Source organism: Novosphingobium sp. (assembly GCF_965228995.1).
Taxonomy (GTDB): domain Bacteria; phylum Pseudomonadota; class Alphaproteobacteria; order Sphingomonadales; family Sphingomonadaceae; genus Novosphingobium.
In genome coordinates this window covers 1,657,501-1,715,171 of record NZ_OZ245852.1, presented here as the reverse complement: position 1 = coordinate 1,715,171, position 57,671 = coordinate 1,657,501, and the positions used below count along the sequence as shown (strand labels likewise).

The window sequence follows — 57,671 nt, the reverse complement described above, 5'->3', positions numbered from 1 at the left end:
GGGAACGCCGCAATCGCATCGATCGCGCGCTGGACATAATGGCGCGCGCGTTCGCGCGTCGCGTTCACCGCCTCGTGCTTGCGGATCAGCGCAACCGCGTGGGCGAGATCGGCATCGCTGTTGCGATCCCCGGCAATCGCTTCCTGCCAGAACGTGCGCTCTTCGGCCGAACCGCGCGCGTAGGCGAGGATCACCGGCAAGGTCATCTTGCCTTCGCGAAAGTCGTCGCCCTGGTCCTTGCCCATTTCGGATGCGTCCGAATCGTAGTCGATCGCATCGTCCGCCAGCTGGAACGCGATGCCGAGGTTGCGGCCATAGCTGTCGAGCGCAAGCTCATCGGCCTCGCTGCGCTCTGCCACCACGGCGGCAATGCGGCAGGCGGCGGCGAACAGCGCCGCAGTCTTGGCATTGATGATCGCGAGGTACCGTTCCTCGCTCGTTTCCACCTGCCGCTGCGCGACAAGCTGGTCGACTTCGCCCTCCGCGATCACTGCGGACGCATTCGAGAGGATCTTGAGCACCTTGAGGCTGCCATCCTCGACCATCAGTTCGAAGCTGCGGCTGAACAGGAAATCGCCCACCAGCACGGTTGCCGGGTTGCCGTAGATGATATTGGCGGCCTGCTTGCCGCGCCGCATGCCAGAGCCATCGACCACATCGTCATGCAGCAGGGTGGCGGTGTGGATGAACTCCACCGTCGCGGCCAGCTTGTAGTGGCGGCTGCCGCCGTATCCCAGCAGCGAGGCGCTCGCGAGGGTGAGCATCGGGCGCATGCGCTTGCCGCCGCCAGCGATGAGATGCCCAGCGAGCGCCGGGATCAGCGGGATGCGCGATTGCATCCGGCTGAGGATCACTTCGTTGACACTGTTCATGCCATCGGCCACGAGCGCCATGAGCGGCTGCAACGAAGGCTCGGCGCGGCGGGGTAGAGGGTGGATGGTAGCGGTCATCGCTCGCCCGCTTGGCCTGCCCACCGGCGCTTGGCAAGATGCAAGTTGTGCCACAGCGGGCCGCATCCCCCTGCGGCGGGGCGAATGAACGGAGATTTGGGATGAGCGAAGACCCGGTTCTGGCCGGTTACCGCCAGAGCATCGACAATATCGACGCGGCGATGATCCACATTCTGGCCGAACGTTTCCGCATCACCCAGGCGGTCGGTGCCTACAAGGCGGCGCACCAGCTTCCCGCCAGCGACCCTTCGCGCGAGGACCGCCAGATCGCCCGCCTGCGCGCACTGGCGGTCGATGCCAAGCTGGATCCCGAGTTCAGCGAGAAGTTCCTCCGCTTCATCATCGAAGAAGTCATCCGCCACCACGAACAGGCGGCAGAAGGCAAAGTCTGAGCATGGGCTCTGGCGGGCAAGGATTGCTTCGCCACGCGCGCGGGTGACGTAGGTGGGCTGGCTGGGGCAGGCGATCCCCACTCCCGGTTGCAGAGGGTCGGGAGTGAGCAGCCGCTCCTAAGCGGCGATCAGGAAATCGGTATAGGCCAGCGCCGGGGCGCCCGTCAGCAGCGCAACCTGCACCGCAGCGGTCGATCCCGTGCCATCCGCGTCATACCACAGCACCCCGGTCGTCGTGTTGTAGATGAACCGATCGGTCGCATCGTGCGCCGCATTCACCCCCGCACCCGACCAGAACGCATCGACGCCCATCGCGCCCGTTGCGGCAAAGCCGGTATAGACCGCGCGGCTGAACGAGAGCTTGTCGGTGCCGGAGGTGAAATCCTGCAGCGTATCGAAATTGGTCGCCGCGTTGGGCGCGCTGTCGAACACGAACGTGTCCGTCCCCGCCCCGCCGTTCAGCGCGTCGTTCCCGGCGCCGCCTGCCAGCCGGTCATTGCCGATCCCGCCCAGCAGCGTGTCATTGCCCAGACCGCCGGTCAGCGTATCGTTGCCGTCGAGCCCCGAAAGCACGTTGTTCGCGCTATTGCCGATCATCACGTTGTCGAGCGTGTTGCCAGTGCCGTCTATGCCCGTGCTGCCCGAAAGCGTCAGGTTCTCGATATTCAGCCCCAGCGTCCAGTTGAGCGATGCCGTCACGAGGTCGGTCCCGCCGCCGGCCGCCTCGGTCGTCACGTCGCCGATATTGTCCACGACATAGCTGTCGTTGCCCGCGCCGCCGATCAGCGTATCCGCGCCTGCGCCGCCATCGAGCACATCATTGCCGCTGTTGCCGGTAATTACGTTGGCCAGCGCATTGCCGATGCCGGTGTGCGTCGAGGAATTGGTGAACGTCAGATTCTCGACATTGGCGCCCAGCGTATAGCTCGCGAGCACGGTCTGCACCGTATCGGTGCCCTCGCCAGAGAGCTCGGTCACCACATCACCCGCTGCATCGACAACGTAGATGTCGTCGCCCAGCCCGCCGATCATGGTGTCGTTACCGGCCCCGCCGTTCAACGTATCGTTGCCGCCAAGCCCGGTGAGGATGTTGTTGCCGCTGTTGCCGGTCAGCACGTTGGCATCGCCATTGCCGGTGCCATTGATCGCGGCCGTGCCTGACAGTGTCAGGTTCTCGACATTGGCGGAAAGGGCATAGCTGACCGAAGCGGTCACGAGGTCGGTGCCCTGCCCGGCGAATTCGGTCACCACATCGCCGGCATCGTCCACCACATAGCTGTCGTTGCCGAAGCCGCCGATCAGCCTATCCGCCCCGGCGCCACCGCTCAGCGTATCGTTGCCCGCATTGCCAGTGATCACGTTGGCCAGCGCATTTCCGGTGCCGGTATGCGCTGAGGAGTTCGTGAAAGTGAGGTTTTCGACGTTGGCACCAAGCGTGTAGCTCGATAGCGTGGTCTGCACGAGATCGGTGCCCTCGCCTGCAAGTTCAGTCACCACGTCGCCGGTCGAATCGACGACATAGGTATCGTCTCCAAGCCCGCCAATCATCGTATCGCTGCCCGCGCCGCCGTTCAGCGTGTCATTGCCGCCAAGGCCGGTCAGCACGTTCGCGCCCGAATTGCCGATGAGCACGTTGGCATCGCCGTTGCCGGTACCATTGATCGCGGCCGAGCCCGAAAGCGTCAGGTTTTCGACATTGGCGCCGAGGGTCCAGGCGATCGAGGACGTGACGAGGTCTGTGCCCTGCCCGGCAAGTTCGGTCACCACATCGCCCACGTTTTCGACAACGTAGATGTCATCGCCGAGCCCGCCGATCATGGTATCGGCGCCCGCACCGCCGTTCAGCGTATCGTTGCCGCCAAGGCCCGTGAGCACGTTGTTCGCGGCGTTGCCGGTCAGCACGTTGGCATCGCCATTGCCGGTGCCGTTGATCGCCGCCGTGCCTGAAAGCGTGAGGTTCTCGACATTGGCCGCCAGCGTCCACGTGATCGAGGCGGAGACGCTGTCGGTCCCCTCGCCCACTGCCTCGGTGGTCACGTCGCCAGCGTTGTCCACGATGTAGCTGTCGTTGCCCTGGCCGCCGATCATCGTATCGGCACCGGCCCCGCCGTTCAGCGTGTCGTTGCCGCCGAGGCCCGTAAGCACGTTGTTCGCGCTGTTGCCCGTCAACACATTGGCATCGCCATTGCCCGTGCCGTTGATCGCGGCCGTGCCCGAAAGCGTCAGGTTCTCGACATTGGCGGCCAGCGTCCAGCTGATCGACGCATTGACGGTATCGGTCCCCTCGCCCACGCCCTCGATCGTCGTGTCACCCAGGTTGTCGACGGTATAGATGTCGTTCCCCAGCCCGCCGACCATGCGGTCCACCCCGGCGCCGCCATTGAGATTATCCGCGCCGCCGCCGCCCGTGAGCACGTTGTTCAGCACATTGCCGGTGCCGGTGTGCGCGGAATTGTTCGTGAAGGTCAGGTTCTCGACATTGTTGCCCAGCGTATAGCTCGCGAGCGTCGTCTGCACCGTATCGGTGCCCTGCCCGGCCACTTCGGTCACCACGTCGCCGGCCACATCGACGACATAGGTATCATCGCCGATCCCGCCGATCATGGTATCGCTGCCGGCGCCCCCATCGAGCAGGTCGTTGCCGCCGAGGCCGGTCAGGGTGTCATTCCCGGCAAGGCCGATGATGTGGTCGTCGCGGCTCGTGCCGGTGAGCGCATCGATCCCGTCGGTACCGGTGATCACATTGTAGGCGCCGTAGCTGAACATCTGCGCCTTGATGCTGGTGCCATCGGCATCGCCGCCGAGGCCGCTGCTATCGCCCCACGCGATGACGAAGCCGTCCCCGGTCACGCTGGTGATGACCGGGCGCTCCTGATAGCCCGAGGTCACCGTGTTGATCAGCATTTCGCTGCCGAGCCTGGTCCCGTCGCCATCGAAGACCTGCGCCTTGATGTCGCTGTTCGTGGGGGTGAGGAAATGCTGCCAGGTCACCACGAAGCCGCCGTTCGGCAGCCCGGCAATCGCGGGGAAATCCCGCTCGCCGGGGCCCGCATCGCTCACCACCAGCGAGGCGCCCACCTTGGCGCCGGCTGCGCTGAATACTTGCGCGCGGATGAGGGTATCGGGCTCGCCCGTTGCCGGGTGCGAATCCTGCCACGCCACCACGAAACCGCCCGTGGCGAGCCCCGTAACCACAGGCAGCGCCTGATCGCTCTGCACTTCTGCGTCGACTGCGATCTCGCCGCCGATCTTGGCACCGGCTGCGCTGAAGAGCTGTGCCTTCATGGCCGCCCCCGGCAGGCCTGTCAGCGGATCGACCACATTGCCGTCCATCCACGTCACGAGATAGCCGCCGCTGGAAAGGCTGGTGACCATCGGCTGGGTCTGATCGCCGGTGGTCTGCGTGTTCACCCGTGCCGCGCTTCCCACCGGCATGCCCGCCGCGCTGTAGAGCTGCGAAAGGATTCCTGCGCCGCTCGCATCGCCTGCGGTTCCGGCATAGTCCTGCCAGGTAACCACGAAACCGCCGCCGGAAAGGCCGGTGATCGTGGGATTATGATTGCCGGGCAGGTTGTCGCCGCCCTGCTGCGTCCAGGTCGTGCTGTTGACCAGAAACGCCGGTGTCACCACTGCGCCGCCCGCGCTGTAGACCTGCGCCTTGATCTTGTAGTCCGACTGGATGCCCGCCTCGGTCCAGGTCACCACGAACCCGCCGCCCGCAAGGCTGGATATGGTGGGGAACGACTGGTCGGTGGCCGCGCCGCCTGCCACTGCAAATTCGCCGCCCACCTTGGTGCCAGCCGCGCTGTAGAGCTGCGCCTTGGCCACGCCGAGGCCGCTTGCGGCGGAATAGTCGGTCCAGGTCGCCACGAAGCCCCCGCCGGAGAGCCCGATGATCGATGGCAGTTCCTGAAAGCCCGTGGTCTGGGTGTTGACGAGGAATTCGCCGCCAACCTTGACGATTTCTACCATTCTGGGTCCCCGCGCGCACCGCGTTGCACCATCCGGCAGCCGTTCGGCGCGCGGGAGCACAAAGGGTACGTTCCAATCTGTTATGCGGTGGACTAACCGATGATCGTTAAGATTCCTTGCTTCGGCCTCCCGCGCGGGCAAGCGGACGGAGGACGCCAAAAGACGGAGAAATGCGCGGTTACAGGCCTAACGGAGAGGGCACTAAATCGGCGAAAGGTAATGAACTGCGCGCTCCGGATAACTACGTATCCGGTCTCAATCGACCAGCGGCACGCCCGGCAGCTGCTTGGCCGTGCGGATCGTCAGCGAAGTCTTGACGCTTGCCACATTGGGCGCGGGCGTCAGCTTGCTGGTCAGGAATTCCTGGAAGCTTTGCAGATCGCGGCTGACGATCTTGAGGATGAAATCGATCTCGCCGTTGAGCATATGGCACTCGCGCACTTCGGGAAGAGTGCGCATGTGCTCCTCGAACTGGCGCAGCGATTCCTCGGCCTGGCTTTTCAGGCTGACCAGCGCGAAAACGGTGATGGCGAAGCCCAGCTTCGAGGGATCAAGCTCGGCATGATAGCCCCGGATCACGCCTGCTTCCTCAAGCGCGCGCACCCGCCGCAGGCAGGGCGGCGCCGTCAGGCCGACGCGCTGCGCCAGCTCGACATTGGTTACACGCCCTTCATCCTGCAATTCGGCGAGCAGACGCCGATCAATCCCGTCAAGAGTTGCCATGGTTCTCTTTATGCCTTGCGTACGCTCGGATGCTCGGTTTCGGATCGATTGGTTAACGCCTCCTCTTGCCATGCCAGCCAATCACGCGGCATGCAGGAGGCTGACTGACCAATCTTGGTAACTTTCCACACCTTGTGCGGCTTCCACTGATAATTTTGTTGTTTAATATCGCAATCGTCCCACAATGCAACGCAATCAACAGACCCCTTCCAGCCCACCCGCATTTTGTTAGGGTCCCGGTAACCACACGGGCGCGCTGTACATTGCCTTGCCCTCGCTCGGAGAACGCATGATTGTCGACGATCGCCTCGAAACCGTGCTGCGCACCGCCGCGGCCGGACCGGGCGCGGTCGCCACACAGATGCGCCAATTGCTCGATCTGCTTGGCCGCACCCCGGCTGCGTGCTGGACCGAGCAGCATGTCGGAGCACTGACCAGGCTTGATGCGCTGAGCGCCATGCTGGGTGAGAGCGCGAGTGCTGCCCTGATCGCCTCGGCAACCCTGCGTTCACCAATCCTTGTCGAACACTTTGCCGAAGCCGGTCCCAAAGTGGCACTTGCCGCGATCACTTCGGCACGCTTGCAGGAGCGCGAATGGCTCCAGCTCATCCCCGATCTTCCTGTCCAGGCGCGCGGTTTTCTGCGCCACCGCCGCGATCTGGGGCCGGACGTCGAAGCTTTGCTGGCACGGTTCGGCATCACCGATTTCGCCCTCCCGCTGCCGCCGGGCTTTGCGCAGGAAGGCCAGCCCGAAGCGCAGGTCGTGCCTCTCCCGCAAGCCATTGCGCAAATCGGCACGCCGCCGCAGCCCCCCGAAGCAGCCGCCAGCCCGGCTGGTGAGGGTATCGGCGCGATCATCGCCCGCATCGAGGCGTTCCGCCGCGCGCGTGACATGCCGCAGGGCGCGCGGTTTCTCGGCGCTGATCAGCCGGCCAGTGTCCAGAGCCATCTGCCCTTTGCCGACGAAGTGCATCCCGCGCCGCCTGCGGTCACGATGGCGGATCTCACACTCGATGCCGATGGCACGGTGATCGCCGCCAATGCCGCACTGGCCGGTGCGCTTGTCGGGCTGCGGCCCTTCGCAGCGGATCCGGATGCCCCGGTCGCCTGCGATCCCGCCACGCTCGCCGCGGCCCGTGCGCGCCTGCCGGTGACTGGCGGCCGACTGGAATTCGAAGGTCCCGGGATGATCGAAGGGGCTTGGCAGATCGATGCCGTACCCGCTTTCGCCCCCGATACCGGGCATTTCCTGGGCTGGCACGCTCGCCTGCGCCGCCCGCCGATACTGTCCGTTGCCGGGATGCCCGCGGCCAACGACGACGAGGCCTCCCGCAGCGCGGACCGGCTACGCCAGATGCTGCACGAGCTGCGCACCCCGATCAACGCGATCCAGGGCTTCGCCGAACTGATCCAGCAGCAGATGCTGGGCCCCACGCCCCACCAATATCGCAGCCTCGCCGCAGGGATTGCCTCCGACGCCGCACGCATGCTCGCGGGGTTCGAGGATGTGGAGCGGCTCGCGCTGCTTGAAACCGCAGCAGCAACGCATCCCGGCCCGGCAGACGGAGAAACCGATCTCACCGCGCTGCTCCTCCGGCTGATTGCGCAGCTTGATCCGCTGCTAGCCCCGCGTGAGGCAGCGCTGTCTCACGATCTCCCAGAAGGCCCGCTGCCTGTCGCGGTGCACTATGATGATCTCGAGCGCACGTTGTGGCGGCTGCTCTCGCTGATCGCCAGCGCCGCCACGCCGGGCGAACGCATGGCGCTCTCCTTGCGCGTCGGCGCGGGGCCGCGCGGCTATGCGGCCCGTCTGACCATGCCGCTGCCCGCCTCGCTCGCTTCACCGGCCCAGACTGCCCCGCTTCTGGTTGCCGACAGTCTCGCCAGCCCCGGCGGAATGCTGGGCAGTGGCTTCGCGCTGCGCCTGTGCGCAGCAGAGCTTCGCGCCGCTGGCGGGCTCATGGTGCGGGAGCCGGGAAGGCTTGACGTCACCTTGCCGCTCTTGACCGCCGCGCGCCATGCACCTAGCCAAAGCGGTAAAGCAGGCGGACAGGCCGGCTAAGGGGATCTTCTGAGGCGTGGCGCAGCCGAACATTCTTGATGTACCGCATGCGAAGCAGCACGTGCGCTTCGCGCCAGCTTTCGGTCAGCGCTTCATTGTCACGGTCGATACCGAGGAAGAATTTGACTGGACGCAGCCGCTCGGCCGCACCGGCCATGGCCTAAGCCACGTACCTCGGCTCGCCCGCTTCCAGCAATTCTGCGAAGGCATGGGCGTCGCCCCGGTCTATCTGATCGACTATCCGATCGCGACCGATCCCGCCGCGGTTGAAGCGCTGGGAGACGCCGTCGCCAACGGCCGCGCTGAAATCGGCGTTCAGCTCCATCCCTGGGTGTCTCCCCCGCACGACGAAGAAGTCACCATCTTCAACAGCTACGCGGGCAATCTTCCGCCCGCGCTGGAAGCGGCAAAGTTCAACACCCTGCACGATGCGATCGAGCGCGCGTTTGGCAAGGCACCACTGATCTACCGTGCCGGGCGGTATGGCGTCGGGCCGGCAAGCGCGGAGATCCTTTCCAGCGCAGGGCTCGCGATCGATACCTCTGTGCGCTCCCGCTTCGACTACAGCTCAACCGGCGGCCCCAATTTCCACGAACACCCGGTGGTGCCCTGGTGGGTTGATCGGCCCGGCGGACTTATGGAACTGCCGCTCACCACCGTGTTCTGGGGCATGCTGCGCCAGCAGGGCCCGCTGCTTTATCCGGCGATGTGGCGTATGCCCAAGCTGCGCGGCCTCCTTGCGCGGATGGCGCTGCTCGAGCGTATTCCCCTGACTCCTGAAGGCGTCAGCATCGACGAGGCGATCAAGGGCATCGACATCGCACTCGATGATGGCCTGCCGATCCTTGTGTTCTCGTTCCACAGCCCTTCGCTGCGCCCCGGGCTCACCCCCTACGTGCGCGATGCGGACGGCCTCGACCAGCTCTACGACTGGTGGCGCGCGGTCTTCTCCTATCTCAAGCAGCGCGATATCCGCCCTGCCACGGTGGCTGACATCATGGGCGCCGTGCGCTTCTGAGCCACGCTTGCCAATCGGCGAGCGCCGCATTAACCGGACGATCAAGGTGGGCCTGTAGCTCAGCGGTTAGAGCTGGCCGCTCATAACGGCTAGGTCGCGGGTTCGAATCCTGCCGGGCCCACCAGCCCATCCCAAACCCCAGCACTTTCCGGAAAGTCCCGGAAGTGTTGGGGTTTCGTCAACTACTTGGTCCTAGGATTGGTCCTAAATAGGGGCCAAACATGAGTGCATCCAAGCGGCGGGTCGAAGGCTACGATTACCTCTATCAGCGGGGGCACAGCTATGAGGTGCGCCTGCAGGTGCCGCGCCCGTTGCGGCCTACGGTCGGAAAAGGTGAGCTAAAGAAGTCACTTGGCGGCGATTTCGCCAAAGTGAGACGAGTATACCATCGCACCGTTGCCGACTTAGCCGCCCTAATCGACCAAGCCCGGACAGCGGCGGCTCCTTCAACGCAAGCTGTTGGTCGTGCGCGTGTAGCGCCTGATCGGAACGACATCGACGCGGCCTGCTATGCGCATTTCCGGCGCATGGGGGTCAACATGCGTGGCAAGGTTTCCATGCCCATCGGGGATGATCCAGCCACCCGGAGAAACCGCATCGAGGGCCATCGTGCTATGATAGAACACCATCTGGACATGGTGGACCACGGCCACTGGAACATCATGAGCCTTGATGCACGTTGGCTGTGCGAAGAACGGGGTTGGGTTTTCGCCGAGGAAAGCGAGACGTTTCGGTATATCTGCGAAATGCTACTTAGGGCGCGATTGCAGAGCTACCGTGACGAACTTCGTCTCCTCGAAGGAAGAATGACACGTGATCCCGATGGTGACGAAGCGTTTGGGCGTAGCCCGCCAAAGCCCAGTAAGCAGCCGCTGACCTTGGGCGATCTGGTCACAAAATTCCGTGCCGCACGAGACGTTAACTGGTCAACCTCCACCGAGAAGAACTACGTCATTATCTTCAGGGTGATCGAGGAGATTTGCGGCAGGGACACACCACTCGCCGAGATCGACAATGATTTTTGTGTCGGTGTTCGCAAACGCTTGCTGGAGGTGCCTTCAAACTACCAAAAGCGCCCGGCAACACGCGGCAAATCGCTAGTCGAAGCGATCAGCATCGCTGATCGCGAAGGGCTGCCGAAGATCAGCCCGGCGACCGTCAACAGCCACCTGAACAAGCTCGGGGCGATCATCCGATACGGGTGCAACCAGGGCTGGATCGTCGGAAACCCGATGGCCAAGATCGAGGTCAAAGACCCTGTCTCCGACGAGGACAAGCGCGACCCTTTTAAGGTTCATCAACTCAACGCCATCTTTGCGTGTGAACCATGGGCCAGCGGTCCCGGTGGGACCGCCACGATGGAAAGGCCCTCTCGGTATTGGGCACCGCTGATCTCGCTTTACTCCGGCGCGCGCCTCTCTGAAATTTGTGGGCAGTTGGTCAGTGAGATGGTCGAGGAAGGCGGTGTCCGCCTGTTTGACTTCCGCCACCGCCCCGGCGTCCGCCATATGAAAAAGAAGAAGAGCCGCACGGTTCCCGTCCACGCCCAACTGATCCAACTCGGCTTTTGGGACTTTGTGGAAGCAGCTCGCGCCTCAAAGCGGGAGTTGTTATTCTCTGACACGTCCCAGAACCTGCACGGGAGTTGGGGCGATCCAACGTCAAAGTGGTTCGCCCGCCTCGTTAAGCGGCTCGAACTATCTGGCACAGCATTGTGCTTCCACAGCTTCCGCCACACGTTCGAGGATGCGTTGAAAGAGGTGGATTTGCACAACACGCCAATCGGCAACGCCATCACAGGCCGGGTAACGCCGGGCGTATCAGCGGCCTATGGGTCGAGCTTCACCGTCACGAAGCTGGCCGATGTGATGGCCAAGGTTGACTATCCGGGGCTGGAGTTGCCATCGGCCATGTTCGCAACGATGGACGCCCTTGAACCATCCGGCTGACATTCAACATGTTGTTGGCCGAGGCTGACTTTTCGCCGGACAAGGTGCGCTTGATGCGTCACCAGTATGTTGCCAGCGATGGCCTGCCCCCATATGCAATGGGGCGCGATGCCGTGCTTGTGTTTGAACGCTATCAAAGCGCACAGAACGGCGAGCCTAGTTCGCCAGCCGCTATTGGGCCAGATTTTTCGTGCTACCCGATGGCAGCACACTTTTTGTCGGCCTGAATAAGATCGAAGGGCACGCTCCCCTGTCATGCGCGTGAGGACGGCGCAGATGGGCCGAGAACTGGACATCTATCACTATCGGCGCGTTTCGGCGTTCGATTATCTGATAGGCTGTTTGCGGCTCGAATAGGGACCTGGTGCGCGCTCGTGGGCGCAACGGGCTGATCGGCTTACGGTGCAGGCGGGCTTTGGGGGCACAGGCAAGCGTGCTTGAGGTCGCCGTGTCAGCGGCCACAATGGATGAGATCATCGCCATGGAGCAGCTGCGGAAGGTAAAACTCCAGAGCCGCGATTTTGGCTTGAACCGGAACTGACCTTAGGCCCCGCGCGTTTGGGCCTTGTGCAAGTGAGGTGATACTTATCCAAGATTGCTTTGGCATCGGCACTGCGAAACGGAGCGCAAGCTGGCGCGCCTGCCAAATTCGAAGCATAATTTGGATGCCCGATGTTGAAAGGCAATCGGGGCGAGGGACGGGCACATGATCGCAGCGCAGACCAAGCGAAACTCGCAGAGCTTGATTATCAGCGAACAGCAGTGCAATGATGGCGAACAATTAGAGAACAAGGTCCGGGACTTCCTCTATGCGGTCGATTGAACTGTTTGTTGGCGCGGGCGGCCTCGGCATCGGCGCGAGCCAAGCTGGCTTCCACCCAGCAGCCGTAATTGATTGGGACAAATGGGCCTGCGACACCATCCGTCGCAACCGCGATCTTAATTTGGCGCCTATGAACCAATGGCCGCTGTTCGAGGCTGACGTATCCAAGTTCGACTTCCGCTCTGTCGCTGACACTGTTGATCTGGTCACTGGTGGCCCGCCCTGTCAGCCGTTCTCTCTCGGGGGCCAGCACCGTGCTTTCCTAGACAAGCGCGACATGTTTCCGCAGGCTATCCGAGCCGTGCGCGAACTCCGCCCGCGTGCGTTCGTGTTCGAAAATGTGAAGGGGCTGACCCGCGCCACCTTCGCCAATTATCTTGAGTACATCCGTCTTCAGCTCCGCCATCCCGATCTGATTGAACACGAGAGTGAGCCCTGGATGGACCATCTTGCCCGGCTCGAAGATTACGAGACGCGAGGGCGTCACGAAGGCCTGCACTACCATGTCGTCATGCGCGTACTGAACGCAGCAGATTATGGCGTGCCCCAAAGACGTGAGCGGGTGTTCATCGTCGGCTTTCGCGCAGACTTGGGCGCGGAGTGGCACTTTCCAGAGCCGACGCATACGCAGGAGGCCCTGCTATGGTCGCAGTGGCGGACGAACCTCTATTGGGACTTGCATCGAGTAGCCAAAAGGCACCGGCCGCTGGTAAGCGATGCCACGTTGCGCGCCGCCGAGAAACTTCGCATCATGCCGCAAGCGAAGCCATGGCGCACGGTGCGGGACGCAATCTCGGACCTTCCCGACCCCGAACTACATCCCGGTGTCGCGAGTGGCTATGACGACCACAGGCTGCAACCGGGCGCAAGGTCCTACCCCGGCCACACTGGTAGTCCGCTCGATGAACCAGCCAAGACGCTCAAGGCAGGCGTGCACGGCGTGCCGGGCGGTGAGAACATGCTGCGACGTCCCGATGGATCGGTGCGTTATTTCACTATCCGCGAGAGTGCACGGCTTCAAACCTTTCCAGACAAGATGGTGTTTCATGGTTCCTGGACTGAAACCATGCGTCAACTCGGCAATGCGGTGCCGTGCAAACTTGCCGCCGCCGTAGTGACGGAAGTTCGGGACTGCCTCACACGAACTTCATCACCCGCTGATACATGCGGCGAAGGGTCGGATCAGCAAGGTCTTGGCTTAATTCAGCGGAGCGCCTTCCTATAAGCTCTGCGGCTTGATCGGCGCGGTCAACGCCCGCTGGGCGGCCACCCCGACCCGGGTGAAGCGCGTCCCACAACCCCGGCTTGCCAGTCATGCGGTTCTTGCCAACCACTTTGCTGCCGAAGCTCATTCCGTTCCACGGCGGGCGGAACAGCCGGATCATCACCGCTTCGGCCAATGTGATATATGCGTCATTCAGCACCAGATAGCGGCAGCGAAAGTCAGCGAGCGCCAAATTCTCGACTGCCTCAATTGAACGCGAATGTTCCACGATGCGGCCATGCAGCTTGCGCTCACTGCTTCCGTGCGGGCTGAACCCTTGCTTGGCGCTCTCCCCCGCCGCTTTGCCTATATAAACCGGGTATTTGAACCGGCCTCCGTCAAGCTTGCAAAGCGTTGAATAGGCAGTGTGTGAGCCGCAGTAATATAGGGCATAGATGCCCGCGCCGCTGAACGGCTTCTCCGGTGGCATATTGCTTAACGGCTGCTCCAGCAGCTCCACGGCCAAGGTGACGCCCACATTCTCGACGGCCAATGGATCAAATTCATTCGGAACAGGCATCGGGCAGATATGCCATATCGACGACGTAACGTCATTACCCGTCTATGCAGTCCGCGAGATAGCTTTTGCCGCTGCACTTCCATCAACTTCCTGCCAAAGATCCATACTGGAACAAGCAATGGGCTGATTTGGGTCGGCAAGATCTTTCGGCGTTGCACATATGCGCTTGGTTCTGGCATTTATCGTTTTTTGGGGGGACTGCATTGGCGGACGAATCGCGCGAGGAGGCCATTAGGCTCTTTCTACGAACTTCAAGTATTAACGGGATGGATCGAGTATTCGCCATCGGTCCGTTCGGGGGGCGTGTTAGCTTCGCTTCGCAGCAACGCCGTGCTCTGAACACGGTTTGGGCGCTGGAGCAGGATGGCTGCATCGCGGCCGGCAGCAAGGTAGCAGTACTAGGGGGCGGGCTGGCAGGCGTCACGGCGGCGACCGCACTGGCCGCGCGAAAGTGCATCGTTCATCTTTTCGAGAGTGAGCAGCGCATATTGTCTGTCCAGCAGGACACGAATCACCGATTTGTCCACCCGACAATCAACTTCTGGCCCGAGATGGACCTAAGCCCCACAACCAAGTTCCCCTTCTTGGATTGGCACGCGGACAAATGTTCGCGGATCATCGACGTGCTGCACGACGAGTGGCGACTACACTTTAAAAAGTACATCACCAAGACCTACCTCAAGTCCGAGGTGAAAAAGATCGAGACCGAAGATGGACTTCCGTTCGTCGTTTGCGCTCCCGGAGGCGATGCCCCCGAACGCAGCGGTCCCTACAAAGCCGTGATCATGGCGATGGGGTTCGGGCGCGAGCGGAGTGTGAAGGGGCTTCCCTTCGTCAGCTATTGGGACAGGGACGAACTCGTCGACGCCGAGGGATCGGCACCGACGAAGACAGTTAGCGGTGTAGGTGACGGCGGCCTCATCGACGCCCTCCGGGTCGTGCATAGAGAATTCCGAGGTGGTCGTTTAAGTCTTGATCTCATCGAGGCACTGATGCAGACGGGCATCCCAAATTTGCTCAAGTCGGCGGAAAAAGCAGTTCGTAATAAGGCCGGAACAGATCGTGAGATCGCGGCGGTCGAATATCAGAAATGCTACCAGCAAATTCTAGAGGACATGCCGCCGGTAGCCCTCGAGCCTCTCAATCGCTCCTTGCGGGACGATCTAAACGAACCGGTGATGATGCTCGGCGGAACGAGCACGCCTTACTCATTGACGGCGGCCCCTATTCACAAATTGATGTTGGCACACGCGATATCGCGGGAGGTCATCGAATACAAGCAGGCTAATCTCGCCGACGGTCCTGTGTTGATGGTTGGAGGGGTGAAGGCCAGTTTGGCTAAACCCTGCATCGTCCGACATGGGCCCGATCCCGATCTGGGCGGACTGCTTGATAAGGCTCAAATCGGTGCGCTAAGGGACCGACAGATGGTTTTGGACGACGTGCTCTCGGATGCGCACTATGACGGCTCCTACTGGGCCGCTTGGTCCGAATATCCTCAGCAGAACTTCACTGATCCTGGCTTCGTCGCATTACGATACCGATCGGCGGCCGACTATGTATTGCACGAATTCAACCTTCCGCTGACACAGGCGGACGACGACGGAAAGGCGAGCTACTACGTGAGCCAAGATCCAAAGAGACCCGATCTCGTTCGGCGGGTGCCGCCCGAACTATACGGGATTCGGACTGAGGTGCGTCCCCCAAGGGTGTTTCATGCTTAAGGCGGCTTCCACGTTGGAGCGTCCGCGCCTCGCAGTAGCCGCCCGGAATGAGTCCGTTGGTGTGACATACCAGGCACTCGTGTATGATCGGGCGAATCAGCGCTTGAGCTTCGTCACAACTTTATCCGCATTGCGCCGGTGTGGCGACGAACGTCGACCTCGGGCCCGCGACGGTACAACATTCAAGCAGGTAGTGGAGCCACAGGTGGTGAGCGAAATCGACGGATATAGCAATGCCGTGAGCGCGCTGCGGCTTCTCGCCGTTCCCAAGGACCGGGAGGTTCAGGAGCAGTTTAGCCATTGGGCCGTTTCGGCACATGTGGCGTCCTCGCGCGACTCCCTAGGTGCCACGGTCAACATCCTCAGCGGCGAAACTCGTGTTTCTGGCCGGGTGCGGGCAATCGAAGCAGCGTTCTGGCTCGCCCTTGGAGACGACCCACCGATCGCTTTCAGCGGTGGGATCGAGGTTGGGCTCGGCGATGAGTGCGATTGCGAACGGCTCGAATTGGGCGCCCCCGCATTCGCCGCCGACGGGGATTTGCTCGGCTTCGTCGTAGCCACTGACAACGAGATCGCGATGCTCGCGCCCGCAGCACCGTTGTTTGAAAATAACGGACTCGAGATCGCCACGCTCGCCCAAATCCGTGAGCATAACGAACGTGTCGGTGCTGATCGCTTTCAGGTGGTCGAAGCTTCGCACTTCGGTGATCGAATTCGCGAGTTTGGGATGAGAGTTGCGGCCAGTTCGGCGTTTTACTCGAGAACAGTCGGTGCCTGAGACGATCGGTCGAAGAAAAGTAACCCCCTATGACGATGCCTTCGAGGACCTCGTGGCCTCGATTATGCGGGCGCAAGGCGATCTCGCCGTCGCTTTACGAAGCACGTCGATCGATCTCGTTCCCGACGGTTTGGTCAACCGCCATTTCGCCTGGCTCACCCAGACGTACGACGAAGGGAAAAACAGGCACCTCTTCGAAGCCGATGGCGGTGCAAGTCCGCTACGCGTTCGGCCACTTCGAAACCGCAAGGCTCTCGACAAAGTTGCGCGCGACTTGCTCGACGACCGCAAATCGCTGCCTTTCGAACCCGGGGCCGAGCGCGGGCAGGATGAGTTGGTGCAAGCGAGTGCGACGCGTATTTCGCGCCTCGTCAAATCGTCTTTCGTTTTCGCCAACCCACAGGATCTGGATGTCAATGAAAGCTGGGAGGACAATCCCTCTCGAGCACATGAAGGCTTCGCGAACGTAGAGGATATCGCGATACGATCACCGCTGAGTGTCGCGTTAGAATACCTTACAGCGCCGAGTATGCCAGCTTCACGAGCTTACGCGCTCTTGCCAGTGCGTAACTTCATCTTTGAGACATTCGGGATTTTTCCTTCCGACCTCGGGATCGAGGACCCGGATCAGACTTTCTCTCCAATAGAGTTGGAGGAGGCGCTATCCCATATTTGGACATCCTTCCGCCCACGCTATTGGTCACGTGGCCGCGATCCCATCCCAGCAGAAGGCCGGTCCAAATCCGGCAGCGTCTTACGTCAGTTTCTGGCGGCGCGCGGGGTGCTTTGGCTCCGGTTCCAGTCGCTCGACGACGCTGCGGCCTACTTCAGCGAGGGGCGCTTCAGGGTCGCTCCAGCGCCGTATGAGTTTGTGCGCTCTAGCCACCTCGAGCGGCTCCCTGACTTCGGAGAGCTGGTCAACGAGATATGGGGCATCCCCATCCCGATCCGGGGCGCCGAGACGTTGCTGCGTGGCGGCCTGAAATTCTCGAGCCGACGCGGTCTAGTGATTGGAATGCACGGCGGGCCCGGGACGGGGAAGACCAGCATCGCGCTCGCTCTCGGCGCTGTATTGGCGCCGATGGGGATCGACACCCTCTTCATCACGGCGGAGGAGACGCGCGAGGATCTGGAGGCGAAGGCGAACGGCTTGGTGCCCGACGAGCTTCGCCGATTGTCTTTCTTCCCCGACCGCGACGACCGTTGGCTTGAGATCGAGCATTTCCAGATCGAGGTCGATGGACCACCGGGAGCGAAATCTGCGCTTAGCCGGATGGAAAGCGCGCTCTCGGAGCTAGCAGATGCGCTAGCAGCAATACCGGAGCACGAGGAGAGGGGCCGCTTGGCGCCGAAACCGTGCCGTGCGCTTATTGTATTGGATGGCGTCCATGATCTCATCATGGCCGCGCAAGGGCCGGAGCAGTCAAATTATTTCGTGAAACACCTGCGTGAATTCATTGTGCGATGCAGAGAATTGAGAGCGCTTGTCATCTTGACGGCGGGCGAGGACTGGGCTGGAGAACGCGCTTTCGACTATCTCGTGGACGTGGCTTTTCGGCTCACGCACGATCACATATCGGACAACGGGCGCAAGCCCGATCGACGAATCAGCTTGGCAAAGGCGCGCCACCAGCTTTGCTCAGTCGGAACGCACGGTCTGCAGATTGGCGGCACCAAAGGGGTGCGGTTTTCGCCCCAAATCAACTATCAGATCGATCGCAAGGCGATTTGGAAGACCCGACTGCCAGAAATGCACGTCGACAAAAAGGTGATGAGGCGCGTGCTCTCGCAAGATTCGTTCGAGCGATTCAACCTCTCTCGTGCGCGCCGTCGGTTGGTTGGGGACGCGGGGTTTCATGATCTTGGGATGGGGGTCCGTCTTTTCAGAGGGTCGAATATATTTCTAAACGGGGAAGGCTCAGGTGGGAAGGCCGCCTTAGCGCTGAAAATTGCGATCTCCCCGACTTTTGAGACGAATGGCGATCGGACCGATCGACCGGAACGAATACTAATCGTGTCATTCTTGTATCCAAGCCAATATTACGACAACATCCTACGCGCGCTCTTAACGCTTCGAAGGATTGAGTACGGGATATCGGTCAATGATTTACGACCAGCATACGAAGTAATTCACCTATATCCGGGCAATTACCGAGCGGATCAACTCTTTAATCGTATCGAATGGATGCTGGATTCTGCTGAACTTCAAGGCGAACCTTACACGACCGTCATGATTGACGGACTGCACAACGTTTTTCTGCAATTTCCGGAGATCGAGCATTACTCGCTGTTCTGGCCGCAACTTTATGCTTCATTGCGCCTCAGGCCCCTAACGATCATCAGCACGCATACTACCTTCGTACTGCAAGGAGCGTTGGCTGGAGCGGAATACCGACTAGATGATCGCCGATCCGAACCACTACGACACGCCCTGGTGCAAAAGACCGATTTCCGTTTCGAGATCGATCCGTATCAGCGCACGACGGACGGCTATTATGAGCGCACCACGTCATCGAGCACGTCGAACATCTTCTGCATCCGCACGATTTCGGCGATCAACCAACCCATACCGCAGTTCGAGCTCATGTGGAGCCGCGACCGCTTAGTGCTCTTTGAGCCGAACCAAAGGCCACGGCCCGGCGCTGGCGATCCAGCGCAACGAAGACTCGATTTCTAGAGGTCGCACACTGCGAAGGGGAGCATCGAGCCAGACTGAAATCTTTCGAATTGACCAAAGAATCTGCGATCAGCTCGATCAGGTTGAAGAGTGATCTGCCCCTCTCCCACGCTGGGATTTATAAACGGGAGCGAGAACGCCTTCCATCATGGCCCTGCCCATGCGCGACAATCTCGAACCCGCCCCGCAGGCGTCCGCCGTGTCTCAGTTAAGTCGGGTAAATCCATGTGAGCCAGTGGCTCGCAACATCTTAGGCTCATGTGCAACAATGAGACCGGACAGCCGGTAACGCGGTGGCGATATGATGCGTCTGGACCAGCCCGCCGCGCGCCGCCGCTTGACAAAAAATCTCATTATTTCCGTGACTTACAGGCCCTCTGATGGCAATGTTTCCTTGGAAAAACCGAGGAGGATCAGATGCTTATCGGCTACCGGCGTAGCTCCACCAGCGAACAGGTCGCGGGGTATGAAGCCCAAGGGGCGGCGCTGCGGGCAACGGGGTGCACCAAGATATTCGGGGAGATGGTTTCGTCGGTCGCGCAGCGCGATCAGCTTGCCGCTGCGCTGGAATGGTGCCGGGAGGGTGACACGCTCGTTGTCACCCGCCTTGACCGTCTCGCGCGCAGCACCGCCCACCTGCTGGCCATCGTGGCTGATCTGGAGGGCAAGAAGGTTGCCCTGCGCATCCTGGACTTCGGCGGCACCGAGGTGGACACGAAATCGCCGTCAGGGCGGATGCTGCTGACGATGTTTGCGGCTGTTGCGGAGTTTGAGCGCGCCGTGATGCTGGAGCGGCAGCGTGCCGGGATCGCCCGCGCCAAGAGCGAAGGCCGATATCGGGGCCGTGCGCCGACAGCCCGCCGCCTAGCGCCGCAGGTCTGCGAGTTGCGCGCCTCCGGCTTGGGCGCGAGCGCCATTGCCGAACGCCTTGGGATCAGCCGGGCATCCGTGCACAGGATCATGTCGGAGGCCGCAGCATGAGCAAGGCAATCCCGCGCCGGTTCGCCGACATCACCGCCAAGCTGGAGGACCTCCATGCGGTCGCGGTCGAAGGGCAGCGCGCCGACAACGCAGCCGACATGCAGGAAGTCCTACTCATCCAGTTGCGATCTGGCATCGCCGCGCTCGATGCAACCATGCGCACCATGGCAAAGTCGCTGAAGGGGGCAAGGCCATGAGCGATGACGGCTGGCTGATCGGCTACAACGGATTTCGCTACAAGCAGGGCTACTCGGTCATCCCGATCCAGAATGATGCACTGCGCCGGGGCCTCATCACCCGGCCCACCATGTGCAGCATCTGCCGCGATGGCCGCACCGAGCGACCGAAGGGGCGCGACTACCGCTTCCTGCACCTTGAGGACTACTCGCAGCCGCTGGCGATCTACCCGTGCTGTAAGCGTTGCCACGCGGCATTGCATGCCCGGTTCCACGATCCGGAACGCTGGCAGCGCCTTCTCGCCCGGTATGGCAGGCCCGGCGATTGGGCCTCGCTACTCTCACTCGATCCGGCGTCGCAGCTTCGGCCCTTCGCCGAGACCTATCCGTACGGCCTGCCTCCCCCGCCGCCAGAGAGCGAAGCCGTGCAACCCAGCCTGTTCGATTTTTCTAGGTAGAGACACCACATCCGGGATTGCTCGCCTGCCACACGTCCCAATGCATGCAGCTTCTGCGCCCGCTTCGTGGACATGCGGCGCAGACAGAGCGGTAGAGCGCGTCATTGTCGCAGCGTGCTCCGAGTTGCCCGCCACCTGCGTTTCGCGTGCATCAGCGACCGTTTGCGGCATCCGTGGGACAAGCTGACGTTTAAGCCGCCTCGCTCTCGGCTCCCGCAGCAGTAGCAAGCAATTGCCAACACCGACCTATTTCATCCAAAAGGCGCTTGCGACGCTGCTCATGGGCAGCCCCGTATTCGGGAACTATTTCTAAGACCTCATACCGCCGCCCGTGTAAGAGCATCGCGAATATGACGTCGCGCGACGCCTCGCTTAAATAGTCTGGCGTCGCATGAAGTAGATAGCGGGCGCTGGACAGCTTGGCCCGTTGCAATGCCTCTGCCATCTCGCGTCCCTGCCATCGGGGATAGGCGCGATGGTAAGACGCAACCTTGCGGTGCGCTTTGACAATTTGGTCAAGGCTGGGACATTCATCAACGTCCAGCAGCATTTCATGGTAAAGCCGGTCCGGTGACGGCTGCCATGAGAAATCGCCGTGCTGATCGACTGTTCCGAACTGACCGATGAACGAAACACCTGCTGCGAAGCCGCCGCCTTCGGAGGTCCCGACCGTCAAAAGATGTCCGCGCTCCTTGACCCTCAACCTCAATGACCCACAGGCTGGCGTCGCTGCCACGTCCCGTAGCTGATCCGCTCTCGCATCGGCTTCCTGCTCTGAACGTCCGAGGACGAGCAGATTGTCAGCGTAGGTAATGACGTCGAGATCAAAGTCGATCTCGTGGGCGGCCAGCAGTCGGCCTATCATTACCTCGCCCACAATGGGGGACGACGCGGCACCTAGCGGGATGCCTTGTGTGTCATTGAGGGGAGGAGGCACCATCCCAAGCGGTATGGTAGTGTCGGACAATGTGCCGATAGCATCGGACGAAGTTCGGGCACCAGTCCGTATGCTCTCATCGAAGATCACATGACGGACAACCGCTTCCGGCAATGGCCGCAGCGCATCGACCAAGGACGTGAGTGTGATGTTGCCGTAGAACCCGGTTGCGTCGAGTTCCACAGCGTGTGTCATTCCACGTCTGTAGGCCGCTTCGACAGCCGAGAGGGCCGCCGGTATCCCGCCGCGAAGCAGAAACTGATTTTCGCGGGGAGGATGGAGAGCGCGGACTACATCCGCGACTAAAATCTGGTGCGCACGCTTGACGGGACCAAACGACTGCACGGCTCGCATCTGTCTGCCTGCCGGTATCCAGTGCCGCCTTACATGCTCGCTACAAGGCGAGAACGGGTCTAGCGCGTCCGCGATGGTGGCAATCGTGTCGGCGGTAGCCTCGCCGATGCGCTTGGCCTTGAGTAGGCCCATGTACGCATAAAGTTGCCGGAACCGGCTGCCGTGCAACACTTGCCGAACTAAAGCGCGCTGCTTTCGCCGTTCGGTTCCGCCAATCCGCGCCATGGCCTGATCACGCCACGCCCGAAGTTGTGGCAACCGGGCGACAAACTCGGGATTGCGTATCTGGAAGCGTTGATACGGCCCGGCGTTCGCAGGGATGATCGACGCCAACGGCGTAGGTCTGATCTCTGCGCGCGGTGCTGATCCCATCCGAACGGATTGTCAGAACATCCTTACGATCCAATAAACAGGCTAGCAGAGGTGTTAGTCGAGCAGACTACCCGGCGTCACGCCGAGCACCATGGCCAGCTTCTCGACCACAGTGATCGATGGGTTCCGCGTCCCTCTTTCGATGTCGCTCGCGTACGTGCGATGCAAACCCGCGCGCCCGGCAAGCTCCTCCTGCGACAGACCCAAGGCTGTGCGAAGGGTCCGCACATTGCGGCCAAGGCGATGGCGTATGTCCACGCCGCCAATCCGCCTCGATGTAGACTATCCGTCTACAGACTATCGTCTACACATCCTTTACTCACGTGGGTTATTCTCGCTCCAAGATACGATAGCCAAGGAGCGACAGGGTGAGTGAGCAGCAGAACGCCGAGGTTGTTTCCGGCACCAGTGCAAGGATTAGGTGGGGCGAGATACTCATCGCTGTTGCGGTGCTTGGTGGCGTTGTGAAGGCAGTCTCGCAGCAAACCGGCAATCCATCTGGTCCTGTCGCAGCGCAGAAAGCCTCGCCACCAGAGGACAAACTGACGGCGATGAACTCGAAGCTCGCCCCGGACGTCGCGGCCCCTCTAGACGGGTCATACGATCCCGAGGGGCAGGCCAAGCTCGGCAAGCGGGTTTGGGCCGTTTCAAACGATCTGCGGCGCTGGGCGGCTCTCGCTGCGGCTGAAAGCGATAGCTGTGATCGGGTCGTGGCTGTTACCAACTGGAAGAATGCCACCCGGACAAACCTGCTCTGGCGGGTGGGTTGCGCGAACGGCGAGGTGTTTATCATCCCCGAGCAGCAAGCGCGCAGCGTGAAGGCGCAGTACGATCCGAAAGCCACCACGGAGGACCGGAAGAAATACGCCAGCCTTGTCATGGTGGCCCGTCCCGTCAGTGCAGAATGGGCGGCTTTCAGCGAACCCTCGGCTGCGGCGACCTGTGACGAAATGATGAAGCAGGCCGCTGTGGACCGGACCTCCTATGATAGCGATTGGGGTAAGTCCGTCACGAGGGACGAAGAAAGCGGCACTGCAACGATAGTGCGCGACTACAGCGCGGGTAACGCCCTCGGTGGCAAACTCTCCGGCACATACCGGTGCGTCGTAAGGGTGGATGGCTCCATCATCAGCCTAAAGGCTCGCGATGCGATGGGGCTGCACGTGGTTCTCTAGGTGGCGTGGACAAATTATACGGCTTGCGAAGTGACCGAGTTCGGGTGGGAAGCGGACGTTATGCATCTGTCAAACGGGGTGTTTCCGCCCTACTCTGCAAGACTTCAATCGTCTCCGACGATGTCGAAGGTCGTTTCCGACCCAAATATTTGCTTAATGTAATCGTCCAAATCGGCGTCACCATTGAAGTGCACCCCTACGTCGACCCGATTCGTCAGATCGTCACCGGTTTCACTGTCGATCACTGACTCGATTTGAAACATGCCGCCCGCTCCCGCTCGTTCGGATGTCTCGTGGTCAAGCGCTACTTCTAAGTGCATCCGTCTATCCTCTTATGTTGCTCACAGGCTGGTGAGCCTGCTGACATTGTGCGGGCAAACCACCCATATAGGGCGGAGAAGCGCGTCTGCAAATGGGCGCAAACGGTCGTTCAAGTTTGTCCGCGCGGCCTAGGTTCCTGACGAACAGACTGCCCGGCTTGCAACCCAGCACTAAAGCTCGACGCTTAGCGGTAGCCATCCGGTGACCGGCGGGCATGGCTTGTGGTGGCAAATACGCACCATCATTGCGGACAGCAACGGCGGAATTGCGTCAGTCTCTTAGCTAGCTTGCGATGGCACAATTGACATCAAATTAGCTGTTTGACGTGGTCCTAAATGTGGTCCTATCTTGCAACCCGTTGCATCAATAACTGCCTGAAAAATATGCCGCTTAGACTTGTAGTGGGCCTTCCTGCCGGGCCCACCAACCTCAAGTGCACTTCAGGTGTACCGGCAAAGCCCCAGAAAGGCAGGGCAGACGGAAAGTCTCAGCCCCGCAGCCCCGTCAGCGCCGCCGGAGCAATCGCCGGGCTTTCCAGGCTCGCCACCGGCCAGGCGCAATAATCTGCGGCGTAATAGGCGCTCGGGCGGTGGTTGCCAGAAATCCCCACACCGCCAAACGGCGCCGAAGAGGCCGCGCCGTTGGTCGGGCGGTTCCAGTTGACCACGCCTGCGCGGCTGGCCGCCCAGAAGCGGCGATAGAGCGCCTCGTCGCCGCCGATCAGGCTTGCGGCAAGGCCGAAGCGCGTGGCGTTGGCGGCAGCCATGGCCGCGTCGAAATCGGCCACGCGGATCACTTGCAGCACCGGGCCGAAGATCTCTTCGTCGGGCACCGCGAGCCCCGTCACGTCGATCATCGCGGGCGATAGCAGCGGCGTGCCCTCACGCACGCGCTGCAGCGGGCGGATCACCGTACCGCCCATCGCCACGAGCGCGTCCCACGCCTTCTCGACGCGCGCCGCCGCGTTCATGTCGACCACCGGGCCCATGAACGGCGCTGGCTCGTCGAACGGTCCGCCCACAATGATCCGGTCCGCCATGGCCCCGATCGCAGCGATCAGCGCATCGCCGTCCGGCCCCACGATCAGCCGCCGCGCGCACGTGCAGCGCTGGCCGGCCGAGAGGAACGCCGATTGCACGACGAGTGATGCGGCGGCTTCCACATCCGCTGCAGCAATATCCCAGGCGATCAGCGGGTTGTTACCGCCCGTTTCTATGGCAAGGATCCGGTCGGGCCGCGCTGCAAACGCCTGATGCAGGGCGAGGCCAGTGGTAGAGGAGCCGGTGAACAGCAGCCCGTCGAGTTCTGGATGGGCCGCCAGAGCGCGCCCGGTATCGGCACGCCCCTGCGTCACCACCAGCACGCCCTCGGGCAGCCCTGCCTTCGCCCACAGGTCCGCCATGAAGGCACCCGAAGCGGGCGTCAGTTCCGATGGCTTGAACACCACCGCGTTGCCCGCCAGCAGCGCCGGCACGATATGACCGTTGGGCAGGTGCGCGGGGAAATTATAGGGCCCCAGCACCGCAAGCACGCCGTGCGGCTTGTGGCGCAAGGCTTGCGGCACGCCCGCCGCCTCGCCATGGCGCTCGCCCGCGCGCTCGGCCTGCGCGGTGATCGAGATGGCGACTTTGGCTGCCACGGTGCCGACTTCGGTGCGGGCTTCCCACAGCGGCTTGCCCGTCTCGCGCGCGATCACGGCCGCAAAGTCCTCGGCGTTAGCCTTGACCATTTCGGCATAGCGTTCTGCCACTGCGATACGCTCGGCCAGCGGGCGCAGCGCCCAGGCCCCTTGCGCGGCGCGTGCCGACTTGACCGCCGCATCGACATCCGCGTCCTCCCCCTGCCACAGCACTTCGCCGGTCATGGGGTTGGTGGAAGTCCAGCTTGTCATCGTCGCTCCTCGCCCGCGCGGGCATGGCAGTATTACCCGACGCCCAGTTGGGGTCAGGCCGCGCGAAGGTCAACCGCTCCGTTTCAATCCTTGTGCTTGGTCGTCTCATCCCGCGGCGCGCGCTTGCTGCCCTTGCGGCTCACCCAGCGGCCATCGCCGCCCTTTTCAAGGGCTTGCCCGCAAAAGCGGCAAGGCCCGATCTTGAGATGCCCCTCGTATTCCACCGCACGGCGAGAGGGCGCATGCCGCCCGATCGCACACCCGATCCGCTTCAGCAGCGCCACCATGTTCAGGGAAACTCCGTTACTGCCGATCCCACCATACCGATCGGTAGAAAACTATGCTTGGCATAGATATGTGAAACCAACAATAATCGTCTTACCAACATGGGGCGCCCAGCCCACGATTGCGCCTTGCCGCACTCGCCGCGCTTGCTTAAGGGCAAAGCCAGTCGGGGAGTAGCGCAGCCTGGTAGCGCATCTGCTTTGGGAGCAGAGGGTCGCAAGTTCGAATCTTGTCTCCCCGACCAATCTGTCCTCGGCTGTCGGACCCGCACGAGTGCGTCCGCCGCACTTCGTTACCTGCGCTTGACTGCCATTATGATCACGTGCCGTTCGCTTTGCCCGGTCGGGGACGACTCCGGGCCTCGATCGGTTTCGATCGCCGTGACGGCGAAGCCGCTGCGGGCGAGTGTTCCGGCAAATCTGTCGTCGTGAGACGCAGACCAGACGCCGAGTATTCCGCCCTCCTTCAACGCAGACCGCGCGGCCGCTAACCCTTCCGGGGAATAGAGCCAATCATTCGCCCCGCGCGTGAGGCCTTCTGGTCCGTTGTCGACGTCGAGCAGGATGCAATCGTAACCTTGCGCCGCGGATTCAATCAAGAATGCAACGTCGTGCTGCACCAGTTGGACGCGCGGATCATCGAGACACCCATCGGTGATGCGCGCCATGGGCCCTTTCGCCCACTCGACGATCTTCGGCACGATTTCCGCAACTGTCACTTCAGCATCGCCGCCGAGCGCCCGGAGAGCGGATCTCAGCGTGTAACCCATGCCGTAGCCGCCGATGAGCATGTGAACCGGGTAGCGACTGCCGAGTTCTGCGCACACCGCGCTGGCGAGAACACCTTCCGAGGCCGAAAGGTCTGTGCTCATCAACTCATTGTCATCGAGCAGGATCGCGAAATCAGTTCCACTCCGGATGAGGCGGAGCCTGCTCCCGTCCGGAACGAATGCGGTGTCGACGAGGTGCTCGCCGACATTCAAGGCGGACATGCCGCTGGCGTTGGCAGGATGCTTCAAGCGCTACTTCTTGCGTGCCTTGCGGGCCGCATACTTTGCGTCCCGCGCCGCCTTGCGCTCGGCATCGGTAAGAGCAGGCGTGACCTTGGCAGCGCGATCGGCCTTCTCGGCAAGTTCCTGCGCCTTTTTCGCGGCCAGCAATGCGCGCTTTTCGGCCTGCATTTGCTCACGCGCCTCGGCCGCGGCAATGCGTTCGGCCTGTGCTGCGGGATCGAGCGGGGTTCGTGCCTTTAGCTTTGCGAGTGCCTGTTCTCGCGCCGACGCTGCCGCCGCGCGCCGGGCTTCCAGCCCGGGTTCCTTGTAACCTGCCATAAACGGGATCGTCTCCGAATGGGGGCGCTTGCTTTTCCGTGCGATGGGATCGCAATCCGCCAGGATGCATGTGGTGGCGAGCGACGCCTACGCCTGAGAGGTTATCCGGCGTGGCGGCGTGGCTGCACCGACATCGCGGCCCCCTACGCCGTGTCGCGGCTTATGTCACGAATTGTTGTTCAACAGGATCGAAACGATGTGCGCGCAGCGCGAAAGCCGGGCGCGCCAGGGCGTCGCTTGACTTACCCTGCCCCGCATCCAATAAACCGGATAATTATCGGATCATCGGGGAATGGCATGGCGGCGCAGCAGGAACCAACCGGCCCCGCGCCCTCTCGCCTCGGGCTTGGCGCGTCCCTTCTGATCGGCGCTGCAGGGCTTCTCGTTCTTGGTGTCCAGCCGCTGCTTTATGGCGGCTATGTGCATGAAGGGCGGATCGGGGAAGCCAGCCTCGGCCTGCTTGCGGCTATCGAAATCGCGGCAATTGCGCTCGGCAGTGCCGGGGGAATTGCGCTGCTGGCGCGGGTGCCCGCGCGGATGGTGGCGCTGATCGGCATCGCCGTCACGATTGCGGCGAACCTGCTCCCCGTGATGGTGCCGCTGCTCCTCTCCCGCGCGATCTCTGGCGCAGGTGGCGGATTGCTCGTCGGTGTGGCGGCTGGCGCCATCGCCAGGGCCAAGGGCCTCAACGCCGCGGCCGCCGCGTTCCTGTTCCTTCAGGCAGCGAGCCAATATGCCATCCTGCAATGGTTCGCGAGCGCCGCCGCGCCCGGTTCGGCGGCCGATGTGCAGCACGCGCTGGCCCTGATCGCCGCGCTCGTTGCACTGGCTCTGCCGCTGGTCCCGACGAAGCTGGCCCCCGCAGCCCATGCCGAAGGCACCGCAAGCAAGGGCGCCATCCCGCTTTCCGGCTGGATTGGCCTCACCGCCTCGGCGCTGCTGGTCGGCGCGGTTGTCGGCATCTGGGCCTACATGGGGCTCTGGCTGGAATCGCGCGGCATCGCGCCCGAACGCATCGCGCCCATGCTCACAGCCTCGATGGTCGGGCAGATGGCGGGCGCAGGGGTCGCCATTGCGGTGGGCGAGCGCGGCCATGCCGGCCTGAAAGCGGTGGTCACCGGCCTTGCCCTCATCCTCATCGTCGCGCTGCTGTTCCTGCGCGGCGCAGACGGGACAGTCGGCTGGAGCCTCGTCGTCGGCTATGGCTTCGTGTGGATGGTCCTGACGCCTGCGTTGACCGGCTTCCTGCTCGAAGCCGATCCCACGCGCCGCAGCCTGCCATTTGCTGCCACGGCGCAACTTATGGGTGCGGCGATCCTGCCTACGGCGGCGGGCATGCTGATCGAAGCGGGCGGCCTCGATACCGTGCTGTTTGCCTGCTCGGCCGCCGTCATTCTCGGCCTCGTGCTGATCGGTGCGGCGCTCGGCCTCAGGCCCCGGCTTCAGGCGGCGACGTAAGGTTCGACTGGCAGGCCCTCGTACCGCGCCTTGAGCTGCAGACCGAGATACTGCGAATAGCTGCGCGCCATCGCGAGGTTCCCCGCCATGAACCACAGCCCCGGCTCCGGTGTCGGTTTCCACAGGTTCTTCATCTCGCCTTCCCATGGGCCGGGATCGCCGGGGAATCCGGAGCCATAGCCCCAGGTCTTGCCGATGCGCTCCGCCACTTCCGGATTGATCAGCCGCGAGACCCACTGCTTCATGTCGCCAAATCCGGTCGCGTAGATGATGCGGTCGGCCCGCTCATGGCTCCCGTCAGACAGCACCAGGCCGTCCTGGACGATCCGCTCGATGCTGACGCCCGAACGCACCTTGATGCGCCCGTCCGCGACCATGTCGGAAGCGCCGACATCGACGTAGTAGCCCGAGGACGTGCGCTGGAACTTCATTGCGATGCCGGTGCCGTCCGGCCCGAAATCGATCTGGAAACCCGCATCGGTCAGCCGCTTGTAGAACGGCGCCTCATCGATCTGGATCTGGTCCCACGCCGCCTTGTTGACCTTCTCCGACAGGCGGAACGGCACCGATGCGCCGAGCAGATCGGCCTTGTCGGTCGTCAGCCCGGCTTCGAAGACTTCCTGCGAATAGGCCCCGCCGAGCATCTTTTCCATGTTGCTCTGGCGCACGATCAGCGTGGAGGAGCGCTGGATCATCACCGGTTCGGCGCCGTGGCTGACGAGATCGGCGCAGATATCGTGCGCGGAGTTGTTCGCGCCGACCACGATCACGCGCTGGCCGGCCAGCCCCTCGCCGCCCGCATGCGCGCTCGAATGGCACTGGTGGCCCTTGAAGCTCTCCTGCCCCGGAAACTCGGGCGTGATCGCAAAGCCCGCATTGCCCACCGCCATCACCACATGCTCTGGCGACAGCGTCACCGGCTTGCCATCGCGCTCCAGCGCAACCTGCCACTTGCCCGTCACGGGATCGCGCGAGATGCCCTTGCATTCCGTGCTGGTCCATACGCCCAGCTCCATGATCCCGGCATAGTATTCCAGCCAGTCGCCCATTTTCTGCTTGGGCGTGTAGACCGGCCAGTGATCGGGGAACGGCACGTAGGGCATGTGATCGTACCACACCGGATCGTGCAGCAGCAGCGACTTGTAGCGCGAACGCCACTGGTCCCCCACGCGCGGGTACTTGTCGACGAGCAGACACGGCACGCCCAGCATCTTGAGCCGCGCGCCGAGCGCGAGGCCGCCCTGCCCCGCGCCGATCACCAGCACATAAGGCGGATTGGTCTCGCTCCACTGCTCGACATCGTCGTGGCGCACGTCTTCCCAGGTGCGCTGGCCGGTCTCGTCCACCACGCCCGAATGGCGGCGGCCGCGCAGCGGTTCCTCGAAGCCCTTGAGTTCCTTGAGCGCGGTCAGCAGCGTGAAGCACTGCTCACCCATCAGCCGAACATAGCCTTCGCCGCGCCCCAGCGCCGTCTCGAAGGTGATGAAGCCTTCGCTCGCACCGGCGGGCGCATCGCTGGCAAAGCCGCCAATACCGGAGCCAGCGGCACGTGCATTGGCGAACGTGGTGATCGCCTCGGTCCCCTCATGCGTCGCCAGTGTCCAGCCGAGCGCCAGATAATCGCGCCACAGGCCTTCGGGCAGGAACAGGCCCGCCACCGCAGCGCCATCACCGCTGTCCAGCGCCGCGCCAAACTTCTCAAGCCAGCCATGTACGTCAAGCATCAGGAAACGCTGCCTTTTCTTGTTCTACCCTGCCGCTCAGAAATGCGCGACAAGCTGCACCCCGAAGGTCCGCGGATCGTTGTAGTTGATCTGGTCCTGCGTGATGACTGGCGCAATTGAGGAGATGTAGCGCGCAGAATTGAGGTTCTTCACCCATAGCGCAACCTCATAGGCCTTCGTGGGCGATTGCCAGCCCAGCCGGGCATTGATCTGCCCATGCGCGCGCACCTCGGTATTGGCGGCATTGTCCGGAAACAGTGCGATCGAGGAGACATACGTGCCGTCCACCCGAGCGCGGAGGGAACCGGAACTGCCCAGCGGCACCGTCCAGTTCACCCCGCCCGAGAACGCGAACCTGGGCGCGTTGACCAGCCGGTTGCCCGAATAGCTCACCCCGCCGAGCGCCGCGAACTTCTTGTATTCGCTGTGCATGAACGTCGCCGCAGCAAAGAGATCGAGATTGCGGGTCGGCCGCAAGGTCAGTTCAGCCTCGAGCCCGTAGATCTCGGCATTGCCCGCGTTGAGCTTGCGCTGCACCGGGATCGGCCCGGTTAGGTCAAACACGAAGACCTGCAGATCGCGGTAATCGTAGTAGAAGGCCGAGGTATTGAAGCGCACTTTCCGGTCGAGGAATTCGGTCTTCAGGCCCACTTCGTAGGCGTAGAGCTTCTCCGAATTGAACGGCGCCAGCTGCAGCGGATCGGTCGAGGCGCCGCCCGCAAACCCGCCGCTGTTGTAGCCCTTGGAAAATGAGGCATAGACCAGTGTATCGCCCGTCTTGTAGTTTAGCGCGCCGCGCCACGAGAGGTCGCGGAAGGTCTTGGCACCGTTGAAATCAAGCAGCGGCAGCGTGACGTCCGAGTAGGCCTTCACTGGCACCACGCCCCCGATCGCATCGAACAGGCTGTGGTAGTCCATGCTGATCCGGTCGCTCGACCAGCGCAGGCCGACCGTCGCGGTGAGCTTGTCGGTCAGCTTGTAGTCCGCCTGCCCGAACAGCGCGAAGCTGCGCGTCCGCTGGGTATAGGGATAGCGCAGCAGCCCCAGCGAATTGACCGGATCGAACGTGCCGAGAAGATTATTGGGATCGCGCAGGGACCGCAGCAAATCGAAGCTGCTGTCTGTCGCGAGCCGGTCATGGAAATAGTAGGCACCCACGATCCAGTTGAGCTTCTTGTCGCCCGTCGATTGCAGGCGCAGTTCCTCGCTCCACTGGCGCGGGCGGTCCTCGTAATAAGCCACCACGAAGTCGTTGGGGCTGGCGTCGGTATCCTCCAGCGTCGCGCGGTTGACTTGCTCATAAGCGGTGATCGAGGTCAGCTGCACCCCGCCGAAATCGACCTGACCCAGAAGCGAGGCGCCGAACACGCCAATCCGCTCCTTGCCCTCGACATTGTAGTCGCCAGCATAGACGTTGTTGTCCGTATCCGCGTAGCCGAAGGCATCGGTGGGCGTGCCATCGGGTAGCTGGGCCGGGTTCCCGAAGAAATCGACCCCTTGCCCGCGGTGCTGGAACTGGCGCGCGCCGCCGGTGTTGTTGCCGCCGTGGACCGAAAGCCGCAGCAGTACGTTCGGCGCTGGGGTGAAGTCGGCAATTCCGCGCAGCGCCCAGAGGTTGATGTTGTTGACGTAGTGGCCTGTCACGCGGTTCAGGGTCGTCCCGTCCCGCCGGTTGTAGAAGCCCGCCACGCGCACTTTCAGGAGGTCTTTGACGATGGGCCCGCCGATCCCGCCTTCGAGCTGCACCTCATTGAACCGGCCATAGAGCGCGGAGAAATCGCCGCTTAATTCATCAGTCGGCTTGCGACTTGAAAAGCGGATCGCGCCCGCCGTGGTGTTGCGGCCATAGAGCGTGCCCTGCGGCCCCTTGAGCACTTCGATCCCTTCGGAATCGAACACATTGAACAGCTTGCCCGCGTTCGCGCCGAGAAACACGTCGTCGACATAGACGCCCACCGCGCCCGTGGTGTTCGAGTTGAAATCGCCGATGCCGACGCCGCGGATGAACAGCGATGTGGTCGAAGCCGCAGTGCCCGCCTGCATCGAAAGGCTGGGTACCAGCAAGGTCAGGTCACGCGGATCGCGGATGCCGGTATCGGTGAGCGCATCACCGCTGATCGCCGCAATCGCGATCGGCACGTCCTGCACGTTCTGCGCGCGGCGCTGCGCGGTGACGACGATTTCAGCGATGCCATCGCCCTTGGCTGGCGGCGCGGCTTCTTCCGCAAGGGCGGGCGCGGCGATGATCAGCGCGCTCCCCGCAAGCAGTATCCCGAGGCACCGGTTCCGAATGGCCTGCCGCATCGTTATCTCCCCGCATCGGCTTTGCGGTGCGTCCCGCAAGCCCTGATCCCCATGGCGAGCGAAGCTGCCGCGCAAGGGCCGGGGGCGTCAAGTTGAATCTGATATAAGTTCGGATTTTTATCTGAAAATGGTTGAACCGCGCAAAATCGGCGCTAGGCTTGGCGGCATGGTTACGATCATTCCCCGGCCCGCGGCAGGCGGCTCTGCCGAAAGGGTTCGTCTTCCGCGCCAGAAGCGCAGCCAGCAGCGGTTCGAGGCCATCCTCGATTCCGCCGATCGCCTGCTCGAAACGCTCGAGCCTGCGCAGATCAGCATCTACACGCTGGCCGAAGAGGCGGGCCTTTCCGCCCCTTCCATCTACCATTTCTTTCCCGATGCAGGGCAAATCTTCGTCGCGCTTGCCGAACGCTACACCCGCGAATTTGTCGCCCTGCTCGACAAGCCCCTGCCCCCCGGCATCCAGTCCTGGCAGGACTACATGTCGGCGCGCTACGCCCACGGCCGTGATCACTACAACGCCCACGCTGCCGCGCGTCGGCTGCTGCTCGGCTCCGGCCTTTCCGCCACGATCCGCGCGCGTGATCTGGAAAACGACCGCGTGCTGGCCGAACGCTCGATGGCCGAACTCAGCCAATTGTTCGAGATCGCCCCCAGCGCCGAACTGATCGAGCGCTTCACCGAACTGCTCGTGATCAACGATGCGATCTGGACGCTGTCGGTCCACCGCCACGGCACGATCACCGACGCCTACGAGGAGCAGGCCCGCCGCGCGCGCGAGGCTTATGCCCGTACTTTCCTGCCCGAATGCCTGCCGCTGCGCATCAGCGCAGAACAAGCCGCCTGAACCATAAGAGGGAGAGCCCGATGACCAGCCCGCACCTTGGCAACGCCGCCGACCAGTCCCTCCGCGAGCGCGCGATGAAAGTCGTGCCGGGCGGCATGTACGGCCACGAGGCGACGACGCTGCTCCCCGCGTCCTACCCGCAATTTTTCAGCCGCGGCGAAGGCGCCTATATCTGGGATGTCGATGGCAATCGCTACCTCGATTTCATGTGCGCCTATGGCCCTAACCTCCTCGGCTACAACGACCGGCGCGTGAACGATGTCGCTGTCGCGCAGCTTGCCTTGGGCGATACGATGACCGGCCCCAGCGCCCATTTCGTCGATCTCGCCGAAGCCCTTGTCGGCATGGTCAACCACGCCGATTGGGCGATGTTCTGCAAGAACGGCACCGACGCCACGACCATGGCGATGACCACTGCCCGCGCGCAGACCGGCAAGCGCCGCGTGCTCGTGGCGGAAGGCGCCTATCACGGTGCCGCGCCGTGGTGCACGCCGATGCCCGCCGGTATCGTCCCCGAAGAGCGCGCGTTCATTTCCAAATACCAGTTCAACGATATCGCCAGCCTCGAAGCCGCCGTCGCCGCAGCGGGCGATGATCTCGCCGCCATCTTCGCCTCGCCCTTCAAGCACGATGCCTTCATCGATCAGGCGCTGCCCGATCCGGCCTATGCGCGGCGCGCCCGCGAACTCTGCGACGAGTGCGGCGCCATGCTGATCGTCGACGATGTCCGCGCGGGCTTCCGCCTGATCCGCGATTGCAGCTGGGAACTCGTCGGCGTGCGCCCGGACATGAGCTGCTGGGGCAAGTCGTTCGCCAACGGCCACCCGATCTCCGCCCTCCTCGGCAACGACCGCTGCCGCGAGGGTGCGAGCCAGATCTACGTCACCGGCTCGTTCTGGTTTGCCGCCGTGCCGATGGCGGCCGGGGTCGAAACGCTGAAGATCCTGCGCGAGACCGACTACCTCGAAAACTCCGTCCGCCTCGGCACGCTATGGCGCGAAGGCCTCGATGCGCTGGCCGCCAAGCACGGCTTCGCCTTGCGCCAGACCGGCCCGGTGCAGATGCCGCAGATCCTGTTCGACAATGACCCCGACTACCGTGTTGGCTTTGCCTGGGGCGAGGCGATGCTGAAGCGCGGGGTCTACGTCCACCCCTGGCACAACATGTTCTTCTGCGCGGCCATGACTGAGGCGGACATCCAGTTCGCCCTCACCGCTGCCGATGAAGCCTTCGCCGCGGTCAAGGCGCAGCTGGCGACGATCGAACCGCATCCCGTCGTGCTGATGTTCCTCACCGCCATGGCCGGAGCGCACTGACGGTCCGGCCCACCGCAGGCGGGGCGGAGGGGTAAATTCAAGGCTTGGCAAACCCGGCCCATTGCGTCTTATAGCGGCGAAAAACCAACACGCTGCGAGAGGACGCCCCGATGAGCCAGACCATCTACCCGGTCCCCGAGAACTGGGCCAAGGGCGCCCTGATCGACGAGACTCGCTATCAGGCGATGTACGCCCGGTCGCTGGCCGAACCCGATGCGTTCTGGCGCGAGGAAGCAAAGCGCCTTGACTGGATCAAGCCCTTCACCACGGTCAGCACCACCAGCTTCCATGAGGCCGATTTCGGCATCCGCTGGTTCGAGGACGGCACGCTCAACCTCGCCGCCAATTGCCTCGACCGCCACCTCGCGGAACGCGGTGACCAGATCGCCATCCTGTGGGAGCCAGACAGCCCGGACACGCCCGACCGCCGCATCACCTACCGCGAACTCCACGAAAGCGTCTGCCGCTTCGCCAACCTCCTGAAGTTGCGCGGCGTCGTGCGCGGCTCGCGCGTTACGATCTACCTGCCGATGGTCCCCGAGGCCGCCGTCGCCATGCTCGCCTGCGCACGGATCGGCGCGATCCACTCGATCGTGTTTGCCGGCTTCTCGCCCGATGCACTGGCCGGGCGCGTGTCCGATTGCGACAGCCGCCTCATCATCACCGCCAACGAAGGCCTGCGCGGCGGCAAGCACGTGCCGCTGAAAGCCAACGTCGATGAGGCGCTCCGGCACTGCCCGGGCGTCGATACCGTCATCGTCCTGAGGCACACCGGCGCGGCTGTGCCGCATGTCGAAGGCCGCGATCTCGACTGGGCCAGCGCGGTCGCCGCCCAGAGCGCGGACTGCCCGCCCGAGGAAATGAGCGCCGAGGACCCGCTGTTCATCCTCTATACCTCCGGCTCCACCGGCAAGCCCAAGGGCGTGCTCCACACCACCGGCGGGTACAGCGTCTGGGCCTCGATGACGCACGAGTACGTGTTCGATTACCGTCCCGGCCAGATCTACTGGTGCGCGGCGGACGTGGGCTGGGTCACGGGCCACAGCTATGTCGTTTACGGCCCGCTCCTCAATGGCGCGACGACGGTGATGTTCGAAGGCGTGCCGAACTTCCCCGATCCTTCGCGCTTCTGGCAGGTCGTCGACAAGTTCGGCGTCGAGATTTTCTACGGCGCCCCCACAGCCCTGCGCGCGCTGATGCGTGAGGGCGACGAGTGGGTGAAGAAGACCAGCCGCCAGTCCTTGCGTCTGCTCGGCTCGGTGGGCGAGCCGATCAACCCCGAGGCCTGGGAATGGTACCACAAGGTCGTCGGCGAAGGCCGCTGCCCGATTGTCGACACCTGGTGGCAGACCGAAACCGGCGGCGCGATGATCACCCCGCTGCCCGGCGCCACCGCGCTGAAGCCCGGCTCGGCCACGCGGCCGATGTTCGGCGTGAAGCCTGCGCTCCTCACCGGTGAGGGCCAACTCCTCGAAGGTGCAGCGGATGGCTGCCTGGTCATCGAGCAGAGCTGGCCCGGCCAGATGCGCACCGTCTGGGGCGATCACGAGCGCTTTTTCCAGACTTACTTCACCACCTTCCCCGGCCATTACTTCACCGGCGACGGCTGCCGCCGCGATGAGGACGGCTATTACTGGATCACCGGGCGGATCGACGACGTGATCAACGTCTCCGGCCACCGCATGGGCACCGCCGAGATCGAGAGCGCGCTCGTTGCCCATCCCAAGGTCGCCGAAGCCGCCGTGGTTGGCATGCCGCACGAGATCAAGGGCCAGGGCATTTACGCCTTCGTGACAACCAACGCCGACGTCGAGCCCGATGAAGCCTTGCGCAAGGAGCTCGTCCAGTGGGTCCGCCACGAGATTGGCCCCATCGCAACACCGGACGTTATCCAGTTCGCTCCCGGCCTGCCCAAGACCCGCTCCGGCAAGATCATGCGCCGCATCTTGCGCAAGATCGGCGAAAACGACACCGGCAATCTCGGCGATACCTCAACGCTGGCGGACCCTTCGGTGGTCGACAACCTCCTCGCCAATCGCCCCAACGCCTGACGCGCAATAAATCCGCCCCGTTCCGCGCCTGTTGCACGGCAGCGGACGGGCGGCTCAGGCGTGCCGCGAACGTGCGCACAAGGGCAGCGCGCCATCCTTGCGGACGACGACAAAAATCAACGATAGGGGAACAAAACCAAATCTGGACACCCGGCGCGGTGCAATTTTACGCATCCTCTCCCAAGGCCGCGCCGGGTGAACGACTTGTTTTGTGATCGGGCAGTTACCGCATTGGCGAGGCAGAGTCATCATGAAATTGCGCACCGGCATTCATCCGCGCACGAAATGATGCCGCACAGCGAAACGCGGCCCTGTGCAAAACCCTGCAGGAATGCTGCGGCGATGCTGCGCCTTTTCCCTGATCCCGCCGAAGTGCGATCTTATCCGTCTGGATCTTATTCAGCGGCACCATGCCCCGGACCCCTCGCCTTGCCTCTGCCGCACTCGCGTTTGCCGCGACAAGCCTGTCCGCGCCCGCCCCGGCAGTGGCGCAATCGGCCATCAGTTTTGGCGCAGCCTACACTGCCGATATGCTCACGGCCCTCCGCGGCAGCCCCGAGCGCGGCACCGATGTGGTCGGCCGCGCCGATGGGTGGGTGGACTTCAAGGGCCCCGTCGTCGGGCTCGATACGCTTTCCGCGCATATCGATGTCATGGCAGCCCATGGCCCCGATTTCTCGGGCCGCCGCGTCGGTCTTTACCAGACGGTAAGCAGCATCGAGGCGGATACCCTGCCCCACGTTTACGAAGCCTGGGTGCAGTGGAAGCCCAGCCCCGCCCTCTCGGCCAAGGCCGGGCTGATCGATCTCAATGCCGAGTTCGATATCCAGAACACCGGCTCGCTGTTCGTCAACAGTGCCTTCGGGATCGGGCCGGAAATCTCGCAAAGCGGCCTCGCTGGCCCTTCGATCTTCCCGATGACAGCCTCCGCGCTGGTCGTGCGGCTGCAGCGCGGCCGCAAGGCGCTCGCGCTGGGCGCCTTCGATGCGCTGGCGGGCGTGCGGGACGATCCGCGCAAACTGGCGGTGCGGTTTCCCGGCACCACCGGCGCCCTGCTCATCGCGGAGGCGCGCGTGCCGGTCGGCACCTGGCTGCTCCAGTTCGGCGGCTGGCACTACACCACGCGCTTCGACGCGCTCGATACGATCCAGCCGCCCGCCGTTTCGCGCGGCGCCTACGGCATGCTTGAGGGCGCAGTGACGCGCAAGATCAGCGCGTGGGTCCGGTTCGGCATCGCCGATGCGCGTCCCAATCCGATTGCAGCTTATGCCGGCGGCGGCGCGGTCGCCATTGTCGGCGAGTGGCGGCTCGGCCTTGCAGCGGCCCATGCGCGGCTGGGCCACGCCGCACGGCAGACGCTGTTCGCACCGGATAGCGCGCACCGCGCCGAAACCGTGATCGAACTCACCGCGCAGCGCAAGCTCGCCCCATGGCTCAATATCCAGCCCGATCTGCAATATGTAATCCATCCCGGCTGGGCCATCGGCGCACGCAGCACGCTGGTTGCCGGCATGCGTTTCAGCCTCGCCATCCCGGACGATTGAGGCCTTTTCGGCACCCCCCGGCCGATAGCCAGACTGTACCCCTCACGCTTTTCATTCTTGCAAACAGCCCATGCGCTGCGATCTTCTCCGGCGTGCCATCCCCGGCGCAGAGGTTCGCAAAATCATGCCGCAGTACCCGTTCCAGCTTGTCGACGTCTTTGGTGAGACTCCGTTTTCCGGCAATCCGCTGGCCGTGATCGCACTCGACGCCGACCGCGATACGGCAGAGCTTCAGGCCATCACCCGCTGGCTCAACCTTTCGGAAACGGCGTTCCTCCTGCCGCCAACCGCCGACGCCGCAGACTACCGCGTCCGCATCTTCACGCTCGATCGGGAACTGCCGTTCGCAGGCCATCCCACGTTGGGCTCGGCGCATGCCTGGCTCGCTCTGGGAGGCACGCCGCGCCAGGAAGGCAAGGTCGTGCAGGAATGCGGCGCGGGCCTGATCGATGTGCGCCGCAGCGCCGATGGTCTCGCCTTTGCTGCGCCGCCGCTCCTGCGCTCAGGGCCGGTCGATGCGGAGAAGCTGGCGGAAGCCTGCGCTGTTCTCGGGATCACGCCGGACGATGTGGTCGCTGCCGAATGGATCGACAATGGCCCCGGCTGGCTCGGCATCCAGCTCGGCGATGCGGCGGCGGTCATCGCGGTCGAGCCCGCGCGTTCCCATGCCGCGCGCATCGATATCGGCCTTGTCGGTCTGCATCCTGCCGGCAGCCCCTTTGCCTACGAAGTGCGCGCGATCTTCAGCGATCCTTACGGCGGCCTGATCGAGGATCCCGTCACCGGCAGCCTCAATGCCTCGGCCGCTGAATGGATGCTGCGCGCCGGGCACGTCACCGCACCCTACACCGCGACCCAGGGCACCCGCCTCGGCCGCTCGGGCCGGGTTCGCATCGAACACGAACCCGGCAGCCCGATCTGGGTCGGCGGCAAGACCGAAACGCTGTTTTCCGGCACGACGGGCGAGGCAGCCTTCCCCGCCGCCTGATGCGCCTCAGCGCTTGGCAGGTTCGCCGCCGCGCATTTCGAGGCCCAGCGCCCAGCGCCGCTGGAAGCCGCGCCAGAAGCCCGGCTGCTCCGAACCAGCCGGCTTGCCGCCCACGTTCTGGAAAGGCGCCAGCGGCCACTGCCCATCGCCCGCGAGCGGCGGCGCGACATCGAGATAGGCGCGCTTGGCCTCATCGCCCTTCAGGTGAAGGTCGAGGAACGCCGTGATGAAGTGCTGGTTGATCGCGTTGATCCGCTCGGTGCGCCAGACCGGCTCGGCGAAGTATTCGCGCGTGGAGAAATCGGCATCGGCTTCGGGCGGCGGCGGATTGCCGCCGACGTTGTGGCGGGCGTTCTGATAAAGCAGGAAGTGGCGCTCATTGTTCGCCATCTGTGCGAAAACCCAGCTCACGCCGCCGCTCGCGTCGACGATATCGTCATCATCGCCGTCGATCAAAAGCACCGGCTTGGCAAAGGCAGCGAGCGCCGCCTCCGACCAGACGCGGACCGCCGGGCTGCCGCCGAACGGAGCGAGCGCCACCACCGCCTTGATCCGCGCGGCGAGCGGCTTGCCCGCCTTCTGGCTCGCAAACAGTTGGTCGCGGGCAGGCGCCGGTAGCTGGCCGAACACCGGGCTCGTTGGAGAATAGTCCAGCCCGGCAGCCCCGAGCACGCCGAAACCGCCCATCGAATAACCGACAAGGCCAATCTGATCCGCGTCGATCTCCTGCCCCAGCGCATCGCCGGCCTTGCCCGCGCGGCGGGTCAGATCGTCGATGACGAAGCGGATATCGCGCGCGCGGTGGACCAGCACATTGCCGAACGAGACCGGGAAATCCGCCGGGTTCACCACGCGCAGGTCGGCATGGTCGATCGCGACGACGACGTAACCCTTGGTGGCGAGGTTCTCGGTCAGCCAGGTCATGAAGGTGTCCCAGCCGCTATACCCATGCGAGACGACGACCAGCGGGAAGCGCTGCCCCTTGATCGGCGCGGCGCCGTCCACCGCAAGGCTCGGAATGACAAACGGGCCGCCCGTGCCATCGGGCCTTGGCAGCACGTGCGAGAACGAGGTCCGCGCAGCGCCCGGCTGGGCTGCAGCGGGATACCACACCCGCGCCCGGATCGTCCTGGTCGTCCGCGTGGGGCCGGCGGCCGAGAGCACCACGCTATCCGGCGCGTCGATGGCGAGCGCCTGCGTCCCGATCGCATAGGAGCCCAGCGCCGCGAGCTCCGGCGCATCGGGCGGCGGCACTGCATAGGCCTGCCGCACCGGCTGGGCCGCAGGGAGCGATTGGGCCTGCAGGGCAGGCTGGGCCGCGCCCGCAAGGACCAGGCCGGATACAAGCAGACGCCGGAGGTTTTTCATCACACGCTTTTCCGTTTCTTGATGTCAGCAGGATTCGCCCCAAACGAAAACGCGCCCACGCAGATAAGTCTGCATGAGCGCGCCTTCACGTCCGGAGGGGGTGGACGATCAGAAGTTCAGGCGAACGCCAGCCGAATAGCGCGCGCCGGTGTCGACGTAGTCAAGCACCTGATTGTCGAAGCGGCCAGTGGTGACGTTCTTCGAATTGGTCACGTTCGTGCCATCTGCGAAGACTTGCGCGAACTTGGTGACATCGTAGCTCACGCGCACGTCGACCTGCCTGAACGGACGGCGGAACACCGGGTCACCGCCCTCGCCGGGCGTCACCAGATATTCGAGGAACCGGCCGCGACGGTTGTAGGCGACGCGGGCGGCAAAGCCGTTCTTTTCGTAGAAGCCCGTGACGTTGTAGCTGTTACCGAGGCCTTCAAGCGCGAACGAGGTCGTCGTGCTCTTCGGGTCGAAGGTAGCGCTGCTGTCCACGAACGTGGCGTTGGCCGAGAACCCGAGGCCGTCGAGCGGGGCGGGCAGGTAGTCGAAAGTGTGCACGACATTGAGTTCGATGCCGCGCACCGTGGCGTTCTCGGCATTGCGCGGACGGCGCACGCTGAACGTCGCGGTGTTCGGACCGGTGATGCCGCCGCCAATCGGGAGATTGCTGGCATTGGCGATGGTGAAGTTCTCGAGCGAACGGGTCTGCACGATGAAGTTATCGACGCTCTTGTAGTAAGCGGCCACCGACAGCGTCGTGGTCGGCGTCGGGTACCACTCGAGAGAGATATCGAAGTTGTTCGACGTGTAGGGCCGCAGATCGGGGTTGCCGCCGCTGGCATTGAGGCTGGCCGGACGCGTCACGTCAAAGTTCGTGCGCGGAGCCAGATCGCGAATCTGCGGGCGGGTGAGCGTGCGCGACGCGGAGAAGCGCGCGATGATCTTGTCCGTCAGGTTCACCTTCACGTTGACGTTCGGCAGGAAGTAATCGTAGCTCGTCCGCTTCGCCGTTGCCACCGGCGCCCCACCGTTGGCGAAGACCGCCTGGTAGATCGTCGGATCGTTCGGCACCGAAAGCAGGTCGGTCAGCGCCAGCTGCTGGCCGCTGGCGGTCACTTCCGTGTGCACATAGCGCGCACCGAAGTTGACGAACCACGGCAGCGAGCCAAGGTTGCCCTTGAAATCGCTTTCGATGTAGCCGGCGAACACCTTTTCCGAAACCGAGAAGGAGTTCGGCTGGACTCTGGCCGCAAAGCCATTGGTCGCCGCAAGCGCAGCCGCCGTCGTCCCGGGGGCAAGGCCGCGTGCCTGATCGCGCACTGCCGCCTGAGCCGGGCTCTCGAGGAACTTGAAGTAAGCCTCGGGATCATAGCTGAGGATGCTGGTCGGCACGCTGCCCGTACCGCCCGGCGCACGCAGCGTGAGCGGGCTCAGCAGAGCAGCCGAAGCGGGCTCGTTGTAGCCGCAATAGAGGCACAGGGTGTTCGGATCGGTACCGATCGCCTGGCTGTTCTTGCTGCGGTTGGTGTTGACGAGGCCGAAGCGGACCGCATCGAGCACGCCGCCGTCAGACTTCCACTCGGTATCGAGCTTGTACTCGAGCACGCGCTCGGCCTCGGTGTTGCCCTGGCGCAGCGCGATGTGCGAACGGCCCAGCGCGGCGTTGGTGAGGTCCGAAGTATAGCCCACCGTCGAGGGGAAGCCGCTGCCGGTCGCCTGCTTGAAGCTATAGGTACTCGGGATGCCGATCACGGTGAAGTAGTTGCGGCCGCCAGCCGAATCCTTGGCGCGCGACCACGAAACGTCGGCCTTCACGGTCAGGTTGCTGTTCGGCTTCCACTCGGCGTTGCCGCCAAATGCGTATGTCTTCACGAAGCGGTTGTTCGACGTCTGGATGAGGTCGGCGTTGCCGTTGGTCGTGAGCGAGGTGACGGTACGGTTCGAATCGATCGTGGCCGCCGTATAGCTCGAAGGCTCGAACCAGCTGCCCAGCGCCTGCACGCGCGAATTGACGTTGAACTGGTTGTAGAGGCCATCGACCGTGAAGGTCAGCTGATCGTTCGGACGGTACTGGGCGGTGCCGGTCACGCCGATACGTTCGCGCTGCTGGTCATCCTGGCCAACGTCCTGGTTGCGGGGCGCAAAGACGTTCGTGAACAGCGGGTTCGCCGCCGGGCCAACTGTCGTACCGGGAATGTAGCCGCGGTTCTGCGTGTAGCGGGTCTGCGCATCGCGCTTCTGGTAGGAAACCGAAGCGAGCACGCCAAACTTGCCGTCCGCAAAGGTATCGCTGATCAGGCCAAATGCCTGCGGGGTCACCTTGTCGCTGTTGCGCTCATACTGACCCTTGGCCGAAAGAACGGCCTTGAAGCCATTCAGGTCGAGCGGACGCGGCGTTTTGAGATTGATTGTCGAGCCGATGCCGCCGTCCTGCAGGCGGGCCTGCGAGCTCTTGTAAACTTCCGCGCCGTTGATCAGTTCGGCCGCCAGCAGGTCGAAGCTGAATTCGCGGCCCTGGTTGTCGCTGGCGAACGTGCGGCCGTTGACGAGCACGGTGTTGAATGCCGGGCCAAAGCCGCGCACGGTGACTTTGCTGCCTTCGCCGTTGTTGCGGTCGATCGCGACGCCCGGAATGCGCTGCAGCGATTCCGCCACGTTGGTATCGGGGAACTTGCCGAGGTCTTCCGAGCTGATCGCGTCCACGATGCTGGGCGCGTTGCGCTTGATGCTGGCAGCGCTGCGCAAGCTGCTGCGGATGCCGGTGACGACAATCGCATCGGGCTCCGAAGTGCCGCTGGCGGGAGCTTCATCTGCGAATGCGGGGGCTGCGCCGCCAATGATCGCCAGCGCGCTGCAGCAGGCCAGTGCCTGGATGCGCATCCGCGACATAGCAGATAAACTATTGAATTGAGACATACTTTGGCTCTCCCTATGCTGCCGTCAACCGTTTTCGGTCGGAACGTGCCAAGTGCATCGACGCGGGTTCCCACGTCGTTGGGGGTTTGACTGATATGTTTTATCAGATAAATCAAATGAAAGTTTTTTGGGCCATCGCATTGACGCTCGACTGGTGCGAAATTGCAGCACTTGGCGAGCCCAGCGATGCCATTGGGACAAGCCTTGCCAAGCCCCGTCGGGCAGCGGCAATAAGAGGTCAGGGAGCAGGACATGAACGACAGGGTTCGGCAGGTGGTGATCGTAGGCGGCGGCTCGGCCGGCTGGATTGCGGCTGCGCGCATTGCCGCAGCGCACCGCCCGGAAGGCGAGAACGGGGTGAAGGTCACCCTGATCGAATCCGTCACCATCGGCACGATCGGCGTCGGTGAAGGCACCTGGCCGACCATGCGCAACACGCTGCGCAAGATCGGGATCTCGGAAACCGAGTTCATGCGCTCGTGCGATGCCGCCTTCAAGCAGGGCGCACGCTTCACCGGCTGGGTAACGGGCGAGCCGGGTGACAGCTATTACCACCCGCTCAATCCGCCGCAGGCCGCCACACAGATCAACCTTTCGGCGCACTGGCTGCGGCAGCAACAGGGCGCGGGCACCGATTTTGCCCATGCGGTCGATTTCCAGTCTGCGCTGTGCGATGCGGGCCTTGCGCCCAAGGCCATCAGCACCGCCGAATATGTCGGTCTCGCCAATTATGCCTATCATCTCGATGCGGTGAAGTTTGCCGCCCTGCTCAAGAAGCATTGCATCGAGCAGCTGGGTGTTCGCCATATCACCGATGACGTGACCGACGTGCAAGTCGATGAAGCCGGCTTCATCACCGGCGTGGTCACGCGCGAAACGGGGCTCGTTTCCGGCGATTTCTTCGTCGATTGCACCGGCTTTGCCGCCTTGCTGATCGGCCAGACTTATGGCGTGCCCTTCGTCGAATGCAGCGATGTGCTCCTCGCCGATCACGCGGTTGCGCTGCAAGTGCCCTACGAGCACGAGGACGAGCCCATCGCCAGCCAGACCAACTCGACCGCGCAGGACGCCGGGTGGATCTGGGACATCGGCCTGCCAACCCGGCGCGGCACCGGCTATGTCTATTCGAGCCGCCACACCAGCCACGATGAGGCCGAAGCCACGCTGCGCGCCTATCTCGGGCCGATTGCCAATGGCCTCAACTCCCGGCGCATCCCGATTCGCTCCGGCCACCGGCAGCGGTTCTGGGAAAAGAACTGCGTTGCCGTCGGCCTCGCCAACGGTTTCCTCGAGCCACTCGAAGCCTCGGCGCTGATGCTGATCGAAACTGCGGTCGATTTCATCGTCGACCGCCTGCCGCGCAACCGTGCCGTGATGCCCGCGCTAGCCAGCCAGTTCAACGCCGCCTTCGATCACCACTGGGCGCGGATCATCGATTTCCTCAAGCTCCACTATGTGCTCACCAAGCGCGAGGAGACCGCCTTCTGGCGCGACAACCGCGATCCCGCGACCGTGCCGGAGCGGCTGCGCGAACAACTTGCGCTATGGCGGCACCACCCGCCCGGGCCGCAGGATTTCCCGCATCAGCCCGAAGTTTTCTCGTGGCCGAGCTACCAGTACGTGCTCCACGGCATGGGCTTTGAATGTGATCTTGCGGAAGGCAGCCAGGTTACCGCCGAAGCGGCGCTGGCGCAGCGCTGCTTCATGGCGACCCGGCGCCAGCAGGAGCAGGCGCTCGCCGCCCTGCCCCCGCACCGCGCACTGCTCGATGCCTTGCGCGTGCACCGGTTCCAGGCGGTATGAGCAGCGAGCCTACCATCGCCGCCGTGAGCCACGCGCGCCACGGCCAGATCACCATCGGGAGCGGCACCGATCTCGCCGCCGCAGCGGGGCTCGGCCATGTTCCCCTCGGGCTCGGCGAAGTGCCGCTGGCCGCTTGCGACTATCCCGTGGTCCTCATCAAGGACGGCGCGACCGGCGCATTCCGGCTGGTGGCGCTGCTCGGGTTCGAGCCGGCCCGCAATCTCTACCTGATCGGTGAGCACTGGGCGGCGACGTATCTGCCGCACAATGTCCTGCGCCTGCCCTTCTGCCTCGGCACGCCGAGCGGGGATGCGCTGGAATTGTGCATCGATGAAGCAAGCAGCCTCTTCGGCCGCACAACGGGCGCTGCGCTGTTTGCCCCCGATGGGTCCGAGACCGCCTTCCTCGCTGGCCGCCGCGCGCTCCTCACGAAGATGCTGAGAGATGCCGAGGCGGCAGACCGCTTTGTCAACGCCATCGCGGCCGAGCGCCTGATCACGCCGATGACGATCACGCTGCATTTCGCGGACCAGCACCAGCAGGATATCACGGGCGCCTACACGATCGATCCGCTCGCGCTCGAAACGCTGGCCGATGCCGCCGTGCTGAAGCTGCACCGCAGCGGCCACCTCGCGCCGATCCACGCGATGATCCAGAGCCTGGGCCAGTTGAGCCGGCTTGAGCAGCTGCACAACGCCCGCGGCGAGCGCCAGATCACGCAGTCTGCGGTGCAACTGCACTTGTGAGCCGGCGCGGCCGCAGCGCGGGACATTTCATGGGCTTGCTCTTGCCGCGCCGGACGCGTAGCAGAAATAGATCATATAAATGCGACAATAGGTCGTGCGACCAGTCGCAAGCGAGGGATGCCATGGCACAATCATCAGCCGAACGGACGATCAGCGCGCCCGCGCGCAGGCATTTTCCGCTCCTGCAGGGCCGCGCGGCATGAGCGCGGCGGCCACCTCCCTCCAGCCGGTTTCAATCGGCACGAGCACGCAGCTGCTCGCCTTTGCTTTCGTGATCATGCTCGTGGGCAGCCTCACCTGGTGGCGCACCCGCGTCGGCCACGCGCATAGCGACAACGAGGACCGCGAATTCTTCCTCGCCGGCGGCAGCCTCACCTGGATCTATGTGGCCGGCTCGATCACGATCACCAACCTTGGCACCGAACAGCTCGTCGGCGCGAACGGCAACCAGATGCTGCTGCTGGCCTGGTGGGAGCTTGCGGCCGTGTTTGGCTTGCTGATCCTCGCCTTCGTGTTCGTGCCGATCTACTACCGCTACCAGTGCGTAACGACGACCGAACTGCTCGAGCGGCGCTACAACGATGATCGCATCCGCACGATGATCTCGACGCTGTTCCTCTTCGGCAACCTGTTCATCTCGATGCCTTCCGCGCTTTACACCGGCGCACTGTTCCTGCGCAGCGTGTTCGGGATCGATCTGCCGCTGGTCATGGTCGGCTTGTGCATTGCCGTACTTGGCGCCGGTTACGGCGTGCTCGGCGGCCTGCGCGCGGTCGCCATTTCCGAGACTTTCAGCGGCGCGAGCCTGCTCTTCATCTGCCTCCTGCTCGTCTTCCTGTCGCTGCAGGCCATCGGCTTCGATTTCTCCGGCATTCCTCCCGAGCGGCTGACGCTGATCGGCGACAGCAATTCGCCGATTCCCTGGCCAACGCTGCTGACGGGCATGCTGTTCATCCAGATCTTCTACTGGTCGACCAACCAGGCGATCACCCAGCGCGCGATGGCCTCCCCTTCGGTGCGTGAGGCGCAGAAGGGCGTGCTGGCAGCCGCCGCGATCCGCCTGATGATCGTGCCCGCCATCGTCGTGCTGCCCGGCATCGTGGCCTACAAGCTCTATGGAAATGTTCACGATGCCGCGTTCGGCAAGCTAGTGGGCAATGTCCTGCCGGGCTGGCTGGCGGGGACGTTCGCCGCCATTCTGGTGACGAGCGTCGCCACCCATTTCGTCGCCATCCTCAATTCCTCGGCAGCGCTCTACATCTGCGACATTCACCAGAAATACGTGAACCCCCGCGCCAGCGTGCGGGCGCTCAATATTGCGGCTTCGGCGATCATGATCCTGATCGCGGTCGTGCTGATCCCGGTCTACGCAAACGCGGTCAGCATCATCAATCTGCTGCAGCAGCTGAACGGGCTGTTCTCGATGCCGATTCTCTCGGCCTTCATCGTCGGGCTGCTGTTCCGCGACGTCGATGCCCGCGCGGCGATTGCGGCGGTCCTGTTTGGCATCATGCTCTATGCCTACTTCACCTTCGTCCACGCGCCGTTCGGCCTGCACTACATCCATCTGATGTTCGTGACGCTGTGGTCGTCGATCGGCTTCTCGCTCGCTGTGAACCGCTTCGTCTTCGGCAACCGCGCAACCTTCATCCGCTTCTGGAAGCGCGACAAGGCCGAGGGGCCGGAAGTCACCTTCGTCTGACGCGTGATGAGCCAGCCCCCGGCTCAGGGGGTTGCGGTGACTTCGGCCTCGCCGATGAGGGTAAGCACATCGCCGATCAGACGGCGCATGGCGCAGCGCGCGCCATCGCTGTCGCGCTTCAGGATCGCGTCGTAGACCGCGCGGTGATCTTCGATGCTGGCGGTGCGGCCCTTGATCCGGTTGGTGAAATGGATCGAGGTAGCCAATGCGCTGGCGACCATATCGCGGAATTGCTTGTAGAACGGGTTGCGCGAGCCCTCGAGCACCGCGACGTGAAACGCGATATCGGCGGCCAGCGTGTTATCCGCCCCGGCTTCAGCTGCAACCATCCGGGCAAGCCCTGCCCCGATCGCCACGCGTTCCGCCTCGGTCGCCTGCATCGCCGCCAGCGCCGCTGCTTCGGGTTCGATGGCAACGCGCAGCTGGTTGAAGTGGCGCAGCAGCTCGACCGAGAACTTGCGCTCCAGCAGCCAGTGCAGAACGTCGCTGTCAAACAGGTTCCACGAGGACTGCGGCTGGACAATCGTCCCCTGCCGAGGCCGCGCGCTGAGCAGGCCCTTGGCCGTCAGCATCTTGACTGCCTCGCGCGTGACAGCGCGGCTCACACCGTGCTTGCGGGCAAGTTCGGCCTCGGTCGGAAACGCGACATTGTCGTACTCGCCGATGACGATGGCACGGCCGATCATCTCGAGCATGCCATATGTCAGGTTCCGGCCAAGGCTGGTGCGCATTTCAGAGGGGAAGGTGTCGGTCGTGATGGCGCTGACTTTCCTGTTCACCAAGCCGGGTAACGATTACGCAACTGGAGCGGATAATTCAATTCCTCCTGACATCAAAGTCAGATAGATATGATAATTAAGTAAACGCGCTATCGGAGACGCCCTTGGAAGTTGCCACTCTAGCGGTCGATTGGGGTTCCACCAACCGCCGCGTTTTCGCGCTCGCGGCGGACGGAACCGTCGTGGATTCGGCGCGCGATGATCGCGGAATACTCACCATGGCGGGCGGCGATTTCGCTGCCGAAGCCGCCGCCATGCGCGCGAAATGGGGCGATGTGCCGATGCTCTGCGCCGGGATGGTCGGGTCCAATCGCGGCTGGTCTGATGCGGGCTACGTCGCCGCGCCGGCCAATCTTGCAGGAATAGTCGCTGCAGTTCACTGGGTGGAACCGGGCCGCACGGCTATCGTCCCGGGCATCTCGCGTGAGAGCAAGGACCGCGCCGACATCATGCGCGGTGAGGAAGTCCAGCTGCTCGGCGCGGCCGCTGCAGGCCTTGTCAGCGCCGACGCCTGGCTGTGCCAGCCCGGCACCCACTCCAAATGGGCCCAGTTGCAGAACGGCAGCCTGATCGATTTTACCACCGCGATGACCGGAGAGTTGTTCGCACAGCTCAGCCGCAGCGGTCTGCTCGCGGATGGGCTCGATGGCGCCGTCCACGATGGCGCAGCGTTTCGCGAAGGCGTGAACGCAGCGCGCGGCGGCGATCTGCTCGCCCGGCTGTTCGGCGCGCGCGCTGCACTGATCCTGGGCAAACGCGGTCGCTCGATCCAGGCTTCCTACGTCAGCGGCCTCCTGATCGGGAGCGACTGCGATTCCCGCCTTTCGCGCGATTTCGCGGGCGCGCGCGCCGACGGCGTCGATGTCCTCGCCTCACCCGAGCTTGGCGGCCTCTACCTCGCCGCGCTCGATGAACTCGGCTGCAAGGCCCGGCTGGTGGATAGCCACGCCGCCTTCCTCGCCGGGATCACCCAGATCTGGAGCATGCTGCAATGACGACTGCCGATACCTTCAATGCCGCCTTTGCCGCGATGCCGCTCGTCGCCATCTTGCGCGGGCTTACGCCGGAAACCGCCGATGCGGTGGGCGACACACTGGTCGAAGCCGGCTTCACGCTGATCGAAGTGCCGCTCAATTCCCCGCGTCCGCTGGAAAGCATTGCGCGGCTGGCAAAACGCCTCGAAGGCCGCGCGCTGGTCGGCGCGGGCACGGTGCTGGATACCGCCTCTGTCGAGGCTGTGGAGCAGGCTGGCGGCACGCTGATCGTCTCGCCCAACACCAACCCGGCGGTGATCGCCGCTGCCGCCGCGCGCGGGCTTATCGCCGTCCCCGGCTTCCAGACCCCGAGCGAAGCTTTCGCCGCGCTTGAGGCCGGCGCTCGCGCGCTCAAGCTGTTCCCCGCCGAAGCCGCCAGCCCTGCCGTCCTCAAGGCCATCCGCACCGTCCTCCCCGCGGGCACGGCGGTCCTCCCGGTCGGCGGCATTTCGCCGACGACGATGGCGCCGTGGCATACCGCTGGCGCCGCCGGGTTCGGCATCGGCTCCGCGCTCTACAGCCCCGGCGTGACCACCGAGGCCCTCGCCGAACGAGCTGCTGCCTTCATCGCGGCCTACCGGGCACTTTAACGCTTCAAGTGGAGAATCAGCGCCGTGCCTGGATGCAGGCGCGGCGGCTGAAAGCCTGCCTGCATCAGCGCCGCGCCGCGAAACCGTCCGCCGTCCTTCAGTGGCCACGCCGCCTTGAGCCGCGGCGGCCAAACCACACTGAGCTCATAGTCCGCCGCCGGATCGAGCCCCGCCAGCCGCAGCGGCTCAGCGAAATAGCCGCGCTGCTCCTCCACCATGGTATAGGATACCAGCGCCTCGCTCCCGTCCTCGGCCACGATCGCGAAGGCATTTACGCCCTCCGCCGCGTCGATCCGGTGGAGCGCCCCGGTGTGAATCAGGTCGCGGTGCGCCTTGTGCAGCGCCACCCCGGCGGCGAGATCGACGGTCTCCTGCGCATCGAGTTCGCCGAGATCGGCTTCGATGCCCATATGGCCGAACAGCGCCGTCGCCACGCGCAGCGGCATCGAAAGCTGCCGCCCGGTGATATGGCAGCGCATCGGCCCGACATGCGCGCCCATCAGTTCTGCGGGCAGGAAATGCGAAAACCCGCGCTGGATCGAAAGGCGGTCGAGCGCATCGTTCGAATCGCTCGTCCACACCCGGTCGGTCCGGGCCAGCACACCAAAGTCGGCGCGCCCGCCGCCTGATGCGCAGCTTTCGATCTCGACCGCCGGGAACTCCGCCCGCAGCTGGTCGAGCACCGCATAGAGCCCTTCGACATGCGCCGTCGCCCCCCCGCGCCCGTCCGCACCGCCCGGCTGGCTGAGATCGCGGTTCATGTCCCACTTGAGGTACGCGATGGGATATTCCTGCAGTAGCGCCGCCACGTCCCGATACATCCGCTCGCGCACCTCCGCCCGCCCGAAATCGAGCACCAGCTGATGGCGGAACGGGATCTGCGGCGCGGGCGGCGTGCCAAGCACCCATTCGGGATGCGCGCGGAAGAGATCGCTATCGGGATTGACCATCTCGGGCTCGACCCACAGGCCGAACTCCATGCCCAGGACGCGCACCTTGTCGATCAGCGGGGCCAGTCCCTCGGGATAAACCGCAGGGCTCACCTGCCAGTCCCCCAACCCGGCGCGGTCACTTCGGCGGCTGCCGAACCAGCCATCATCTAGCACGAAACGCTCCACCCCCACTGCCGCCGCGCGTTCCGCAAGCGCCATAAGTTTCGCAGTGTCGTGGTCGAAATAGACCGCTTCCCAGCTGTTGTAATGCACCGGTCGCGGCTTTGCGCGCAGGCGCCGATGCTCGTACCGGGCGCGCAGATATGCGTGGAACTGGCGCGAAACCGCCCCCAGCCCGGCGTCCGAAACGGTCGTATAGATCGTCGGCGTTTCCAGGCCCACGCCCGGTGCCAGCGCAATCTCGCCGGGCAGATAAAGTGCCTCCATCGCGACCGAACGTCGGCCATCTGCCAGCGTTTCGACCGACAGCCGGTGATTGCCGCTCCAGCCGAGATGGAACCCATAAGCCAGCCCGCGCGTCTCGTTCGCATCGCGCTCGGTCGCGAGCAGCCCCGGAAAGGCATCGTGGCTGGTACGCCCGCGCCGGTTTTCGCGCAGCCAGGTGCCCATGGAAAGCTCGTGCCGCTGCAGCTGGAACTCGCCCGACCAGCGCCCCTCGAATCCGATGATTTCGCGCACAAAGCCGGGGAGCGGGATCACCGGAGCCGCCAGATGATCGACCTGCAGCGGCTCCGCGCTGCGATTGATCAGCGCGGTCGTCGCCGCCAGCACATCGCCCAGAAGCCGCAGTTCGTGGACGAGTTCGATGCCATGCGCTTCATCCCAGCTGGTGAAGACCAAGCGGTTCGCGCTTTGCTCCACATCGGTCAGCCGAGCATAACTCGCCCAGTTCAGCCCGCCGCGATGCGCGGCAAGCCCGGGCCGACCGGGGAAGCCCTGCCCCGCCTGCGGAGTGAGCGAAAGCGGCGCTTCCACGGCGGGCGAAGCATTGGCTTCGGCCCGCGCCGCGAGCGCGGAAAGTTCGCCCGGCGCCAGGTCATCCGGCAGCTTCGGCCCCCAGTAGCGGACCGTTGGCGCTTCGGCGATCACCTCCACCACCAGCGTGACATTCGCGCTGTCGAGACGATAAGCGGGTGAAAATGTTGCGGTCATGGGAGCTTTCGGTGGTCAAATGGTATTTGTATGATAAATGACTGGGCCGGGTTACCGCTGAAGCGCGGTTCCCTGCAACTCATTTCTCCAGCCCACCCGGCACGCCTCCCCGGCCTGCCGGGTTCCGGATAAAACACCGAAGGATCGGCTCACTATGCTTGGCGTCTGCTACTATCCCGAACACTGGCCCGAAGCATGGTGGGCGACCGACGCCCGGCGGATGAACGCACTCGGCCTCAGCTATGTCCGCATCGCCGAGTTCGCGTGGAGCCGGATCGAGCCCGATCCCGGCCGCTTCGAATGGGACTGGCTGGACCGCGCGATTGCCACGCTGGGTGCAGCAGGCCTCAAGGTCGTGATGTGCACGCCCACCGCCACGCCGCCGAAATGGCTGATCGACCTATATCCCGAAATCCTACCGGTCGATCCCGCAACCGGCCGCACGCGCGGCTTCGGTTCGCGCCGGCACACCGATTTCTCGAGCCCCGTCTGGCACCGCGAAGCGATGCGGATCAGCACCGCCGTAGCAGAGCGCTACGGTGAAAATCCCCATGTCGTCGGCTGGCAGACTGACAACGAACTGTGCTGCCACGATACCGCCATCAGTGCCTCACCCGCCGCGCTCGCAGGCTTCCGCAGCTGGTGCCGTGAGCAATACAGCGATATCGCAGCGCTCAACGCGGCCTGGGGCAATGTCTTCTGGTCGATGGAGTACCGCAGCTTCGACGAGATCGAGATGCCTGTGGGCGCGGTCACTGAAACCAGCCCGGCCCACCGCATGGCTTGGCGCCGCTATTCATCGGACATGGTGGTGCGCTTCCACGCCGACATGATCGCGGTGATCCGTGCACATGCGCCGGGCCGCTGGGTGACGCACAACTTCATCCCGATGCCGGAAACCGGCGTCGACAATCACGCGCTCGCCGCCGATCTCGATTTCGCGGCCTATGACAACTACCCGCTCGGCCGGGCCGATCTCGCGCTGGCCAAGGCCTCCGCTGCCGAGTTCGAACCGCTGATGCGCACTGGCCACCCCGATTTTCAAGGGATCCTGTTCGACCAGACGCGCGGTCTCACCGGGCGTCCCTTCTGGGTCATGGAGCAGCAGCCCGGGCCGGTGAACTGGGCCAACCACAACCCCCGCCCCGCCCCCGGCATGGTGCGGCTGTGGTCATGGGAAGCCTTCGCTCACGGCGCTGCCGTCGTCAGCTTCTTCCGCTGGCGGCAGGCGCCCTATGCGCAGGAACAGATGCACGCTGGCCTGCTCCGCCCGGATTCGAGCGAAGCAGAGGCATGGCCCGAGATCGAACAGCTCGCCGCCGAACTCGCCGCAATCGAGCTCCCCGCGCCCACCAAGGCGCAGGTCGCCATTGTTGTCGATCACGAATCCGATTGGCTCGGCCAGATCGAGCAGCAAGGACGCGGCTACAACTACCAGAAGATCCTGACCGCCTGGTATGGCGCGACGCGCCGCCTTGGCCTTGATGTCGATTTCGTCGCGCCGGGTGCGGACCTTTCCGGCTATGCGCTGGTACTGGTCCCCGCGCTCGCGCTGCCAACAGCCGAAGCCGCCGCGCGGCTGCAAGCATCCGAGGCCCACGTGCTGATCGGCCCGCGCTCCGGCGCCAAGACGCATGACGTCACCATCCCCGAAGGCCTCGCGCCGGGCCGCCTGCGTCCGCTCGTGCCGATCCGCGTGCTGGCGGTGGAAACGCTGCGCCCCGATTGCCCGGGCACGATCACCATCGGCAATACCACGTTCGCCAGCGGCTTCTGGCGCGAGACGATCGAGGCCGGAGATTGCACCGTGCTCGGCCGCTATGAAGACGGCGCACCGGCGATGGTCCGCCATGGCAAGGTCCACTACCTCGCCACCTTGGTCGAAGACGCCGCGCTTGACGCCATCGTGCAGGCCATGGCCGCCGAGGCGGGCCTCGAAACCACTCCGCTCGATGGCGTACTGCGCATCCGCCGACGCGGCGAGCTGACCTTCGCGATCAACTACGGCGCCGAACCGGCCGAAGCCCCCGCCCCTGAAGGCGCGGTCTTCGTGCTCGGCGGGCGCACTGTGGCCCCGCGCGACCTTTCGATCTGGCGCGTGGGCTGATCCGGCTCAGAAGGCGAACGGGTCGGTTTCGATCCGTTCGCCCAGCAGGAAGGCATCGGCGACCAGCGTCAGCGGACGCAAGTCGCAATCGCTGCGGCCGGTGGCGACCAGTTCCGCAAACCGCCGGTAGAGCGCGGGATATTCGCCGATCCCGTCACCGGGCTGCTCCGCCCCGTCGATCCACAGCCGCGCGCCGCCCTCGGCGAGTGTGAGTGTGCCCCGGTCGGCCTCGATCACGATGTCCCAGCGCGGCGTCCCGGTCGCGCGGAAATCGAGATCGGCGGTAACGGGCGCGGTCTCGTCGTGGATCATCTCGAGCATGGCGGTAATCGGCGCCCCGCGCCCCGCCGGAAATTCCAGCCGCGCATCCGCAAGCCGCAGCGGGCCGGGCAGGATCGCCGTCAGGATTGAAAGCATATTGATCCCCGGATCGAACACGCCCAGCCCGCCTGCGGCGAGAATCCACTCCTGGCCCGGGTGCCAGACGCGAATGTTCTCGTGCCAGACAATGTCCACCCGTCTGATCTGCTTGTCCGCCAGCCAAGCGGCGGCTCCGGCAACGCCAGCACCATGGCGCGAATGCCACGTCGCAAACAGACTGCGCCCGGCCGATTTCGCCTGCGCTTCCAGATGATGGACTTCCGAGAGCGTCGCCCCGGGGGGCTTCTCCAGCATCACATGCCAGCCAGCCGACAAAGCCTGCGCCGCAATCCTGTGGCGACCAACCGGCGGAGTGCACAGCGAAACCGCATCAATGGCCAGCCCGCTTTCGATCAGCGCCGCGATATCAGTGAAGTTCGGCACGCCCTCGACGCGGCCATTACGGCTGACCGCCGCCGCCAGTTCGAATCCGGCCTCGGCAGCGATAGCGGGCAGATGCTGGTCGCGCGCGATCTTGCCGATACCGACAAGCGCCAGTTTGCGGGATTGGGGCATGCATTTCTCCGAGTGGAATATTTTATCTGATATATATGCTATAATGCGGAAATTGGCTATCGCACAGCGGATGATGATGCGTCATCATCGCTGGAGCGTTCGTTGCTTGAACCTGGAAGAAGGTGGCGGAAAACCGCCTCTTGCAGGGCCCTGCAGCAACAGCGTGGTGTGGGTAAGGTGGAATACATGCCGGAAAACGGCATTCCAGGCGCAGGCTCGGGCAAGGCTGGTAACAAGCCTTCCGATTCTTGCGCGATGAGTAAAACCGAGTTGGGATAGAATACGCATGACAGAACATAACCAAGAATCCCGCGCCCCTCGTTTGCGGTCGCGCGCCTGGTTCGACAATCCCGGCAACCCCGACATGACCGCGCTCTATCTGGAACGATATCTGAATTTCGGCCTCTCGGTCGCCGAACTCCAGTCGGATCGCCCGATCATCGGCATCGCCCAAACCGGCAGCGATCTCGCGCCCTGCAACCGCCACCACCTCGTCCTCGCCGACCGCGTGCGCGATGGTATCCGCGATGCGGGCGGCATTCCCATCGAGTTTCCGGTCCATCCGATCCAGGAAACCGGCAAGCGCCCCACCGCTGCACTCGATCGCAACCTCTCCTATCTCAGCCTCGTTGAAGTGCTCTACGGCTACCCCATCGACGGAACCGTGCTGACCATCGGCTGCGACAAGACCACGCCCGCCTGCCTCATGGCTGCCGCCACAGTAAACATTCCCGCCATCGCGCTTTCGGTCGGCCCGATGCTCAACGGCTGGTTCAAGGGCGAGCGCACCGGCTCGGGCACCATCGTCTGGAAAGCGCGGGAGATGCTGGCCGCCGGCGAGATCGATTACCGCGGGTTCATCGAACTGATCGCCTCGTCCGCGCCCTCTACCGGCTATTGCAACACGATGGGCACGGCGACGACGATGAACTCCCTTGCAGAAGCGCTCGGCATGTCGCTCCCCGGTTCGGCGGCGATCCCCGCGCCTTACCGCGATCGCCAGCAAGCCGCTTACGAAAGCGGCCTCGCTATCGTCGAAATGGTGCGCAAGGATCGCAAGCCTTCGGACATCATGACCCGCGCCGCCTTCCTTAACGCAATCCGCGTCAACAGCGCGATCGGTGGATCGACCAATGCGCCGATCCATCTCAATGCCATCGCCAGGCACATGGGCGTCGAACTCACGCTCGATGATTGGCAGGACCATGGGGCCGGCATTCCGCTGCTGGTCAACCTCCAACCTGCGGGCGAATACCTCGGCGAGGACTACTACCGTGCGGGCGGCGTTCCCGCTGTCGTTGGCGAACTGCTCCGCGGCGGCCTGCTCGATGGCAGCGCGCTCGGCTGCAATGGCCGAACGCTGGCCGAAAACTACAGCGAAGCGCAGATCGAAGATACGCGCGTGATCAAGCCGCTGGCTGAGCCGATGCTCGCCAATGCCGGGCTCACCGTGCTCACGGGCAACCTGTTTGAATCCGCCGTTATGAAAGCGAGCGTTATTTCGGAATCTTTCCGTGCCCGCTATCTCTCGAACCCCGAAGATCCCGATGCCTTCGAAGGCCGGGCCATCGTGTTCGAAGGACCGGAAGACTACCATGCCCGCATCGACGATCCGGCGCTCGGCATCGACGAACATTGCCTCCTCGTTATCCGCGGGGTCGGCCCGATCGGCTATCCCGGCGGCGCCGAAGTCGTCAACATGCGCGCGCCTGCGGCCCTGATCCGGGCAGGTGTCGATGCCCTCCCCTGCATCGGCGATGGCCGCCAGTCCGGCACCTCGGGCAGCCCCTCGATCCTGAACGCCGCGCCAGAGGCAGCAGTCGGCGGCGGCCTTGCCCTGCTGCAGACCGGCGACCGCATCCGCATCGACCTCAAGCGCCGCACTGCCGAAATGCTGGTGCCCGAAGATGAGCTCGAGCGCCGCCGCGCTGCGGGCCTTGCCGCCGTTCCCGCCGCACAAACGCCCTGGCAGGAACTTCACCGCAATATCACGGGCCAATATCCTGGCGGCGCAGTGATCGAGTCCGCCGTGCAATACCAGCGCATCGCCCAGACCCGCGGCCTCCCGCGCGACAGCCACTAAGCCATGACCACGCCGCGCCCGATCCGCCGCGCCACCCGCGATATTCTCGGCGAAGGCCTCCTGTGGAGCGCACGCGAAAACGCGCTGTTCTGGACCGATATTCTCGGCCGCAAGCTCTGGCGGATGAACCTCGCTGACGATCAGATCACC

General features: G+C 63.8%; 44 protein-coding genes and 2 tRNA genes (2 of these 46 only partly in view). 28 read left to right on the top strand and 18 right to left on the bottom strand.

Annotated elements, in window-relative coordinates; genetic code table 11:
• Positions 1-950: the 5' portion of a polyprenyl synthetase family protein gene (locus ACO056_RS08105; protein ID WP_421854415.1), read on the bottom strand. It extends 64 nt beyond the left edge of the window; the window shows 950 of its 1,014 coding nt (coding positions 1-950); its start codon is at positions 948-950; its stop codon lies beyond the left edge, outside the window.
• A 101-nt stretch (positions 951-1,051) separates the two neighbouring features.
• Here ACO056_RS08105 and ACO056_RS08100 point away from each other — a divergent pair, with 101 nt between their 5' ends.
• Positions 1,052-1,342 carry a chorismate mutase gene (locus ACO056_RS08100; protein ID WP_421854412.1) on the top strand — a complete coding sequence of 97 codons (291 nt, stop codon included), beginning with the start codon at positions 1,052-1,054 and terminating at the stop codon, positions 1,340-1,342.
• A 117-nt stretch (positions 1,343-1,459) separates the two neighbouring features.
• On the opposite strand, the gene ACO056_RS08095 is transcribed toward ACO056_RS08100, so the two are convergent.
• Positions 1,460-5,314: a beta strand repeat-containing protein gene (locus tag ACO056_RS08095; RefSeq protein ID WP_421854409.1), complete on the bottom strand. Its 3,855-nt coding sequence runs from the start codon at positions 5,312-5,314 to the stop codon at positions 1,460-1,462.
• Between the two features lie 255 nt (positions 5,315-5,569).
• Positions 5,570-6,037, bottom strand: coding sequence for an Lrp/AsnC family transcriptional regulator (locus ACO056_RS08090; RefSeq protein WP_421854406.1), 468 nt, complete (start codon positions 6,035-6,037; stop codon positions 5,570-5,572).
• 289 nt (positions 6,038-6,326) lie between these two features.
• On the opposite strand from ACO056_RS08090, the gene ACO056_RS08085 reads away from it, so the two are divergent.
• The 5 genes from ACO056_RS08085 to ACO056_RS08065 all read left to right on the top strand — a co-directional run bounded on the left by ACO056_RS08085 (position 6,327) and on the right by ACO056_RS08065 (position 13,114).
• Positions 6,327-8,099, top strand: a complete 1,773-nt coding sequence (locus ACO056_RS08085) for a histidine kinase dimerization/phospho-acceptor domain-containing protein (protein WP_421854403.1) — start codon at positions 6,327-6,329, stop codon at positions 8,097-8,099.
• A gap of 16 nt (positions 8,100-8,115) precedes the next feature.
• Positions 8,116-9,117, top strand: coding sequence for a polysaccharide deacetylase family protein (locus ACO056_RS08080; RefSeq protein ID WP_421854400.1), 1,002 nt, complete (start codon positions 8,116-8,118; stop codon positions 9,115-9,117).
• Between the two features lie 48 nt (positions 9,118-9,165).
• Positions 9,166-9,241 (top strand) — tRNA-Ile (locus tag ACO056_RS08075).
• A 97-nt stretch (positions 9,242-9,338) separates the two neighbouring features.
• On the top strand, positions 9,339-11,066 hold the full coding sequence (locus ACO056_RS08070; RefSeq protein WP_421854397.1) for a DUF6538 domain-containing protein: 1,728 nt from the start codon (positions 9,339-9,341) through the stop codon (positions 11,064-11,066).
• Between the two features lie 809 nt (positions 11,067-11,875).
• Positions 11,876-13,114, top strand: coding sequence for a DNA cytosine methyltransferase (locus tag ACO056_RS08065; protein WP_421854394.1), 1,239 nt, complete (start codon positions 11,876-11,878; stop codon positions 13,112-13,114).
• Here the strand turns inward: ACO056_RS08065 and ACO056_RS08060 are convergent.
• Positions 13,026-13,646, bottom strand: coding sequence for an Eco29kI family restriction endonuclease (locus ACO056_RS08060; protein WP_421854391.1), 621 nt, complete (start codon positions 13,644-13,646; stop codon positions 13,026-13,028). The two genes, ACO056_RS08065 and ACO056_RS08060, sit on opposite strands and share 89 nt — an antisense overlap.
• A 230-nt stretch (positions 13,647-13,876) precedes the next feature.
• Between ACO056_RS08060 and ACO056_RS08055 the strand changes: the two genes are divergently transcribed.
• The 6 genes from ACO056_RS08055 (at position 13,877) to ACO056_RS08030 (ending at position 20,467) form a co-directional block, all read left to right on the top strand.
• The gene (locus ACO056_RS08055) at positions 13,877-15,397 is read left to right on the top strand and encodes an NAD(P)-binding protein (RefSeq protein WP_421854388.1); all 1,521 of its coding nucleotides are present in this window, start codon (positions 13,877-13,879) and stop codon (positions 15,395-15,397) included.
• A 208-nt stretch (positions 15,398-15,605) separates the two neighbouring features.
• Positions 15,606-16,175: a hypothetical protein gene (locus ACO056_RS08050; protein ID WP_421854385.1), complete on the top strand. Its 570-nt coding sequence runs from the start codon at positions 15,606-15,608 to the stop codon at positions 16,173-16,175.
• The gene (locus ACO056_RS08045) at positions 16,168-18,852 is read left to right on the top strand and encodes an ATPase domain-containing protein (RefSeq protein ID WP_421854382.1); all 2,685 of its coding nucleotides are present in this window, start codon (positions 16,168-16,170) and stop codon (positions 18,850-18,852) included. Before ACO056_RS08050 ends, ACO056_RS08045 begins: the two co-directional genes overlap by 8 nt.
• Positions 18,853-19,269: 417 nt before the next feature.
• Positions 19,270-19,833, top strand: a complete 564-nt coding sequence (locus ACO056_RS08040) for a recombinase family protein (RefSeq protein WP_421854379.1) — start codon at positions 19,270-19,272, stop codon at positions 19,831-19,833.
• Positions 19,830-20,030: a hypothetical protein gene (locus ACO056_RS08035; RefSeq protein WP_421854376.1), complete on the top strand. Its 201-nt coding sequence runs from the start codon at positions 19,830-19,832 to the stop codon at positions 20,028-20,030. Before ACO056_RS08040 ends, ACO056_RS08035 begins: the two co-directional genes overlap by 4 nt.
• Positions 20,027-20,467, top strand: coding sequence for a hypothetical protein (locus ACO056_RS08030; RefSeq protein ID WP_421854373.1), 441 nt, complete (start codon positions 20,027-20,029; stop codon positions 20,465-20,467). The genes ACO056_RS08035 and ACO056_RS08030 overlap by 4 nt, the downstream gene beginning before the upstream one ends.
• 190 nt (positions 20,468-20,657) lie before the next feature.
• Here the strand turns inward: ACO056_RS08030 and ACO056_RS08025 are convergent, their stop codons facing one another.
• Positions 20,658-22,091, bottom strand: coding sequence for a hypothetical protein (locus ACO056_RS08025; protein ID WP_421854370.1), 1,434 nt, complete (start codon positions 22,089-22,091; stop codon positions 20,658-20,660).
• Between the two features lie 93 nt (positions 22,092-22,184).
• Positions 22,185-22,388 (bottom strand): helix-turn-helix domain-containing protein, encoded by a 204-nt coding sequence (locus tag ACO056_RS08020; RefSeq protein WP_421854367.1) that lies wholly within the window; start codon positions 22,386-22,388, stop codon positions 22,185-22,187.
• A 110-nt stretch (positions 22,389-22,498) separates the two neighbouring features.
• Between ACO056_RS08020 and ACO056_RS08015 the strand changes: the two genes are divergently transcribed.
• Positions 22,499-23,305 (top strand): hypothetical protein, encoded by an 807-nt coding sequence (locus ACO056_RS08015; RefSeq protein WP_421854364.1) that lies wholly within the window; start codon positions 22,499-22,501, stop codon positions 23,303-23,305.
• A gap of 104 nt (positions 23,306-23,409) precedes the next feature.
• Here ACO056_RS08015 and ACO056_RS08010 read toward each other — a convergent pair whose 3' ends face one another.
• The 3 genes from ACO056_RS08010 to ACO056_RS08000 all read right to left on the bottom strand — a co-directional run bounded on the left by ACO056_RS08010 (position 23,410) and on the right by ACO056_RS08000 (position 25,804).
• Complete coding sequence (locus ACO056_RS08010) at positions 23,410-23,625, bottom strand: hypothetical protein (protein ID WP_421854361.1); 216 nt, start codon at positions 23,623-23,625, stop codon at positions 23,410-23,412.
• Between the two features lie 488 nt (positions 23,626-24,113).
• The gene (astD, locus tag ACO056_RS08005) at positions 24,114-25,517 is read right to left on the bottom strand and encodes a succinylglutamate-semialdehyde dehydrogenase (protein WP_421854358.1); all 1,404 of its coding nucleotides are present in this window, start codon (positions 25,515-25,517) and stop codon (positions 24,114-24,116) included.
• A gap of 83 nt (positions 25,518-25,600) precedes the next feature.
• A complete protein-coding gene (locus ACO056_RS08000) occupies positions 25,601-25,804 on the bottom strand; it encodes a hypothetical protein (protein WP_421854356.1) in 204 nt (67 codons plus the stop codon).
• Between the two features lie 165 nt (positions 25,805-25,969).
• Here ACO056_RS08000 and ACO056_RS07995 point away from each other — a divergent pair.
• Positions 25,970-26,046 (top strand) — tRNA-Pro (locus tag ACO056_RS07995).
• A 48-nt stretch (positions 26,047-26,094) separates the two neighbouring features.
• On the opposite strand, the gene ACO056_RS07990 is transcribed toward ACO056_RS07995, so the two are convergent.
• Positions 26,095-26,793, bottom strand: coding sequence for a spermidine synthase (locus tag ACO056_RS07990; RefSeq protein WP_421855385.1), 699 nt, complete (start codon positions 26,791-26,793; stop codon positions 26,095-26,097).
• Positions 26,794-26,823: 30 nt separating this feature from the next.
• Positions 26,824-27,132: a DUF6481 family protein gene (locus ACO056_RS07985; protein WP_421854353.1), complete on the bottom strand. Its 309-nt coding sequence runs from the start codon at positions 27,130-27,132 to the stop codon at positions 26,824-26,826.
• Between the two features lie 297 nt (positions 27,133-27,429).
• On the opposite strand from ACO056_RS07985, the gene ACO056_RS07980 reads away from it, so the two are divergent.
• Positions 27,430-28,590, top strand: a complete 1,161-nt coding sequence (locus ACO056_RS07980) for a hypothetical protein (protein ID WP_421854350.1) — start codon at positions 27,430-27,432, stop codon at positions 28,588-28,590.
• Here the strand turns inward: ACO056_RS07980 and ACO056_RS07975 are convergent.
• Together ACO056_RS07975 and ACO056_RS07970 are read right to left on the bottom strand one after the other, a co-directional pair.
• A complete protein-coding gene (locus ACO056_RS07975) occupies positions 28,575-30,314 on the bottom strand; it encodes an NAD(P)-binding domain-containing protein (protein WP_421854347.1) in 1,740 nt (579 codons plus the stop codon). The genes ACO056_RS07980 and ACO056_RS07975 overlap by 16 nt on opposite strands.
• A 36-nt stretch (positions 30,315-30,350) precedes the next feature.
• Positions 30,351-32,618 (bottom strand): TonB-dependent receptor, encoded by a 2,268-nt coding sequence (locus ACO056_RS07970; RefSeq protein WP_421854344.1) that lies wholly within the window; start codon positions 32,616-32,618, stop codon positions 30,351-30,353.
• A 166-nt stretch (positions 32,619-32,784) separates the two neighbouring features.
• Here ACO056_RS07970 and ACO056_RS07965 point away from each other — a divergent pair, with 166 nt between their 5' ends.
• From ACO056_RS07965 to ACO056_RS07945, 5 genes are all read left to right on the top strand, one after another.
• Positions 32,785-33,462 carry a TetR/AcrR family transcriptional regulator gene (locus tag ACO056_RS07965; protein WP_421854341.1) on the top strand — a complete coding sequence of 226 codons (678 nt, stop codon included), beginning with the start codon at positions 32,785-32,787 and terminating at the stop codon, positions 33,460-33,462.
• 20 nt (positions 33,463-33,482) lie between these two features.
• On the top strand, positions 33,483-34,778 hold the full coding sequence (locus ACO056_RS07960) for an aminotransferase class III-fold pyridoxal phosphate-dependent enzyme (protein ID WP_421854338.1): 1,296 nt from the start codon (positions 33,483-33,485) through the stop codon (positions 34,776-34,778).
• A gap of 110 nt (positions 34,779-34,888) precedes the next feature.
• On the top strand, positions 34,889-36,829 hold the full coding sequence (acs, locus tag ACO056_RS07955) for an acetate--CoA ligase (protein ID WP_421854334.1): 1,941 nt from the start codon (positions 34,889-34,891) through the stop codon (positions 36,827-36,829).
• 410 nt (positions 36,830-37,239) lie between these two features.
• Positions 37,240-38,373: a carbohydrate porin gene (locus ACO056_RS07950; protein ID WP_421854331.1), complete on the top strand. Its 1,134-nt coding sequence runs from the start codon at positions 37,240-37,242 to the stop codon at positions 38,371-38,373.
• Positions 38,374-38,497: 124 nt separating this feature from the next.
• A complete protein-coding gene (locus ACO056_RS07945; RefSeq protein ID WP_421854328.1) occupies positions 38,498-39,361 on the top strand; it encodes a PhzF family phenazine biosynthesis protein in 864 nt (287 codons plus the stop codon).
• 6 nt (positions 39,362-39,367) lie between these two features.
• On the opposite strand, the gene ACO056_RS07940 is transcribed toward ACO056_RS07945, so the two are convergent.
• Positions 39,368-40,729: an alpha/beta hydrolase family protein gene (locus ACO056_RS07940; RefSeq protein WP_421854325.1), complete on the bottom strand. Its 1,362-nt coding sequence runs from the start codon at positions 40,727-40,729 to the stop codon at positions 39,368-39,370.
• A 108-nt stretch (positions 40,730-40,837) separates the two neighbouring features.
• Positions 40,838-43,609, bottom strand: a complete 2,772-nt coding sequence (locus ACO056_RS07935) for a TonB-dependent receptor (RefSeq protein ID WP_421854322.1) — start codon at positions 43,607-43,609, stop codon at positions 40,838-40,840.
• A 279-nt stretch (positions 43,610-43,888) separates the two neighbouring features.
• Here ACO056_RS07935 and ACO056_RS07930 point away from each other — a divergent pair, with 279 nt between their 5' ends.
• From ACO056_RS07930 to ACO056_RS07920, 3 genes are all read left to right on the top strand, one after another.
• Positions 43,889-45,439, top strand: a complete 1,551-nt coding sequence (locus tag ACO056_RS07930; RefSeq protein ID WP_421854319.1) for a tryptophan halogenase family protein — start codon at positions 43,889-43,891, stop codon at positions 45,437-45,439.
• Positions 45,436-46,185: a SapC family protein gene (locus ACO056_RS07925; RefSeq protein ID WP_421854316.1), complete on the top strand. Its 750-nt coding sequence runs from the start codon at positions 45,436-45,438 to the stop codon at positions 46,183-46,185. The genes ACO056_RS07930 and ACO056_RS07925 overlap by 4 nt, the downstream gene beginning before the upstream one ends.
• 199 nt (positions 46,186-46,384) lie before the next feature.
• Positions 46,385-47,887: an SLC5 family protein gene (locus ACO056_RS07920; protein WP_421854313.1), complete on the top strand. Its 1,503-nt coding sequence runs from the start codon at positions 46,385-46,387 to the stop codon at positions 47,885-47,887.
• 23 nt (positions 47,888-47,910) lie between these two features.
• On the opposite strand, the gene ACO056_RS07915 is transcribed toward ACO056_RS07920, so the two are convergent.
• Complete coding sequence (locus ACO056_RS07915) at positions 47,911-48,618, bottom strand: FadR/GntR family transcriptional regulator (protein ID WP_421855382.1); 708 nt, start codon at positions 48,616-48,618, stop codon at positions 47,911-47,913.
• Positions 48,619-48,770: 152 nt separating this feature from the next.
• Here ACO056_RS07915 and ACO056_RS07910 point away from each other — a divergent pair, with 152 nt between their 5' ends.
• Positions 48,771-49,661, top strand: a complete 891-nt coding sequence (locus ACO056_RS07910; RefSeq protein ID WP_421854310.1) for a 2-dehydro-3-deoxygalactonokinase — start codon at positions 48,771-48,773, stop codon at positions 49,659-49,661.
• Entirely contained in the window at positions 49,658-50,290 is a 633-nt protein-coding gene (locus ACO056_RS07905) for a 2-dehydro-3-deoxy-6-phosphogalactonate aldolase (RefSeq protein WP_421854307.1), read from the top strand. The genes ACO056_RS07910 and ACO056_RS07905 overlap by 4 nt, the downstream gene beginning before the upstream one ends.
• Here the strand turns inward: ACO056_RS07905 and ACO056_RS07900 are convergent.
• Positions 50,287-52,395: an alpha-galactosidase gene (locus tag ACO056_RS07900; protein ID WP_421854304.1), complete on the bottom strand. Its 2,109-nt coding sequence runs from the start codon at positions 52,393-52,395 to the stop codon at positions 50,287-50,289. The genes ACO056_RS07905 and ACO056_RS07900 overlap by 4 nt on opposite strands.
• A 154-nt stretch (positions 52,396-52,549) precedes the next feature.
• Between ACO056_RS07900 and ACO056_RS07895 the strand changes: the two genes are divergently transcribed.
• A complete protein-coding gene (locus tag ACO056_RS07895; RefSeq protein ID WP_421854301.1) occupies positions 52,550-54,502 on the top strand; it encodes a beta-galactosidase in 1,953 nt (650 codons plus the stop codon).
• Positions 54,503-54,508: 6 nt separating this feature from the next.
• On the opposite strand, the gene ACO056_RS07890 is transcribed toward ACO056_RS07895, so the two are convergent.
• Positions 54,509-55,438: a Gfo/Idh/MocA family protein gene (locus ACO056_RS07890; RefSeq protein WP_421854298.1), complete on the bottom strand. Its 930-nt coding sequence runs from the start codon at positions 55,436-55,438 to the stop codon at positions 54,509-54,511.
• Positions 55,439-55,724: 286 nt separating this feature from the next.
• On the opposite strand from ACO056_RS07890, the gene ACO056_RS07885 reads away from it, so the two are divergent.
• Both ACO056_RS07885 and ACO056_RS07880 read left to right on the top strand, forming a co-directional pair.
• Complete coding sequence (locus tag ACO056_RS07885; RefSeq protein WP_421854295.1) at positions 55,725-57,521, top strand: IlvD/Edd family dehydratase; 1,797 nt, start codon at positions 55,725-55,727, stop codon at positions 57,519-57,521.
• Between the two features lie 3 nt (positions 57,522-57,524).
• Positions 57,525-57,671: the 5' end (the start) of an SMP-30/gluconolactonase/LRE family protein gene (locus ACO056_RS07880; RefSeq protein ID WP_421854292.1), read on the top strand. Its footprint extends 726 nt past the window's final position; only the first 147 of its 873 coding nucleotides appear in the window; the start codon lies at positions 57,525-57,527; its stop codon lies off the right edge, out of view.

Bases quoted from the DNA above. Each gene is read 5' to 3' on its own strand.
- ACO056_RS08065 (WP_421854394.1), top strand. From the start codon at position 11,876: ATGCGGTCGATTGAACTGTTTGTTGGCGCGGGCGGCCTCGGCATCGGC.
- ACO056_RS07990 (WP_421855385.1), bottom strand. From the start codon at position 26,793: ATGTCCGCCTTGAATGTCGGCGAGCACCTCGTCGACACCGCATTCGTT.
- ACO056_RS08040 (WP_421854379.1), top strand. From the start codon at position 19,270: ATGCTTATCGGCTACCGGCGTAGCTCCACCAGCGAACAGGTCGCGGGG.
- ACO056_RS08035 (WP_421854376.1), top strand. From the start codon at position 19,830: ATGAGCAAGGCAATCCCGCGCCGGTTCGCCGACATCACCGCCAAGCTG.
- ACO056_RS07890 (WP_421854298.1), bottom strand. From the start codon at position 55,438: ATGCCCCAATCCCGCAAACTGGCGCTTGTCGGTATCGGCAAGATCGCG.
- ACO056_RS08030 (WP_421854373.1), top strand. From the start codon at position 20,027: ATGAGCGATGACGGCTGGCTGATCGGCTACAACGGATTTCGCTACAAG.
- ACO056_RS07970 (WP_421854344.1), bottom strand. From the start codon at position 32,618: ATGCGGCAGGCCATTCGGAACCGGTGCCTCGGGATACTGCTTGCGGGG.
- acs (WP_421854334.1), top strand. From the start codon at position 34,889: ATGAGCCAGACCATCTACCCGGTCCCCGAGAACTGGGCCAAGGGCGCC.
- ACO056_RS07915 (WP_421855382.1), bottom strand. From the start codon at position 48,618: ATGCGCACCAGCCTTGGCCGGAACCTGACATATGGCATGCTCGAGATG.
- ACO056_RS07895 (WP_421854301.1), top strand. From the start codon at position 52,550: ATGCTTGGCGTCTGCTACTATCCCGAACACTGGCCCGAAGCATGGTGG.
- astD (WP_421854358.1), bottom strand. From the start codon at position 25,517: ATGACAAGCTGGACTTCCACCAACCCCATGACCGGCGAAGTGCTGTGG.
- ACO056_RS07940 (WP_421854325.1), bottom strand. From the start codon at position 40,729: ATGAAAAACCTCCGGCGTCTGCTTGTATCCGGCCTGGTCCTTGCGGGC.
- ACO056_RS07960 (WP_421854338.1), top strand. From the start codon at position 33,483: ATGACCAGCCCGCACCTTGGCAACGCCGCCGACCAGTCCCTCCGCGAG.
- ACO056_RS08070 (WP_421854397.1), top strand. From the start codon at position 9,339: ATGAGTGCATCCAAGCGGCGGGTCGAAGGCTACGATTACCTCTATCAG.
- ACO056_RS07985 (WP_421854353.1), bottom strand. From the start codon at position 27,132: ATGGCAGGTTACAAGGAACCCGGGCTGGAAGCCCGGCGCGCGGCGGCA.
- ACO056_RS07925 (WP_421854316.1), top strand. From the start codon at position 45,436: ATGAGCAGCGAGCCTACCATCGCCGCCGTGAGCCACGCGCGCCACGGC.
- ACO056_RS07905 (WP_421854307.1), top strand. From the start codon at position 49,658: ATGACGACTGCCGATACCTTCAATGCCGCCTTTGCCGCGATGCCGCTC.
- ACO056_RS07980 (WP_421854350.1), top strand. From the start codon at position 27,430: ATGGCGGCGCAGCAGGAACCAACCGGCCCCGCGCCCTCTCGCCTCGGG.
- ACO056_RS08090 (WP_421854406.1), bottom strand. From the start codon at position 6,037: ATGGCAACTCTTGACGGGATTGATCGGCGTCTGCTCGCCGAATTGCAG.
- ACO056_RS08085 (WP_421854403.1), top strand. From the start codon at position 6,327: ATGATTGTCGACGATCGCCTCGAAACCGTGCTGCGCACCGCCGCGGCC.
- ACO056_RS07900 (WP_421854304.1), bottom strand. From the start codon at position 52,395: ATGACCGCAACATTTTCACCCGCTTATCGTCTCGACAGCGCGAATGTC.
- ACO056_RS07930 (WP_421854319.1), top strand. From the start codon at position 43,889: ATGAACGACAGGGTTCGGCAGGTGGTGATCGTAGGCGGCGGCTCGGCC.
- ACO056_RS08010 (WP_421854361.1), bottom strand. From the start codon at position 23,625: ATGCACTTAGAAGTAGCGCTTGACCACGAGACATCCGAACGAGCGGGA.
- ACO056_RS07935 (WP_421854322.1), bottom strand. From the start codon at position 43,609: ATGTCGCGGATGCGCATCCAGGCACTGGCCTGCTGCAGCGCGCTGGCG.
- ACO056_RS07950 (WP_421854331.1), top strand. From the start codon at position 37,240: ATGCCCCGGACCCCTCGCCTTGCCTCTGCCGCACTCGCGTTTGCCGCG.
- ACO056_RS07920 (WP_421854313.1), top strand. From the start codon at position 46,385: ATGAGCGCGGCGGCCACCTCCCTCCAGCCGGTTTCAATCGGCACGAGC.
- ACO056_RS08100 (WP_421854412.1), top strand. From the start codon at position 1,052: ATGAGCGAAGACCCGGTTCTGGCCGGTTACCGCCAGAGCATCGACAAT.
- ACO056_RS07965 (WP_421854341.1), top strand. From the start codon at position 32,785: ATGGTTACGATCATTCCCCGGCCCGCGGCAGGCGGCTCTGCCGAAAGG.
- ACO056_RS07945 (WP_421854328.1), top strand. From the start codon at position 38,498: ATGCCGCAGTACCCGTTCCAGCTTGTCGACGTCTTTGGTGAGACTCCG.
- ACO056_RS08000 (WP_421854356.1), bottom strand. From the start codon at position 25,804: ATGGTGGCGCTGCTGAAGCGGATCGGGTGTGCGATCGGGCGGCATGCG.
- ACO056_RS07975 (WP_421854347.1), bottom strand. From the start codon at position 30,314: ATGCTTGACGTACATGGCTGGCTTGAGAAGTTTGGCGCGGCGCTGGAC.
- ACO056_RS08095 (WP_421854409.1), bottom strand. From the start codon at position 5,314: ATGGTAGAAATCGTCAAGGTTGGCGGCGAATTCCTCGTCAACACCCAG.
- ACO056_RS07885 (WP_421854295.1), top strand. From the start codon at position 55,725: ATGACAGAACATAACCAAGAATCCCGCGCCCCTCGTTTGCGGTCGCGC.